This is a genomic window from Thalassobaculum sp., assembly GCF_040219215.1.
In the GTDB taxonomy this organism is placed as follows: Bacteria; Pseudomonadota; Alphaproteobacteria; order Thalassobaculales; family Thalassobaculaceae; genus Thalassobaculum_A.
Genome location: NZ_JAVJSX010000024.1, coordinates 55820 through 110651, shown reverse-complemented (window position 1 = coordinate 110651; position 54832 = coordinate 55820). Strand labels below are relative to the sequence as shown.

The 54832-nt window shown below is 65.5% G+C and carries 57 protein-coding genes and 1 tRNA gene (1 of these 58 only partly in view); 33 read left to right on the top strand and 25 right to left on the bottom strand.

Annotated features, from left to right (window positions below):
- Positions 1-310, top strand: the end of a protein-coding gene (locus RIC54_RS17675; RefSeq protein WP_350089597.1) for a sensor histidine kinase. 713 nt of this gene lie to the left of the window's left edge; 310 of the gene's 1023 nt are visible here — the last part of the coding sequence; the start codon falls outside the window, past its left edge; the stop codon is at positions 308-310.
- Between the two features lie 92 nt (positions 311-402).
- Here RIC54_RS17675 and RIC54_RS17670 read toward each other — a convergent pair whose 3' ends face one another.
- Both RIC54_RS17670 and hspQ read right to left on the bottom strand, forming a co-directional pair.
- Positions 403-1710 carry a M20 family metallopeptidase gene (locus RIC54_RS17670; protein WP_350089594.1) on the bottom strand — a complete coding sequence of 436 codons (1308 nt, stop codon included), beginning with the start codon at positions 1708-1710 and terminating at the stop codon, positions 403-405.
- An 81-nt stretch (positions 1711-1791) separates the two neighbouring features.
- Positions 1792-2118: a heat shock protein HspQ gene (gene hspQ / locus RIC54_RS17665; RefSeq protein WP_350089591.1), complete on the bottom strand. Its 327-nt coding sequence runs from the start codon at positions 2116-2118 to the stop codon at positions 1792-1794.
- A 101-nt stretch (positions 2119-2219) separates the two neighbouring features.
- Between hspQ and RIC54_RS17660 the strand changes: the two genes are divergently transcribed.
- Positions 2220-3446, top strand: coding sequence for a CoA transferase (locus tag RIC54_RS17660; protein WP_350151261.1), 1227 nt, complete (start codon positions 2220-2222; stop codon positions 3444-3446).
- On the opposite strand, the gene RIC54_RS17655 is transcribed toward RIC54_RS17660, so the two are convergent.
- Together RIC54_RS17655 and RIC54_RS17650 are read right to left on the bottom strand one after the other, a co-directional pair.
- Positions 3443-4432: a DMT family transporter gene (locus RIC54_RS17655; protein WP_350089585.1), complete on the bottom strand. Its 990-nt coding sequence runs from the start codon at positions 4430-4432 to the stop codon at positions 3443-3445. The genes RIC54_RS17660 and RIC54_RS17655 overlap by 4 nt on opposite strands.
- An 84-nt stretch (positions 4433-4516) precedes the next feature.
- Positions 4517-5527, bottom strand: a complete 1011-nt coding sequence (locus RIC54_RS17650) for an alpha/beta fold hydrolase (protein ID WP_350089582.1) — start codon at positions 5525-5527, stop codon at positions 4517-4519.
- A gap of 105 nt (positions 5528-5632) precedes the next feature.
- Here RIC54_RS17650 and RIC54_RS17645 point away from each other — a divergent pair, with 105 nt between their 5' ends.
- Positions 5633-6472, top strand: coding sequence for a TauD/TfdA dioxygenase family protein (locus RIC54_RS17645; protein WP_350089579.1), 840 nt, complete (start codon positions 5633-5635; stop codon positions 6470-6472).
- A 10-nt stretch (positions 6473-6482) separates the two neighbouring features.
- Here the strand turns inward: RIC54_RS17645 and RIC54_RS17640 are convergent, their stop codons facing one another.
- Positions 6483-8183 (bottom strand): FAD-dependent oxidoreductase, encoded by a 1701-nt coding sequence (locus tag RIC54_RS17640; RefSeq protein ID WP_350089576.1) that lies wholly within the window; start codon positions 8181-8183, stop codon positions 6483-6485.
- A 141-nt stretch (positions 8184-8324) separates the two neighbouring features.
- Between RIC54_RS17640 and RIC54_RS17635 the strand changes: the two genes are divergently transcribed.
- The 5 genes from RIC54_RS17635 (at position 8325) to RIC54_RS17615 (ending at position 12532) form a co-directional block, all read left to right on the top strand.
- A tRNA-Arg gene (locus tag RIC54_RS17635) sits at positions 8325-8401 on the top strand.
- Positions 8402-8743: 342 nt separating this feature from the next.
- Entirely contained in the window at positions 8744-10414 is a 1671-nt protein-coding gene (locus RIC54_RS17630) for a methyl-accepting chemotaxis protein (protein ID WP_350089573.1), read from the top strand.
- 310 nt (positions 10415-10724) lie between these two features.
- Positions 10725-11018 (top strand): hypothetical protein, encoded by a 294-nt coding sequence (locus RIC54_RS17625; protein ID WP_350089570.1) that lies wholly within the window; start codon positions 10725-10727, stop codon positions 11016-11018.
- A 2-nt stretch (positions 11019-11020) separates the two neighbouring features.
- Positions 11021-11734, top strand: coding sequence for a DUF899 domain-containing protein (locus RIC54_RS17620; RefSeq protein WP_350089567.1), 714 nt, complete (start codon positions 11021-11023; stop codon positions 11732-11734).
- Positions 11735-11797: 63 nt separating this feature from the next.
- Entirely contained in the window at positions 11798-12532 is a 735-nt protein-coding gene (locus tag RIC54_RS17615; protein ID WP_350089564.1) for a DUF899 domain-containing protein, read from the top strand.
- A 199-nt stretch (positions 12533-12731) separates the two neighbouring features.
- On the opposite strand, the gene RIC54_RS17610 is transcribed toward RIC54_RS17615, so the two are convergent.
- A complete protein-coding gene (locus RIC54_RS17610; protein ID WP_350151259.1) occupies positions 12732-13385 on the bottom strand; it encodes a dihydrofolate reductase family protein in 654 nt (217 codons plus the stop codon).
- Between the two features lie 89 nt (positions 13386-13474).
- On the opposite strand from RIC54_RS17610, the gene RIC54_RS17605 reads away from it, so the two are divergent.
- On the top strand, positions 13475-13987 hold the full coding sequence (locus RIC54_RS17605) for a winged helix-turn-helix transcriptional regulator (protein ID WP_350089558.1): 513 nt from the start codon (positions 13475-13477) through the stop codon (positions 13985-13987).
- A gap of 22 nt (positions 13988-14009) precedes the next feature.
- On the opposite strand, the gene RIC54_RS17600 is transcribed toward RIC54_RS17605, so the two are convergent.
- The 6 genes from RIC54_RS17600 to RIC54_RS17575 form a co-directional block, all read right to left on the bottom strand.
- Positions 14010-14663: a hypothetical protein gene (locus tag RIC54_RS17600; RefSeq protein WP_350089555.1), complete on the bottom strand. Its 654-nt coding sequence runs from the start codon at positions 14661-14663 to the stop codon at positions 14010-14012.
- 160 nt (positions 14664-14823) lie between these two features.
- On the bottom strand, positions 14824-15510 hold the full coding sequence (locus RIC54_RS17595; RefSeq protein WP_350089552.1) for a fumarylacetoacetate hydrolase family protein: 687 nt from the start codon (positions 15508-15510) through the stop codon (positions 14824-14826).
- 24 nt (positions 15511-15534) lie between these two features.
- Entirely contained in the window at positions 15535-16290 is a 756-nt protein-coding gene (locus RIC54_RS17590; protein WP_350089549.1) for an ABC transporter permease, read from the bottom strand.
- A gap of 7 nt (positions 16291-16297) precedes the next feature.
- Positions 16298-17098, bottom strand: coding sequence for an ABC transporter ATP-binding protein (locus tag RIC54_RS17585; protein WP_350089546.1), 801 nt, complete (start codon positions 17096-17098; stop codon positions 16298-16300).
- A complete protein-coding gene (locus RIC54_RS17580; RefSeq protein ID WP_350089543.1) occupies positions 17095-17856 on the bottom strand; it encodes an ABC transporter permease in 762 nt (253 codons plus the stop codon). Before RIC54_RS17580 ends, RIC54_RS17585 begins: the two co-directional genes overlap by 4 nt.
- 80 nt (positions 17857-17936) lie before the next feature.
- The gene (locus RIC54_RS17575) at positions 17937-18932 is read right to left on the bottom strand and encodes an ABC transporter substrate-binding protein (protein WP_350089540.1); all 996 of its coding nucleotides are present in this window, start codon (positions 18930-18932) and stop codon (positions 17937-17939) included.
- Between the two features lie 198 nt (positions 18933-19130).
- Between RIC54_RS17575 and RIC54_RS17570 the strand changes: the two genes are divergently transcribed.
- The 4 genes from RIC54_RS17570 to RIC54_RS17555 all read left to right on the top strand — a co-directional run bounded on the left by RIC54_RS17570 (position 19131) and on the right by RIC54_RS17555 (position 23522).
- Positions 19131-19811, top strand: a complete 681-nt coding sequence (locus RIC54_RS17570; RefSeq protein ID WP_350089537.1) for a FadR/GntR family transcriptional regulator — start codon at positions 19131-19133, stop codon at positions 19809-19811.
- Positions 19812-20048: 237 nt separating this feature from the next.
- The gene (locus RIC54_RS17565; protein WP_350089534.1) at positions 20049-20579 is read left to right on the top strand and encodes a winged helix-turn-helix transcriptional regulator; all 531 of its coding nucleotides are present in this window, start codon (positions 20049-20051) and stop codon (positions 20577-20579) included.
- On the top strand, positions 20576-21973 hold the full coding sequence (locus RIC54_RS17560) for an MATE family efflux transporter (RefSeq protein WP_350089531.1): 1398 nt from the start codon (positions 20576-20578) through the stop codon (positions 21971-21973). The genes RIC54_RS17565 and RIC54_RS17560 overlap by 4 nt, the downstream gene beginning before the upstream one ends.
- A gap of 94 nt (positions 21974-22067) precedes the next feature.
- The gene (locus RIC54_RS17555; RefSeq protein ID WP_350089528.1) at positions 22068-23522 is read left to right on the top strand and encodes an amidohydrolase family protein; all 1455 of its coding nucleotides are present in this window, start codon (positions 22068-22070) and stop codon (positions 23520-23522) included.
- On the opposite strand, the gene RIC54_RS17550 is transcribed toward RIC54_RS17555, so the two are convergent.
- Genes RIC54_RS17550 through RIC54_RS17540 form a run of 3 tightly spaced genes read right to left on the bottom strand, consistent with a single transcriptional unit; the run spans position 23519 to position 26381 of the window.
- Positions 23519-24217, bottom strand: a complete 699-nt coding sequence (locus RIC54_RS17550; RefSeq protein ID WP_350089524.1) for a GntR family transcriptional regulator — start codon at positions 24215-24217, stop codon at positions 23519-23521. The genes RIC54_RS17555 and RIC54_RS17550 overlap by 4 nt on opposite strands.
- On the bottom strand, positions 24214-25281 hold the full coding sequence (locus RIC54_RS17545; protein ID WP_350089521.1) for a Gfo/Idh/MocA family protein: 1068 nt from the start codon (positions 25279-25281) through the stop codon (positions 24214-24216). The genes RIC54_RS17550 and RIC54_RS17545 overlap by 4 nt, the downstream gene beginning before the upstream one ends.
- On the bottom strand, positions 25278-26381 hold the full coding sequence (locus RIC54_RS17540) for an isocitrate/isopropylmalate dehydrogenase family protein (protein ID WP_350089518.1): 1104 nt from the start codon (positions 26379-26381) through the stop codon (positions 25278-25280). Before RIC54_RS17540 ends, RIC54_RS17545 begins: the two co-directional genes overlap by 4 nt.
- Positions 26382-26564: 183 nt before the next feature.
- On the opposite strand from RIC54_RS17540, the gene RIC54_RS17535 reads away from it, so the two are divergent.
- The 4 genes from RIC54_RS17535 (at position 26565) to RIC54_RS17520 (ending at position 30327) form a co-directional block, all read left to right on the top strand.
- On the top strand, positions 26565-27638 hold the full coding sequence (locus RIC54_RS17535) for a quinone-dependent dihydroorotate dehydrogenase (protein ID WP_350089515.1): 1074 nt from the start codon (positions 26565-26567) through the stop codon (positions 27636-27638).
- Between the two features lie 43 nt (positions 27639-27681).
- Entirely contained in the window at positions 27682-28848 is a 1167-nt protein-coding gene (locus tag RIC54_RS17530; RefSeq protein ID WP_350089512.1) for an EAL domain-containing protein, read from the top strand.
- A gap of 18 nt (positions 28849-28866) precedes the next feature.
- Positions 28867-29727 (top strand): TIGR01459 family HAD-type hydrolase, encoded by an 861-nt coding sequence (locus RIC54_RS17525; protein ID WP_350089509.1) that lies wholly within the window; start codon positions 28867-28869, stop codon positions 29725-29727.
- A gap of 87 nt (positions 29728-29814) precedes the next feature.
- Complete coding sequence (locus tag RIC54_RS17520; RefSeq protein WP_350089506.1) at positions 29815-30327, top strand: Lrp/AsnC family transcriptional regulator; 513 nt, start codon at positions 29815-29817, stop codon at positions 30325-30327.
- Here the strand turns inward: RIC54_RS17520 and RIC54_RS17515 are convergent, their stop codons facing one another.
- Positions 30328-30807 carry a YbaK/EbsC family protein gene (locus RIC54_RS17515; protein WP_350089503.1) on the bottom strand — a complete coding sequence of 160 codons (480 nt, stop codon included), beginning with the start codon at positions 30805-30807 and terminating at the stop codon, positions 30328-30330.
- Between the two features lie 219 nt (positions 30808-31026).
- Between RIC54_RS17515 and rpmB the strand changes: the two genes are divergently transcribed.
- Together rpmB and RIC54_RS17505 are read left to right on the top strand one after the other, a co-directional pair.
- A complete protein-coding gene (gene rpmB, locus RIC54_RS17510; protein WP_350089500.1) occupies positions 31027-31323 on the top strand; it encodes a 50S ribosomal protein L28 in 297 nt (98 codons plus the stop codon).
- A 203-nt stretch (positions 31324-31526) separates the two neighbouring features.
- Positions 31527-32138 (top strand): PAS domain-containing protein, encoded by a 612-nt coding sequence (locus RIC54_RS17505; RefSeq protein WP_350089497.1) that lies wholly within the window; start codon positions 31527-31529, stop codon positions 32136-32138.
- A 32-nt stretch (positions 32139-32170) separates the two neighbouring features.
- On the opposite strand, the gene RIC54_RS17500 is transcribed toward RIC54_RS17505, so the two are convergent.
- A complete protein-coding gene (locus RIC54_RS17500) occupies positions 32171-32818 on the bottom strand; it encodes an RraA family protein (protein WP_350089494.1) in 648 nt (215 codons plus the stop codon).
- Positions 32819-32944: 126 nt separating this feature from the next.
- On the opposite strand from RIC54_RS17500, the gene RIC54_RS17495 reads away from it, so the two are divergent.
- Positions 32945-34312 carry a glutamine synthetase family protein gene (locus RIC54_RS17495; RefSeq protein ID WP_350089491.1) on the top strand — a complete coding sequence of 456 codons (1368 nt, stop codon included), beginning with the start codon at positions 32945-32947 and terminating at the stop codon, positions 34310-34312.
- Between the two features lie 19 nt (positions 34313-34331).
- Here the strand turns inward: RIC54_RS17495 and RIC54_RS17490 are convergent, their stop codons facing one another.
- The 3 genes from RIC54_RS17490 to RIC54_RS17480 are packed head-to-tail and all read right to left on the bottom strand — an operon-like array spanning position 34332 to position 36224.
- Entirely contained in the window at positions 34332-34838 is a 507-nt protein-coding gene (locus tag RIC54_RS17490; protein WP_350089488.1) for a MaoC family dehydratase, read from the bottom strand.
- Positions 34838-35464, bottom strand: coding sequence for a pseudaminic acid biosynthesis-associated methylase (locus RIC54_RS17485; RefSeq protein WP_350089485.1), 627 nt, complete (start codon positions 35462-35464; stop codon positions 34838-34840). The genes RIC54_RS17490 and RIC54_RS17485 overlap by 1 nt, the downstream gene beginning before the upstream one ends.
- A complete protein-coding gene (locus RIC54_RS17480; protein ID WP_350089482.1) occupies positions 35457-36224 on the bottom strand; it encodes a cytidylyltransferase domain-containing protein in 768 nt (255 codons plus the stop codon). The genes RIC54_RS17485 and RIC54_RS17480 overlap by 8 nt, the downstream gene beginning before the upstream one ends.
- A gap of 88 nt (positions 36225-36312) precedes the next feature.
- Between RIC54_RS17480 and RIC54_RS17475 the strand changes: the two genes are divergently transcribed.
- Positions 36313-36783, top strand: coding sequence for a GNAT family N-acetyltransferase (locus RIC54_RS17475; RefSeq protein ID WP_350089479.1), 471 nt, complete (start codon positions 36313-36315; stop codon positions 36781-36783).
- The gene (locus tag RIC54_RS17470) at positions 36776-38605 is read left to right on the top strand and encodes a tetratricopeptide repeat protein (RefSeq protein ID WP_350089476.1); all 1830 of its coding nucleotides are present in this window, start codon (positions 36776-36778) and stop codon (positions 38603-38605) included. Before RIC54_RS17475 ends, RIC54_RS17470 begins: the two co-directional genes overlap by 8 nt.
- Before the next feature lie 13 nt (positions 38606-38618).
- On the opposite strand, the gene RIC54_RS17465 is transcribed toward RIC54_RS17470, so the two are convergent.
- Positions 38619-39701: a PseG/SpsG family protein gene (locus RIC54_RS17465; protein WP_350151256.1), complete on the bottom strand. Its 1083-nt coding sequence runs from the start codon at positions 39699-39701 to the stop codon at positions 38619-38621.
- 25 nt (positions 39702-39726) lie between these two features.
- Between RIC54_RS17465 and pseI the strand changes: the two genes are divergently transcribed.
- Both pseI and RIC54_RS17455 read left to right on the top strand, forming a co-directional pair.
- Entirely contained in the window at positions 39727-40800 is a 1074-nt protein-coding gene (gene pseI, locus RIC54_RS17460) for a pseudaminic acid synthase (protein ID WP_350089470.1), read from the top strand.
- Positions 40793-42625 (top strand): tetratricopeptide repeat protein, encoded by a 1833-nt coding sequence (locus RIC54_RS17455; protein WP_350089467.1) that lies wholly within the window; start codon positions 40793-40795, stop codon positions 42623-42625. Before pseI ends, RIC54_RS17455 begins: the two co-directional genes overlap by 8 nt.
- On the opposite strand, the gene RIC54_RS17450 is transcribed toward RIC54_RS17455, so the two are convergent.
- Positions 42604-43542, bottom strand: coding sequence for a DMT family transporter (locus RIC54_RS17450; protein ID WP_350089464.1), 939 nt, complete (start codon positions 43540-43542; stop codon positions 42604-42606). The two genes, RIC54_RS17455 and RIC54_RS17450, sit on opposite strands and share 22 nt — an antisense overlap.
- Positions 43543-43678: 136 nt before the next feature.
- Here RIC54_RS17450 and RIC54_RS17445 point away from each other — a divergent pair, with 136 nt between their 5' ends.
- From RIC54_RS17445 to RIC54_RS17435, 3 genes are all read left to right on the top strand, one after another.
- Entirely contained in the window at positions 43679-44347 is a 669-nt protein-coding gene (locus tag RIC54_RS17445; RefSeq protein WP_350089461.1) for a DUF2848 domain-containing protein, read from the top strand.
- Positions 44347-45702 (top strand): amidase, encoded by a 1356-nt coding sequence (locus RIC54_RS17440; protein WP_350089458.1) that lies wholly within the window; start codon positions 44347-44349, stop codon positions 45700-45702. The genes RIC54_RS17445 and RIC54_RS17440 overlap by 1 nt, the downstream gene beginning before the upstream one ends.
- A 138-nt stretch (positions 45703-45840) precedes the next feature.
- Positions 45841-46008 (top strand): YdcH family protein, encoded by a 168-nt coding sequence (locus tag RIC54_RS17435; RefSeq protein WP_350089455.1) that lies wholly within the window; start codon positions 45841-45843, stop codon positions 46006-46008.
- A gap of 86 nt (positions 46009-46094) precedes the next feature.
- On the opposite strand, the gene RIC54_RS17430 is transcribed toward RIC54_RS17435, so the two are convergent.
- Positions 46095-47714, bottom strand: coding sequence for an acyl-CoA synthetase (locus RIC54_RS17430; protein WP_350090644.1), 1620 nt, complete (start codon positions 47712-47714; stop codon positions 46095-46097).
- Positions 47715-47883: 169 nt separating this feature from the next.
- On the opposite strand from RIC54_RS17430, the gene RIC54_RS17425 reads away from it, so the two are divergent.
- Positions 47884-48705, top strand: a complete 822-nt coding sequence (locus tag RIC54_RS17425) for a cyclase family protein (protein ID WP_350089452.1) — start codon at positions 47884-47886, stop codon at positions 48703-48705.
- 421 nt (positions 48706-49126) lie between these two features.
- Positions 49127-49321: a hypothetical protein gene (locus tag RIC54_RS17420; RefSeq protein ID WP_350089449.1), complete on the top strand. Its 195-nt coding sequence runs from the start codon at positions 49127-49129 to the stop codon at positions 49319-49321.
- A 167-nt stretch (positions 49322-49488) separates the two neighbouring features.
- On the opposite strand, the gene RIC54_RS17415 is transcribed toward RIC54_RS17420, so the two are convergent.
- Positions 49489-50022: a hypothetical protein gene (locus RIC54_RS17415; RefSeq protein ID WP_350089446.1), complete on the bottom strand. Its 534-nt coding sequence runs from the start codon at positions 50020-50022 to the stop codon at positions 49489-49491.
- Here RIC54_RS17415 and RIC54_RS17410 point away from each other — a divergent pair.
- On the top strand, positions 50021-50167 hold the full coding sequence (locus tag RIC54_RS17410) for a hypothetical protein (protein WP_350089443.1): 147 nt from the start codon (positions 50021-50023) through the stop codon (positions 50165-50167). The genes RIC54_RS17415 and RIC54_RS17410 overlap by 2 nt on opposite strands.
- A 158-nt stretch (positions 50168-50325) precedes the next feature.
- Here RIC54_RS17410 and RIC54_RS17405 read toward each other — a convergent pair whose 3' ends face one another.
- The gene (locus RIC54_RS17405; protein WP_350089440.1) at positions 50326-50595 is read right to left on the bottom strand and encodes a hypothetical protein; all 270 of its coding nucleotides are present in this window, start codon (positions 50593-50595) and stop codon (positions 50326-50328) included.
- Positions 50596-51238: 643 nt separating this feature from the next.
- Here RIC54_RS17405 and RIC54_RS17400 point away from each other — a divergent pair.
- The 3 genes from RIC54_RS17400 (at position 51239) to RIC54_RS17390 (ending at position 54759) form a co-directional block, all read left to right on the top strand.
- On the top strand, positions 51239-53137 hold the full coding sequence (locus RIC54_RS17400; protein ID WP_350151253.1) for a propionyl-CoA synthetase: 1899 nt from the start codon (positions 51239-51241) through the stop codon (positions 53135-53137).
- A complete protein-coding gene (locus tag RIC54_RS17395) occupies positions 53134-53919 on the top strand; it encodes an SDR family NAD(P)-dependent oxidoreductase (RefSeq protein ID WP_350089434.1) in 786 nt (261 codons plus the stop codon). Before RIC54_RS17400 ends, RIC54_RS17395 begins: the two co-directional genes overlap by 4 nt.
- A 99-nt stretch (positions 53920-54018) precedes the next feature.
- Positions 54019-54759 carry a hypothetical protein gene (locus tag RIC54_RS17390; RefSeq protein WP_350089431.1) on the top strand — a complete coding sequence of 247 codons (741 nt, stop codon included), beginning with the start codon at positions 54019-54021 and terminating at the stop codon, positions 54757-54759.
- Positions 54760-54832 lie beyond the last annotated feature (73 nt).

Sequence of the window (54832 nt, the reverse complement as noted above, 5' to 3'; positions counted from 1 at the left end):
GCTAAAGGTCGCTGTCGAGCAAGCCGACAACGGAATGGTCACCATTTCTGTCGCCGACACCGGTATCGGAATCTCCGATGCCAAGATTGGGCAATTGTTCGAACCATTTAATCGCCTGGGTCATGAAAGCAGCGCCATTGCGGGTGCCGGGGTCAGCCTGTCCATATCGAAACGCCTGATCGAAGCCATGAATGGATCGATCGAAGCAGAGAGCACGGCGGAACGCGGATCAACGTTTGTGGTCTGCCTTCCTGCCGCGTCCGTCGTCACGGGTGCAGAAAGGCGAGAATCGGTAACGGATGGGTGCTAGGGCAGCGGCAGACGCCGTCTTCGGGCTTGCGGTGGCACGAGGCGTTCTTCTGCCTGCCGCCGCATCGTTCCGGTTCCCAATCCTTGTGATCTCTACCCGTCGATCGGCTCTACCCCGCACCAATCGGCGATGAACAGCGCGATGGCCTTAGTCGCTTCGCGGATCGACGGAATGTTCACCCGCTCGTCGAAGCCATGGGCGTCCTCGCAGATCGGCCCGTACACCATGCAGGGCATGTCCGCGTACAGCACGAATACCCGGCTGTCGATGTAGGCGGTCGCGACGTAGTCCACCGGCTTCTTGCCGGACACTCGCTCATGGCACCGGCTCAGCACGATTTCGGCATCGCTGCCCGGCTCCAGGTCGTAGCCTTCGGTGAAGAAGCCGTTCCAGACCACTTCCGGCGGGTTGTTCGACAGGAACGGATGGCCCGATGCCGCTTTACGGACCGCGTCCTCGATGTCGCGCTGCATCTCCTGCGGCTTGAAGCCGGGGTAGATCGAGATCCGGCAGTCCATCGTGCACCACGACGGCACCGACGACGCCCAGTCGCCACCCGCGATCTTGCCGACGTTCATGTTCACCGGATGCTCGCGGTCGGCGTAGTGCTTGGTCTCGTGCCGGCGGGCGTTCCACTTGTCTTCCACCGCGCGCAAGGGGGCGACTAGATCCATCGCCGCCTGGATGGCGTTCGAACCGGTGCCGGCGTGGGCGACGTGCACCGGATGGCCGCGCACCTTGATCTGGAACCACTGCACGCCCATCGTCGCGCGGGTCATCTTGCCGCCGGACGGCTCGCTGATCAGGGCCGCATCGGCCTTGTACCCGCGCACCAGGGTAGCGAGAGCGCCGTTGCCGGTGCTCTCTTCCTCGCAGACGGTCTCCATATGAACGGTTGCCGCCGGCTGCAGGCCGCAGCGCCGCAAGGCGTCGAGGGCGAACATGTTGGCGACCACGCCGGCCTTCATGTCGCCGGCCCCGCGCCCGTACATCCAGTCGCCCTTGATGGTCGCGGCGAACGGCGGGTCGGCCCACATCTCCACCGGCCCGGTCGGAACCACGTCGATGTGGCCGTTCAGGATCAGCGACCGGCCGGTCTCGTTGCGCGGGCGGTGGGTGCCGACGACGTTCCAGGCGTGGGCATAGTCGACCTCGACCGGCGAGAATCCGGGATGGTGCTCGATGTCCTTGGGGTCGACCCGCCAGCGGTCCATCTCGTACCCGCGGGCGCGCATCGCCTGGAACATCAGGTCCTGCGCCAGATGCTCCTGGCCGCGCACCGACGGGCGACGCACCAATTCCTGGAGGAACCCGATCTGCTCGTCGAAGCCAGCGTCGACCGCGTCCGAAAGTCGACGCGCCAGTTCCTCACCGAGAGCCGCGCCCTGGTCTTCGCTCATCATCGCCGCCTGTGATCCGGTTTCAGTTAGACTCGGATATCCTGCGCCAACGTACCGGCTGGCCGCAAGCAGGCTCGGAGGCTACGCGGTCGGTTGCTTGAAGATGTAGCGGCCGTCTTCCAGGCGATCGAAAAACTCCGGGACCTTGGGGTGGTCGACCGGGCCGTTGGTGCCGTCCTCGACCAGGTTCTGCTCGGAGACGTAGGCTACGTAGTAGCTCTCCGGGTTCTCGGCGAGCAGGTGGTAGAACGGCTGATCCCGGCGCGGCCGCATGTGCTCCGGGATGGACTCGTACCACTCCTCGGTGTTGGCGAACTCCGCATCGATGTCGAACACCACCCCGCGGAAATCGTGCAGGCGGTGCCTGACGATGGCTCCCAGGGAGAAGTTCGGCGCGACAATCTTCATTCGGTCCATCCCGACGGTCAAAGGCGGCGAAATCATCATATATTTGATCTTTTTGGCGCGAAGGACAAGATTGCGCCTCCGCTTCATCGGGAGATCGCATCATGTTCGGCCCACTCGGCCACCTGCGCGTTGTCGAAGGCTCGGCCTTCGTTGCCGCCCCGCTTGCCGGCCTGACGCTGGCCCAGGCCGGAGCCGACGTGATCCGCTTCGATCCTCCGGGAGGCGGGCTGGACTACCGGCGCTGGCCGTTGGCCGCCGCGTCCGGGCGCAGCCTGTTCTGGACCGGATTGAACAAGGGCAAGCGTTCGCTCTGCGTCGACATCCGCCGCCCGGAGGGACGAGAGATCGTCCAGACCCTCATTGCCGCGCCGGGTGACGGCGGGGGGCTGCTGCTGACCAACTTCGCGGGACTGCCGTGGCTCGCCGACGATGTACTTCAGGCCCGTCGTGTGGACGTGATCAAGGTGGAGATAACCGGCAATCACGACGGCTCGAACGCCGTCGACTACACCATCAATCCGGCCGTCGGCCTGCCGGCGATGACCGGCAGCGGTGGGCGTGAGGCGCCGACCAACCACGTGCTGCCGGCCTGGGACGTCGCCTGCGGGCTTAGCGCGGCGTTCGGCCTGGTGTCGGCCACGATCGAACGGATGCGCACCGGCCAGGGCAAGTCGATCCGGCTGGCGCTCTCGGACGTGGCGTTCGCGACTGTCGGTCATCTCGGCATCCTGGCCGAGGCGTCGGTCAACGGCGTCGACCGGGGACCGTCCGGCAACGATCTTTACGGCGCGTTCGGTCGGGATTTTCCGACTGCAGACGGCGAGCGGGTGATGATCGTCGCGCTGACGTCGAAGCAATGGAAGGCGCTGGTCGAGGTCTGCGGCATCGCCCAGGCGGTGCAGGACCTGGAGGCTCAGCTTGGTGTCAGCCTGCGCGACGAAGGTGCCCGCTACATCCATCGTGACGCGATTGCCGGGCTGGTCGCCCCGTGGATTGCCGCGCGGAATCTGCCCGATGTAGCCTCGGCATTCGATGCCGCCGGGGTGTCCTGGGGCCCATACCAGACGGTCCGGCAGGCGCTGGAGCGCGACCCGCGGGCGTCGGTCGCCAATCCGATGTTTGCGATGGTCGATCAGCCGGGCGTGGGGCCGGTGCTGGCCGCCGGTTCGCCCTTCGCGACGACCGACGGCGATCGCGCCCCGCCCCGTCCCGCCCCGATCCTGGGTGCCGACAACGACGCCATTCTTGGGGACCTTCTCGGCTTGCCGTCGGGAGCGATCGGCAAGCTGTACGAAACCGGCATCGTGGCACGCGAGGAGGCCGATTAGGTCGGGTTCCGGTCGTCCTTCGATGCTTCCGCAACCTCGGCAATCGAACCGCCGGGGTTGGTCGGCATGCCGGTGACCAGGCGTTCGCGATGCCAGACGTAGATGCCGGCCGCGACCAGCAGTGCGCCGCCCATCAGGGTAGGCAGGTCCGGATATGAGCCGAAGGCAAAGACGCCGATCAGGATCGCCCACACCAGGGTGCTGTACGAGAACGGCGCGATCAGCGACGCCGATGCCAGCATGAATGCCCGGATGGTCAGGTACTGGCCGGCGACATGGCAGATCGCGATGGCGACCAGGAAACTCCATTCGGCGGTGGTCGGAGTTCGCCAGTCGATGATGCCGAGCGGGATGATCGCGACCAGCCCGGACACGGTCGACCAGATGAGGATGGTCAGCGGCCCTTCCGTTCCGCGCATCTGGCGGGTCAGGATCAGGCCGGCCGCCCAGCACAACGAGGATACCAGCGGAAGCAGCATCGCCAGTTGAAAGACGTCGCTGCCGGGCCGCAGGATCAGCAGCACTCCGACGAAACCAGCGCCGACTGCGGCCCACCGACGAATCCCGACCTTCTCACCCAGGAACGGGATCGACAGGGCAGTGACGTATAGCGGCGACACGAAGCCGATGGCGGTCGCGGTTTCCAGCGGTAGGTGGACCATGGCGTGCACGAACAGCGTGGCCGAGCCGATCAGCAGCACGCCACGCGCGATGTGCGCTATAGGACGGGTCGTCCGCCACGGCCGCCCGTGCCAATGCCGCAGCACCGCTGGCAGCAGCAGCACCGAGACCAGGGCATAGCGCAGCAGGATGATCTGCTCGGCCGCCATTCCGGAGCCGGCCAGTCCCTTGGCGAAGCCGTCCATCGCGGTGAATACGAAATTGGCGCCAAGCAGGAAACCGATTGCCAGCAACGGCTGGTCGGGGGCGATTCCCGGGGGCGGCGACGGGCGATCGACGGTTGTCGCCGCCTGGGGACGTGCCATGACGCAAACTCTGCTGACGGACGCGGTCTGCGCCCGCAGCCATTCGGACCGAAAGCATGAGGATGTGCAAGCCTGTATCCGACCTCAGACGTCGGTGATGTCGTCAACCGCCTGGCGCAGGAACCGCATGTCGACCTGGTTCAGCGCCGGGTTGCCGGCGCGGTGGCCCCAGATCGATTCGATCGGCCGGAACTCGGCGTTCGGCATCTTCGCCGTCTCGGCCGCGCTGTCTTCGGGTGTGAAGTACAGATCGGTACGCGACGGCATGACGATCGCCTTGGCGGTGATCGCGCCGAGCGCCGCATCCAGGTCGCCGCCGTAGACCAGGTTGTCGCTGATGTCCGACAACTCCCAGGTCTTCAGCGACGCCACCAGATCGTCGCCGGAACGGCGCAGGAAGTTTGCTTCCCAACTGCGGACCAGCCAGTCCTCCAGGCTGCTGAACCCGACGGTCAGGTGCAGGTTCTCGCGGTAGAACGCCTGGCTCATCGCCCAGCCGGCATAGACCCGGCCCATGGCGCGCAGGCCGGTCACCGGCCGCTCGGCGAAGTACGAGCCACGCCATGCCGCGTCGGCCGTCAGGGTGGCGCGCACCCCGTCGATGAACACTTTGTTGTGGACTGAGGTCCGGGCCGACCCGCAGACCGCGACGATACGGTCCACCCGGTCCGGGAAGATCGCGCCCCAGTGCAGGGCCTGCTGCGCGCCCATCGACCAGCCATAGGCCAGAGCGACCCGCTCAATCCCGAACACTTCTTCCAGCAGGCGCCTCTGGGCGTGCACATTGTCCCAGTGGGTGAACTCGGGGAACCGGCCATGTCCGAACGGTTCGCCCAGGTTGCTTGGCGAGGTCGACAGCCCGTTGGTGAACATGTTCGGGATGACGATGAACCAGCGTCCGGGATCCAGCACCTTGTCCGGCGCGATCAGCCACTCGGTGTCGGTGTGCTGGGCGCCGTAGGACGTCGGGTACAGCACGACGTTCGACTTGTCGGGGGCGAGCGTCCCGTATGTCCTGTAGACGATCCGGGCGTTCGGAACGGTCATTCCGCGCTGCAGTCTCGTCGCGCCCAGGTCGAATGTCTGCTGGTCCATCGCCGTGCCCTCGTTCACCGGTCTCGTGCCGCCGGTCACGGTAGGCCGGGCGAATTGCCTGCGCTAGCATCGCCTGAACGGGACGACCTGACGGAGACGCCTGCCATGGCTGAAGCAGCCCTTACCGTGAAGCCGGTCGCCGGAGCGATCGGCGCCGAAGTCGGCGGGGTCGACCTGTCACAGAACCTCTCCGACGCCGTGGTCGGCGCGATCCGCAAGGCGCTGCTGGATCATCTGGTGATCTTCTTCCGCGACCAGGAACTGACGCCGGAACAGTTAATGGCGTTCTCGCTGCGGTTCGGCCAGCCGGTCGCCTATCCGTTCGTGAAGGGTCTCGACGGGTTTCCGGAGATCACCCCGATCCTGAAGCGCGAGGAGGACCGCAGCAATTTCGGCGGGCTCTGGCATTCCGACACGGTCTACCAGCAGGTGCCGCCGATGGGCACCATCCTGTATGCGCTGGAAGTTCCGCCCTATGGCGGCGACACCGAGTTCGCCAACCAGTACATCGCCTACGAGACGCTGTCGGAGCCGCTGCAGAACTTCCTGGGCGGGCTGACGGCGGTGCACATCTCCGGCAAGGGAACCGCCCAGAAGACCCGCACCGACATGATGAAGCACTCATCGGTCGGTCTGAAGGGTGACGAACTGGTCTCCCGGCACCCGGCGGTGCGCACCCATCCGGAGACCGGCCGCAAGGTGCTGTACGTCAACGTCGCCCACACCACGCATTTTGAGGGCATGACCGAGGAAGAGAGCGCGCCGATCCTGGAGTTCCTGTTCCGCCACCAGATCAAGTCGGAACTGACCTGCCGGTTCCAGTGGACCAAGGGCGCGGTCGCGTTCTGGGACAACCGCTGCACCCAGCACAACCCGATCAACGACTACCACGGCTTCCGCCGGCTGATGCACCGCGTCACCCTGGCGGGCGACAAGCCGGTGTGAGGCTCAAGCCTCAGTCAGCCACGCCCGCCATGTGCCGGGCGGCGACCCAGCCGAACGTCATCGCGGGACCCAGGGTGATGCCGCCGCCGGGGTAGTTGCCGCCCATGATGCTGGCGTTGTCGTTGCCGGCCGCGTACAGGCCCGGGATCGGCTTGCCGGCCTTGTCCAGCACCTGGGCGTTGGCATCGGTCTTCACGCCGGCGAAGGTGCCGAGATCGCCGATCACCAGTTTCACCGCATAGAACGGCCCGCGCTCGACCGGGGCGACGCACGGGTTCGGCGTCACGGTCGGATCGCCGAGCGAGCGGTTGTAGGCGGTCGAGCCCTTGTGGAATGCGGGGTCCTCGCCGCGCCGGGCCGGGCCGTTGAACTCCGCGACCGTGCGCTCCAGCGCCGCCGCGTCGATGCCGGTCGCCGCTGCCAGTTCCGCCAGGGTGCGGCCGCGCTTCAGGTAGCCGGAATTGATGTGCGGGGTCAGCGGCAGCGGGAACGGCTTCACGAACCCCAGGCCGTAGCGCCGGATCGTCGGGTGGTCGCAGATCAGCCAAGCGGCGTTCTCGTCCAGGCCGTCGCAGGCCTTGACCATGGCCTGGATGAAGTCGTGGTAGGAGTTGCCCTCGTTCACGAACCGCACGCCCCGTGCGGTGGTCGCGATCACCCCGGGTTTCGCCCGGTCGATGAAGTGCGGGAAGGTGCCCATGGTGCCGTCCGGCCACGGCACCTGGCTGATCGGGACCCAGGCGGCGGCGTTGGGGTAGCCCAGTTCGACCGCCGCACCGGCACCTTCGCCCAGCCGCAGCCCGTCGCCGGTGTTGCCCGGAGGAGCCGGCGAGAAGTGCTCTGCGTGCGCGAACAGCTGCTTGCGCCGGTCGAGGTCCTGCGGAAACCCACCGGCTGCCAGAACCACACCCTTGGCGGCCGATACCTTCACCGGCGTGCCGTCGCGCGACACGACCGCGCCGACCACCTTGCCGTCCTCGACCGTGAGTTCGCCCGCCGGGCTGGAGACCCAGAGCTCGACCCCGGCATCGAACGCCGACTTGGCCAGTCGACCGGCTAAGGCGTTGCCGTTGGTCAGCCGCACCGCGCGGCCGTGCAGGGCGAGGTCGCGCATGTGGGCTGCCAGCTTGCCGGCGACGAACGCCGCCGACTTGACCGAACGGGTGACGTTGAAGAAGTGCAGCAGCTCCTTGCCGGAGCCGATCATCATACCGACGAAGGTGATCTCCCTCAGCGGCGGGCGCAGCGTCTTCAGCCGCGAGCCGAGCCGACGGCCGTCGTAGGGAGCGGCGCAGATCGAGCGGCCGCCGGGCACGCCTCCGGGCGCATCGGGGTGATAGTCCGAGAAGGTCGGCCCGGTGACGAACTCGACCTCGGTCTCGCGCTCGAAGAACTCGACCATCTTCGGGCCGGCGTCGAGGAAGGCGTCGACCCGCTCGGCGTCGAAATGGTTGCCGGTCTCGTGCTGCAGGTAGGTGCGCGCCGCCTCGACCGAGTCGACCACGCCCTCGCGTGCCGACGGCCCGTTGCACGGGATCCACAGCCAGCCGCCGGAGCGCGCCGTGGTGCCGCCGTAGACCTCCTCCTTCTCGACCACCAGCACCTTCAGGCCGAGCTTGGCGGCGGTCACGGCCGCCGACAGGCCGCCGGCGCCGGAGCCGATGACCAGGACGTCGCAGGCATGGGTAGTGGCGGTGTCGGGCTGTGGCATCTCGGAGGGCTTTCAACGGGCGGCGGGAGCCGGCATTCGAGCACACCCGTGCGGTCGGTAGCAATCGACCGGCGTGGCTGGGGCGACCGCCACGCACTGCTTGATTCAGCGGGCGATGCGCATTAGGTTCCGGCCTTCGACGCACCCGTAGCTCAGCTGGATAGAGCGCTGCCCTCCGAAGGCAGAGGTCACAAGTTCGAATCTTGTCGGGTGCGCCATTCTCCCAAGTACATTGCCTGATGTGAAGCGAGGCGGGCATGTGGCCCCCGGCGTTGCCGTCCCCGCATTTGTGCAGGCCGGTGCTTCAGATTGTTGGTTCGGGCATCGATGACCGCTGGCCGTTCCGTGGTCACCTTGTGGCCCGCTTGGTCGCCCTGCCCAACCATTCTACTTTAAGTGATCTGTTAATCAGGCATTAACTTGTTGAGAATACGTTCGTATTCGAGGCCAGAGGCTCGGAAGTATCCAGAGTGATTCTGGTTCGAATATGTTTCGGAATCTGTTTCGCCTGTTGACGACTGTCGTTGTTAAACCCCGGATTGCGCGAAAGAGTCCAGCGAATGAACATCTCGACATCGATAAAATTGCTGAATGGCGCCATCGTCGGAGCGATCCTCCTTGCAGGCGGTAGTGTGGTCCTTTTTGATCGGGCGGTCGATGTGGAGCGACACGCGCTCGCTCGTCAGGCTGAGTTCAAGCAACTCGGCAACGATTTGGCGAGGGCGTCGGACTATCTGACCGATGAAGCCCGGCGCTACGTTCAGTTCGGCGATAAGCGCCATCTGGACAATTATTGGCACGAGGTCAAGAAAACCAAGACGCGTGACCGCGTTGTCAGTCGCCTCAAGGAGCTGGGCGCGCCGCAGGCGGAAATCGACCTCATCGAGCAGGCGAAGAAAAACTCCGACGCTCTCATCAAGACCGAGGAAGCCGCAATGCTCGCGGTTTCAGAGGGGCGCTTCGATGCAGCACGCACACTGATGTTTGATGAGAACTATGATCGCAACAAGCAGGTCATCGTTGATCCGTTGAATGCGTTCCAGATGGCGATGAACGACCGTGCCGCCCTGGAGGTCCAAACAGCAGCGTCCAAGACACGCCTCTTTATGGGGATCATGGTAGGGACGCTCGCAATTGCTGCCGCGATGGTTCTGGGGGCACTTTACGTCTACGTCGTGCGCAGGGTCGTGAAGCCGATCGAGGAGATGACGGTCACGATGGGCGTGCTCGCGGGAGGCGACAAATCGGTGCGTGTTCCCAATCTGGGGCGCGCAGACGAAGTCGGGGCCATGGCCGACGCGCTGGAGGTCTTTCGGGCCAATATGATCCGAGCGGATGAACTGGCGGTCGAGCAGGCCAGTGAGCGCGAGGCGCGCGATCGTCGAACCCAGGAGATTGAGAAGCTGACCGCCGATTTCGATCGGTTGGTGACCGCCGTGCTGGGCGAAGTCGCTGAAGCCACAACGCAGATGCAGACGACTGCCACTTCCATGGCCTCGATTGCCGAAGAGACGAACCGCCAATCCCTTGCAGTTGCATCAGCCTCGGAGCAGGCATCGGCAAATGTGCAGACCGTTGCTGCAGCAGCAGAAGAACTATCCAGTTCGATCGGTGAGATCAGCCGTCAGGTCAGCCAATCGGCTACCGTTGCTTCCAAGGCCAGTGACGATGCAAATCGAACCAATGTTCATGTCGAAGGGCTGGCCGAGGCGGCACAGAAGATCGGCGAAATTGTGAACCTGATCCAGGACATTGCCGAGCAAACCAACCTGCTTGCATTGAACGCGACCATTGAAGCAGCGCGGGCGGGTGATGCCGGCAAGGGATTTGCTGTGGTGGCTTCGGAGGTGAAATCGCTGGCAAATCAGACAGCGAAAGCGACCGAAGACATCGGCCAGCAGGTGAGCGACATCCAGATGGCAACCGGAGAGGCCGTCGCGGCAATCAAGGGCATTGCCGGCACGGTCGGCGAGATCAATGTTATCGCCACGACAATCGCCAGCGCCGTTGAGGAACAGGAAGCCGCTACCCGGGAGATCTCCCGCAACGTGCAAGACGCGGCATCGGGCACTCAAGAGGTGTCATCCAACATATCCGGCGTCACCGAAGCAGCGGGGCAAGCTGGTTCCGCGGCCGAGAACGTGAAGGGTGCCGCAGACATTGTAACCGTCCAGGCTGCGGAGCTTCGAAAGGCGATCGAAGGGTTCCTGTTGAACGTACGGGCCGCGTAGCCGGTAACGCGGCGGAACGTTCGGCCAGTCTGCGAGATCGCCGGGGCCAGCGGGCTGGTTCTCAACCATTCCGCCGAGGCCGTCTCGTCGCCCGAAGAGAACCAAAGCTGTCGCCTATCAAAGCCGACCCCGCGATCAGCAGTTGCAAATGCTTCGATGCCGGTTGCAGGCGTTCGCACAGCGCTCAAGATCGGCAGCGTCCATTGAAATCCCGCCAGATTTGTCACTCTCACCCGGCGCTTCTGCCGTCCTAAGTCCTCGTTCGGTTCTGCAACGGCTGGAAACAGCCCAGATCGACCGAGGTCAGACAATGACATTGCTCACCGCAGCCAACCCTGACAGCACATCGACCGGATGGGCACGCGTTGTGGCCAAGTATCTAGGCCTTGCCGCCTCGCCGACCTTCGCGCTTATGGCGTGGGCATCGGCAAGCGATGCGGCCGGCATGGCCATGTGCTCCACAGCATCGGCGATCCTGCCGATCGACGGCATGGTCTGGATGTCCCTGCTGATGGGCATCTTCCATCTGTCGCCTTGGTTGACGCTGGTTTCCGGCCGTTCGCGAGAGCCGATCAAACCCGCAGACAGAGCCGAAGGAGACTGACCATGGAACATCCCGTAGTTTCACGCGAGGAGTGGCTGGCGGCCCGCAAGGCGCTTCTCGCCAGGGAACGCGTCATGACCCACCAACTCGACGCCCTGCGCGCCGAACGGCGGCAACTGCCGTGGGTCCGGATCGACAAGCCCTATGTGTTCGAGGGACCGCAGGGTGAGCGCACGCTCGGCGACCTGTTCGCCGGCCGCAGCCAACTCGCCATCTATCACTTCATGCTGACGCCCGGCTCGGATCACATCTGCGCGGGCTGCTCATACACCGTCGACCATGTCGACGCGGCGCGGCAGCACTTCGAACAGGCCGATCTGGCGTTCGCCGCGGTCTCGCGCGCGCCGCTACGGCAGATCGAGGCGGTCAGGGAACGGATGGGCTGGACCTTTCCGTGGGTGTCGTCCCACGGAAGCGACTTCAACTTCGACTTCGGCGTGTCGTTCACGCCTGAAGACATCGCTGCCGGCCGCGCCACCTACAACTACGGCACGCCGATCCGCAGCAGCGAGGACATGTTCGGCATCAGCGTTTTCGTGAAGGGCGACCGCGATGCCGTGTTCCACAGCTACTCGACCTTTCACCGCGGCACTGAGCTGACGATGGGGGCGTTCAACTGGCTCGACCTTGCCCCCAAGGGCCGCAACGAGGCCGGCACCATGAGTTGGGTCCGACTGCACGACGAGTACCCACAGGCAGGAAAGCAGCGAGCATAGCGCTGTAGCGAACAGCTCACGCGACATCTCGGATCCAACCCACCATCTGGAGGATCAAGAACCATGACCACGTCATCTGAGAATGGCCGAGGAGGCGAACTGCTCGGAATGCGGACGCCGCCGGTTGTGTCGGCGGAGGAGTGGAAGGCCGCATGGGATGAATTGCATGTGAAGGAGAAGGCCCATTCGCGGTCTCGCGACGCCCTGGCCGCCGAACGCCGGCGGATGCCCTGGCTGGCGGTCGAGAAAGACTATGCCTTTGAAGGGCCGAAAGGCCATCTGAGCCTGCTCGACCTGTTCGGTGGCCGTCGGCAGCTGATCGTTTACCGCGCTTTCATGGAGCCCGGTGTCGGGCGCTGGCCGGAGCGCGGCTGTATCGGTTGTTCCATGGTCGCCGATCAGGTCGCGCACCCGGCGCATCTGGGCGCCCGCGACACCAGCCTCGCCTTTGTCTCGCGCGGGTCGCAGGACGACCTTCGGCGCCTGAAGGCGAAGATGGGCTGGGAACACATCCCCTGGTACACGCTGACGGACGATTTCGATGCCGACTTCGGTGTGGACGAATGGCACGGCACGAACGCGTTCATTCGCGACGGCAACCGCGTGTTCCGCACCGGCTTCATCAACGGCCGTGGCGACGAGCAAATGGGGAACACCTGGAACTATCTCGACATCACGGCACTCGGTCGCCAAGAGTCGTGGGAGGACTCACCCGAGGGCTATCCCCAGAGCCCACCGTACGGATGGTGGATCTGGCATGACGACGGGGTCACGGACCCTGATCGAGACAAGGTTTAGCGGCCGGCGCTCAACAGGCTCGACCATATCCCCAAAGGATCGCAACGAGGCCGGTACCATGAGTTGGATCCGGTTGAGCGGCGCATATCAGGCGCTCGGCACGCGCTGCTCGCGGTGCTGCCGGGATGCGCAGGCGGCGGACAGGATGTTGTCCGCCGCATCGCCTCATCCCTGCTGTTTCGTGCCTACTGCCCCGTCTTTATTGCTTTCTGAGGACGTAGTGGGCCGCCGCCGGCGTCGGCGTGTAGTCGACGCGGTCGAAGCCGAGTGCCGGAAGGTCGATCGCCCCGAGCAGGTGCTCGCCGGTGCCCAGAAGTACGGGGCTGATCGCCAGGTGCATCTCGTCGACAAGGCCGGCTTCCAGGTACTGTCTGATCGTGCTGACGCCGCCGCCGATCCGGATGTCCCGGTCACCTGCCGAGGCTTTCGCCCGTTCAAGCGCAGCGTGGATTCCGTCGGTCACGAAATGAAACACGGTGCCGCCCTCCATGGCCAGCGGCGGACGTTCATGGTTGGTGAGGACGAAGACATCGGTGTGGTAGGGCGGGTTGTCGCCCCACCAGCCTTTCCACGTGCCGTCGGGCCATTCGCCCCTCACCGGTCCGAACATGTTCCGGCCCATGATCCAGGCGCCGAGGTTCGCCATCCCGCGGTCGGCAAATTCGTTGTCGATACCGGTCGTACCCTGATCGCTTCCCAGCAGGGTGTGCTGAAAGAACCGGGTTGGAAACATCCATTCGTGGAGGGCTTCGCCCCCCGCCCCGAGCGGATTGTCGAGGCTCTGCCGAGGGCCGGCGCCGAAGCCGTCAATCGACAGGGTGAAACAGGAAACACGAACCTTGGTCACAGCCATCTTCTCCAAATGTGATTGCATATTGCAACTGGTTGTGGAATCGCATAACCGATCCTATTTTGCAATCGGTTTTTGAGGGGAGCTGATGCGTGAAGATCGAGCGGCGGTCGGGATGCCCGATCAATCTGACGATGGAGGTGTTGGGCGACCGGTGGAGCCTGGTGGTGATCCGCGACATGATGTTCGGGAACCGGCGCCACTTCCGCGAACTTCTGACGCGTTCGCACGAGGGGATCGCCTCCAATATCCTGGCCGCCCGGCTCAAGCGCCTGGTATCACTTGGCTTGATCAGCAAGCGCGATGACCCCAGCCACAGCCAGAAGGCCATCTACAGCCTGACCGAACCGGCGATCCAACTGGTACCGGTTCTTGCGGCCATCGGCGCGTGGGGACGCCGGCACCTGCCGGTCACCGAGGAACTCAGCATCAGGGCGCAACTGCTGGAGCAGGGCGGGGAGCCGATGTGGAATGCCTTCATGGACGAGCTTCGCGTCATCCACGTCGAGGACCCGGTCGGTGGCGCCAACGGGCAGCACGCGTCGTCCGTGCTCGCGCGGCTGACCGAAGCCTATGATGAAGTTCGGCGATCGAGGGGTCGGTAGGCGGCCGTCCGGGGCGTAGTCGCTACCGGTCCTGGTCGCGGTCGGTACGCTCGTAGGTATCGTCGAAGATCGACAGCCGGCTGTCGTGCATCGGCGTGGCGGTGGCACCCACGTCGGTGGCCCACAGTCCGGCAAACGCGGACTCGCGGTCCGACCGGTCTTCGGTGGCGCGCAGATAGCTCAGCCACTGCGAGGCCCGCTTCAGCGATCCGTCGAGCGGATAGATCGCCACCAGCAAGCGATTCACCGCCCCGTGCAGGGTCAGGGGCAGGACCAGGCGATCATATCCGAGGCTGCGGCCCATCAGCTGGAATTCGCGGCGGAACATCAGCGGGCGCTTCTCGGTGATCGACCGTTCGAAGCATTTCTGGATCTCCTGGAACACGTCGGCCCGGTAGACTCGTTCCAACGGCTTGTTGGTCGGGTCTGAGCCCAGCAGCTTCACCAATGCCGATCCGACGGCGATGTATTTGGGGTGCTTGATGTCGGCGGCGTCGACCAGTGCCAGATGCGGGAAGATCGTCTCGAATGCGTGAATGTCGATCGAGTCCGCTTCCGGAACTTCGCCGTCGATCGCCCGGCTCGTCGCCTTCCAGTGGTCGGCTAACGCCCGGAAGTCCGGGTTGGTCAACCCGTCCATCGACAGATACTCAGCGGTCCAGGACCAGACAGCCATTCCAAGCACCCTCGCTGCGGCGCGCACATGAATTGGTTCGCCGCGTCGAACGCACGGTGTTCGCGCCAACCTGACCGATTGAGCTTAACGCATCCTTAACCGGTGGGCTCTGCCGGTCCCCGACGGTGTCAAAAACAACGGTGAACTGACGTCAGCCGGGTCAGACTACTTTTGTATGCAGGTCACCGACACCGTCGACATGCCCGTGCAGAACATCGCCGCGCTGCACCGGTCCGACCCCGGACGGGGTGCCGGACATGATGAGGTCGCCAGGCCGCAGTTCGAACAGGCCCGACAGATAGGAGATCATTTCCGGCACCTTCCAGATCATCTGGTTCAGGTCACCGGTCTGTCGGGTTTCGCCGTTGACCTTCAACCAGATCGCGCCGTTTGCCGGATGGCCGATCTCGGAGGCGGGGGCCAGGTCGCTGCACGGAGCGGAGTGTTCGAACGCCTTGCCGATCTCCCACGGCCGGCCGGCCTGCTTGCAGGCACCCTGCAGATCGCGCCGTGTCATGTCCAAACCGACGGCGTAGCCGTAGACGCAGTCCATGGCCGCCTTCAGCGGAATGTCGCTGCCGCCCTTGTGCAGCGCCACCACCATTTCGATTTCGTGGTGCACGTCGCTCGACTTCGGCGGATAGGGGAAGTCGGCACCACCAAGCACCAGGTTGTCGGGGTTCTTCTGGAAGAAGAAGGGATCCTCGCGATCCGGGTCGCCGCCCATCTCGATGGTGTGGGCTGCGTAGTTGCGGCCGACGCAGTAGATGCGGTGCACCGGAAAGACGACGCCACTGCCTCGAACGGCAAGGGTCGCGGGCGCGGCGGCGGGAAAAACGGTGGTCATGGACGGTTGTCTCCAGGTGGGGGATCAGCCGCGCGACGCGGCGTAGTACTCGACCTTGCGCTCAAGCCACGCGAGGCCTTCGTTGATCGCAAAGGCAAAGGCGAAGAGGACGAACAGCAGCGCCCAGAAATGCTCCATCAGGAACCGCGACGAGTACAATTCGAACAGCCGCCCAAATCCGACGATCGACACCAGAAGCTGGCCGATCACCACTCCCTTGACCGCGCGGATCATGCCGAGGCGAACCCCCGACAGGATCTCCGGCAGTGCCGCCCACATGTAGATGTGCCGGAACGCCTGCCATCGCGTCGCACCAAAGCTGTGTGCCATTTCCACCAGCGACGGCGAGATCGCCCGTACTCCGGCGCGGGCATCGAGCACGATGATCCAGATGGCGAACAGCACCACCGTGAGAATGATGGTGGTCTGCCCGAACCCGAACAGCACCATGATCACCGGGACCAGCGCGGTCAGCGGTGCCGAAAGGAACAGGTTCACCCAGGGCAGCAGCAGCCGGTCCATGATCACCGAGCGTCCCATGCACACGCCGAGCGGCACTCCCACCAGCACGGCGATCAGCACGCCTGCAAAGAACGCCTTGCCGGTGATCCACAACGCGCTGGCAAACACCTTGGTCGGGACGATCTCGACCATGCGATCCAGAACGGCGGACAGCGGCGGAACCACCAGGGTCGCACCCAACTGGCCGAACAGCTCCCAGATCAACCCCCAGACCAGCAGCGAGGCGAACAGCGGGATGCGGTAGCCGGCGATGATCATCTCTTCCTCAATCCAGGTACTGCTTCAGGCCTCGCCAGATCTCCTCGACCGTGTCGAGATAGACCGGGTCGCGGCGGATGCTGTCCGCGTCGGCGCCGCGAGGAATGTCCGGTTCCACGATCGTGGTTACCCGGCTCGGCCGACGCGCCAGCAGAACGATACGGTCCGAGAGGTAGACCGCCTCCTCGATCGAGTGGGTGACGAACACGAAGGTCTTCCGCTCGCGAGCCACCAGATCCAGCATGTCCTCCTGGAACTTGCGACGGGTTTGCTCGTCGACAGCCGAGAACGGTTCGTCCATGAGGAGGACCTTGGCGTCCACGGCCAGCGCCCTGGCCAGCCCGACCCTCTGGCGCATGCCGCCGGACAGGGCGTGCGGGTAGGCGGTCTCGAAGCCCTTCAGGCCGACCGCGGCGATGTACTTCTCCGCCACCGCCTCGCGCTCGGACTTGGCAACGCCGCGCAGTTCGAGACCGAAGGCGACGTTGCGCATCACCGTGGCCCACGGCATCAGCGCGAAATCCTGGAATACGAAGGCCCGCTCCGGGCCGGGTCCGGTGACCAGCGCACCGTCCACCTCCACGGTTCCGCTGGTGGCCGGCAGCAGGCCGGCGATGATCTTCAGCAGCGTGGTCTTGCCGCAACCCGATGGCCCGAGCAGGGTCGTCAGGCGCCCCTCCGGGATGTCCAGATCGATTCCGGAGAGTGCCTCGACCCCGCCGGGATAGATCTTGGTGACCTCTCGAATCCGGACGGCGGTGGGAGGCGCCGGCTGGGCGGCGAAGGTTGGTTTGGCGACGGCGGTCATACGGCGCGTTTCTCCGGTCGGAACAAGGTGATCTCCATCCGTTCGACCAGTTCGATGAACAGCACCGAGAACACGATGATCGAGAAGATCGCGGCGTACATCTTCGGGTAGTCCGCGATCGATTGGTTGTAGGTGATGATGTCGCCGATCCCGGTCGGGGTGATCAGCAGCTCGGCCAGGATGACGCCGATAAAGCCGGCGGCGCAGCCGAGGCGCAGCCCGGCAAAGATCACCGGTGCAGCAGCCGGCAGAATGATCTTCCAGATCACCTGGGCTCGGTTGCCGAGGAAGGCGTGGCACATCTCCAGCAGGTTGGCTGGGGTGTGGCGTACCGCGTTCAGCGAGTTCAGTACGATCACCGGCATTGCCATGATGCACACCGTCAGAACCTTCGAGGTCAGGCCGATGCCGTAGGCGAAGGTCAGGATCGGGATCAGCGCCGCCAGGGGGGCCGACTGGGCGATGATGAACAGCGGCGAGCCGAGCCACTCGGCGGGCTGGCTCAACCCCATGGTGACACCCAGCGCGATCCCGACGACCACGGAGATCAACAGGCCGAGGGCGAGCGGTTGCAGGGTGATCAGGAACGCCTGCTGCAACGATCCGTCGGCCAGCAGACCGCCCAGGGCGGCCATGGTTTCCCCGAAGGTCGGAAACGCCGGGCTGATCGGCACCCGCCCGCCGTACTCCCAGGCGCCACAGACGACGATCACCGAGAGCAGCCGGAGGCTAATGGCGTGGGTAAGGATCGCGTTCACGATGATCGGGGCCCGTTGTCGGAGAAGCAAAGGAGGCCCGGCGGTGGGTGAAGTCGCCGGGCCGGAGGTGTGCGGTCCGGTCACCCGCCAAGCTTCTTCGCCGCTCTTTCCAGAGGACCCAGGTCCCAGTAGTCCCCGACCTTCAGGCTCGATGCCGGTCCCTGCATCTGGCCAGCCTCGGTGTAGAAGTCGAAGTCGGCCTTGGCCGCCTTGGCGCCGCCGCCTTTCGGATCGAACAGGCCTTCCTTGGCTCCTTCAGTGTAGAACGGGACAACCTCGGCAAGGATCTCCTTCGGCTGGTCGCTGAGCAGGCCGCGCTTGGCGCGTTCCTCTTCGACAATGGCGGGATTGGACTTCATGTCCCGCCACAGTCGCAGCAGTTCCTCTACGATGATGTCGGCGGCCTGCTGGTTGTCCTTCAGCCAGCCGGCACTCGCGAAGATCAGCTCGTCGCTGGCCGGATCGTCGAGGCCGGGCAGCACGTGGAACCGGTCGGACGCCTTGGACATCAGCAGGTTCTTGTTGGCGAGGTCGACGATGGTTGCGTCGATCTGGCCGTTCATCATGGCGATGATCCGGTTCTCCGACCCCGGGACGTAGCTGCGATCGCCAAACTGGATGCCTTCCCGCTTCGCGATGATGTTGCCGATGGCCTCGGTTCCGGTGCCGCGGGCGTGGAAGGTAAAAGGCTGTCCGTTCAGTGACTTCCAGTCCGGGTACTTGTTGCTGACGACCGGAAAGAACACCAGTCGCGACATCTGAAAGACAATCTTCAGCGGCACCTTGGACTTCTGGATGACCGAGTATGGCGTGCCGATCCCGATGTCCATCTGGCCGTTGACGATCGACTGAATCGCCAGTTCCTCCTTGGCGAAGGCGGTCATCTCGTAGTCGACGCCGCGGTCCTTGGCTCGTTCCAGCGCAATCGCGACGGCCAGCGTCTCCACCGAGAGTACGTCGCCGAGGGCGACACGCACTTTGCCTGCGGCGGCGGCAGGACCGGCCGTAGCCAGCATCGCGGTGACGCCCGCAGCGAGTGCCAGACCACGCATTGTTCTGCTGACCATCATGTTCATCGCTGCTTCCTCCCACGGCCGCGTGGTTGCTCGTTAGGCGTGTATCTGCCGATTCCGCAGCCTTGGTTCGAGCGTAACCATTTTCAAATTGGTTAAGCAAATGAATTTGACCAATCAGGATTCTTGACGGTCGAGGAGTGGCCAGAGTAATGGGTGGCATCAAGGCGTGGACTCTGATTTCGGGGCTGGGTGATCGGAATGGATGGCGGACAGAGCGCCCTGACGCAGCTCAAGGCCTATTTGGCGCAACGCCATCTGCCGGATAACTCCAGGCTGCCTCCAGAGCGGGAGCTCTGCGATCTGCTGGGGGTTCCGCGCGGCGAGTTGCGCAAGGCGCTGGCGACACTGGAATCGGCCGGCGATCTCTGGCGCCACGTCGGCAAGGGTACGTTCATCGGTACCCGCCCGGTCGAGGAGCTTTCGACCATTGCCGCCGTCGCGGGTCAAACCAATCCGTCAGAGGTGATGCGTGCCCGCCTGCTGATCGAGCCGCTGTTGACGGGCGAGGCGGCGCTGCAGGCCACCACCGAGGATATCGACGAGATGCACCGCTGCCTGTCCGGCGCGCGCCGGGCGGAGTCCTGGCGACAGTACGAGAACTGGGACAACCGCCTGCACCGTGCGGTGGCCGAGGCTGCGCGGAACGTCGTTCTGCTGTCTCTGTTCGACTCGCTCAACGCGATCCGACGCACCGTTGTCTGGGGTCGCCTGCGGGACCAGCCTGCTCAACCGCCAGCCGACCACCATAGCTTCGGGGACCACGAAGCGATCGTCGCTGCTATTGAGGAGCGCGACGTCGAGGAGGCGACCCGCGCGATGCGCCGGCATCTGGCCAAGGTCGAGCAAAGGCTGCTGCTGCGGCGCGAGGCGGCTGAGTAAAGAGCCGAGTTAGGTCGTGCCTGCATTCGACGGCCTATAGGTCGTCCTGGGAATCCATCCTTCGATCCGAACCGCAGAGAATTTTGCTCCATCTTGTCGTGCGATGGCGGGCGGCGTCGTCGCGTGGGCAGTGCTGTTTCCAGGCCGGCAGGCGGACGCTCCACGGCCGATGGCCCCATGGCGTATTTAGTCCGTCGAACCGGCAAAGAATTCTAACTTGCATCATGATAGTAACTGATGCACGGTCCGCTCATGCAGCGGAAAAGCTTTGGCAACTTGCCGTGTCCGATCGCCCGCAGCCTTGAGCGGGTGGGCGAGTGGTGGAGCATCCTGATCATGCGGGACGCGCTCCACGGATTGACCCGGTTCGACGAGTTCCAGAAGAGCCTGGGGATCGCGCCGAACATGCTGACCCGGCGGCTGAATTCCCTTGTGGAAACCGGCCTCCTGGAGCGGCGGCGCTACAGCGAGCGGCCACCGCGCGACGAGTATGTGCCGACCGAGTGCGGACGGGAGTTCCGGCCGGTGCTGCAGGCGATGCTGGCCTGGGGCAACCGCCACTTCGCCCCGGAAGGTGCCAGTGTGCTGATCGTCAACCGCGAAACCGGCGAGACTGCCGATCCGGTGCTGGTGGATCGGGTCAGCGGGCTGCCGCTCAGCGATCCGGTGTTCCGCTCGGCCCCCGGTCCGGCGGCCGATCATCGGGTCCGCCGCCGCTACGACGGGCGCGATCCGAAGGCGGCCGACTCCGTGAAGGCGCCCTCATGAACGTCGACGCAAAGATGCCGCCAGTGACGGTGCCGGCATCGCGGATGAACGCGCGCACCCAGCGGATGCTGAACGATCCGATCGTGCCGATGCTGCTGCGCATGGCGTGGCCGAACGTCCTGATCATGGTGGCTCAGGCGTCGACCGGGCTGATCGAGACCTGGTGGGTGTCGCATCTCGGCACCGACGCGCTGGCCGGCATGGCGCTGGTGTTCCCGGTGCTGATGCTCACCCAGATGATCTCGGCCGGTGCGATGGGCGGCGGCATCTCCTCGGCGATCGCCCGCGCCCTGGGTGGCGACCGGCGCGATGAGGCCGACGCGCTGGTCCTGCACGCAATCGCGATCAACGTGGTGCTCGGCCTCGCAGTCTCGGGGTTGATGCTGCTGTACGGCCGATCCTTGTACGGCCTGCTCGGCGGCGAAGGCGCAGCGCTTGAGGCGGCGGTGATCTATTCCGCCGTGGTGTTCGGTGGCAACGCCTTGCTGTGGGTGATGAACGGGTTGGCAAGCGTGATCCGCGGCACCGGCAACATGCTGGTGCCGGCCCTGGTGATCTGCGGCGGGGTCGTGCTGCTGGTGCCGCTGTCGCCGGTGCTGATCTTCGGACTGGGGCCGATTCCGGCGATGGGCATCGCGGGCGGCGGCGCGGCGCTGGTGCTGTACTACGCCGCCGGCACGGCGGTGCTCGGCTGGTATATCCTGGCCGGCCGCAATCTTGCACGGTTCCGATGGGTTCGGCTGCGCTGGCTGCCGCTCCGCGACATCCTGCGAATCGGAGCGGTGGGGTCGATTACCTCGCTGCAGACCAACGTGACGGTCGCGGTGGTGACCGGGTTGGTCGCCAGTGCCGCCGGCACCGATGCCATCGCCGGGTTCGGCACGGCCGTCCGGCTGGAGTACCTGCTGGTACCCCTGGTCTTCGGTCTCGGCGCCCCGCTGGTGGCGCTGGTCGGCACGAACATCGGTGCCGGAAACCAGGAGCGGGCGCTGCGCATCGCGGTGATCGGCGGGGGCTTGGCGTTCGCGCTGACCGAAACGATCGGTCTGGCTGCCGCGATCTGGCCGCAGGCCTGGCTGGCGCTGTTCAGTGCGGAACCGGCAATGATCGAGGCCGGGAGCGCCTATCTGCGGATCGTCGGGCCGTCCTACGGCTTCTTCGGTCTCGGCCTAGCGTTGTACTTCGCCTCGCAAGGGGCGGGACGCCTGCTGTGGCCGCTGTGCAGCGGGTTCCTGCGCTTGCTCGTCGCGATGGGCGGCGGCTGGTTGGCGTTGCGCCTGACCGGTTCGATCGATTGGCTGTTCGCGGCGGTTGCCCTTGGCCTTGTCGTCTATGGAGCCACGATGGCGGTGGCGATCAGTGGCGGTGCCTGGTTTCGTGGTTCAGCCGGATAGCCAATCGCTTGCGAATCTTGCGGGTTGAGTTCGGCCGCTGCCGGTAGGAGGCTGCTGCCGACACGCCCGCCCCTTCCTGTTCCGGAGATCCACCATGGCCGACACGCTCATCGTCAACGGCATCGTCGTCACGATCGACGGGCAACGACGGGTGATCGAGGACGGCGCTGTGGCGATCGAGAAGGATCGGATCGTCGCCGTCGGGTCGACCGCAGAGGTTACCACCCGGCATTCCGCTCCGAAGGTGATCGATGCGCGCGGCAAGGCGGTGATGCCCGGACTGGTGGACGGGCATGCCCACGCCGGGCACGGCCTGATCAAGACCATGGGCGGCGGCAACGGCGCGCTGTGGTACCAGGCCTGCGAGACGGTCTACACCGTGGCCTCGACCGAGGCGTTCTGGCACGCGGAGGCCAAGCTGGCCGCCCTGGAGCGCCTGAAGTTCGGAGTGACGACCGGTGTGTCCCTGCTCGGCGGCGGCGACACGATTATGCGCACCGACGAGCCGGCCTATGGGGCCGCGCACTGCGCCGGGGTGGTCGAGGTCGGCACCCGCTCGGTGGTTGCCGTCGGCTCCACCCGCCCGCCGCACCCGCGCCGCTATGCCCGCTGGCAGGGTGGGTCCAGTCAGGATCGCATGGTGACGTTTGCTGACCAGCTGGCGACATGCCGCACCCTGATCGACGACTGGCACGACACCCACGGCGGACGGATCCGCATCGCGCTGATCACCCCGACCCTGCGCGACGAGCACGTCGCCGAGTTGGGAGCCGAGATGCTCGGAGAGGCCAAGGCGCAGGCGGTGGCGATGCGCACCCTGTCGCGCGACCGGGGGCTGGTGTTCACCCAGGATGGCCACACGACCGGCAGCGTGAAATTCGCCCACGCCCTCGGACTACTCGGACCCGATGCGCTGCTGTCGCACGCCACCGGGCTGACCGGGGAGGAGGTTGCGATCTGCGCCGAGACCGACACCCGGATCGTCCACAACCCGAGCGCGGTGGCGGCGATCCTGGCGCGCTGTCCGGTGACCGAACTGATGGAGGCCGGCGTCACGGTTTGCATCGGCTCCGACGCCACGGCACCCGACCGTTCCGGGGACCTGTTCCGCCACATGCAGCAGTGCATGCACTACCACCGGACCTTTCATCGGGATCCGAGCTGGCTGCCGCCCGGCAAGACCCTGGAGATGGTCACGATCGACGCGGCGCGGGCGCTCGGGCTGGACGCGGAGATCGGATCGCTGGAGGTTGGCAAGAAGGCCGACGTGGTGCTGGTCGACCTGCGGCGCCCCCACCTCTATCCGTTCAACATGCCGGTGTTCCGGCTGGTCTACTTCGCCAACGGCAACGACGTGCACACCGTGATCGTCGATGGCGAGGTCGTGCTCGAGGATCGCAAGCCCACCCGCGTCGATGAGGGCGCGGTGCTGGACGAGGCGCAACGCGAGACCGAACTGATGCTGGAGCGTACAGGTTTCCGCTCGATGCTCGACACGCCGGATGGTTTCTGGGGCACGGTGCGGGCCGGGCCGGAGTTCCGCGACTAGACCGCGCTGAAGCCGTGTGCGGCGATTAGCTTCAGCATCATATTCTTGGCGTCGATCCGATGGGCGCGGTGGATCGCCTGCGCAGCCTCGGCTTCCCCGGCGGCGATCGCATCGACCAGCCGGCGGTGGTCGTTGTTCGAAGCGCTCGGCGCCGGGCGCATGAACAGGGTGAGCAGGCGGGCCCGGTGCACTTGGTCCGAGTAAGTGGTGACCACCGTCTCAAGCCGTCGGTTGCCGGCAAGCCTGATCAGCGACCGGTGGAACGCGTCGTCAGCCCGTGCCCAGCGGTGACGGTCGTCGGCCGCCAACGCCGCGTCCATCTCGTCGATGTGCTGCCGCAGTTCCGCCAACGCCGCGTCGCCCGGCTGGGAGTTTGCCAGGTTGTATGCGGCGAGCGATTCCAACTCGGTGAGGATCGAGTAGATTTCCTCCATGTCGGCCGGCGCGATCGGTAGGACCCGGATGCCGTGGCGCGGCTTGACCTCCACCAGCCCCTGGGCTTCCAGCATGATTGCCGCTTCACGGATCGGCGTGCGCGACATCCCGAGCATGACCGCCAGTTCGCTCTCCAGATGGTTCGAGCCGGGCGGCAGCTTGTTGGAAATGATCATCTCGCGCAGCAGTGCGATGGCGCGCTGGGTCTGAGACAGCGGCCTCGCCTCCGGAGCGGAAGGGTCCTGCATCGCCGCGGTCATGGATTCTTCGCTCCAAGATCGACGACGCGTCCGGCCGCGGCGGAGTCATACAGCGCATACTCGATCTCGATATTGCGCAGGTAGCTCGCCGCGTCGTTCTCGATCGGGCTGCCGGTCAGCAGGTGGTCGCTGACGTGCTTCTGCAACGCGAACACACTGTCGCCGCCGAACCCGGCCTGGGAAAAGCCGCCGCCGATCGGCTGCCACTCATGACTGCCGGTGCTGCGAAAAGTCAGGTCGCCGAAGCCGTCGAGCGCGATCTGTCCGTCCGACCCTTCGATCAGACACTCTCCCATGGTGAACCGCGTGTTGTCGGCGACATGGTCGGTCAGGCGGTTGCCGTCGAACACCGCCCGCCGCCCGTCCCGGTAGCGGAACAGCAGGAACCCGGCATCCTCGCCGGCGATCACCGGATTGAGCCGGCGCAGGTCGGCGAACACCGAGTCCGGTTCGCCCATCAGATACCGGAAGGTGTCGATCCAGTGCACCGCGGTCTCGTGGATCAGGAACCGCTCCATCTTCTGGAAGTAGGGCTGGCGCGACAGATAGGCGTCGGGGCCACGCCCGTCGCCGGGCCGCATCCGGAAGGAGACCTGATACAGTTCGCCGACCCGGCCATTGGACAACTCCTGTCGGATGGCCCGGTACCACGGCTGGAATCGGAAGTTCTCGTGCACCACGACCAGTCCGCCGTGCCGTTCGATCAGGCGCACCGCTTGACGTGCTTCCTCCAGCGAGGTGCAGAACGGCTTCTGGCAGATGATCGCCCGCGCCCCGGTTTCCAGCGCCTTCTTGATCAGCGCAAAATGCGCCGGCGGCGGGGTGGCGATGTCGATGATGTCGGGCCCGATCTCGTCGAACAGCCGGGTAGCGTCGGAATCCACGGTGACCCCGTGGTCGGGACCGGCCCGGGCCTCCAGCATGTCCGAAGCCTTGTCCCGGTCGACGTCGGCCAGCCCGGCGAACGTGACGTCAGGGTTTCGCAGCCAACCGTCGACGTGAAAGCCGGCGAAGTAGCCCGCGCCGACGGTGACGGCCTTCAACGGGGCGTCCGTGTCGGTCATGCGGGTACCCGCATCTTGTAGGCGGCGGCAACCGCGCCGGCGACCATGTCGGTACGCGCCGATCCGCCGAGGTCGGCCGTCAGTGTGCGGCCCTCGACCAGGACATCCGATACGGCGGTGCGCAACGCATCGCCCATGGCGATCGCCTCCGTGTTGCCGTGTTCATGGCCGAGCCACTCCAGCATCATCGCCGCTGACAGGATCATTGCCATCGGGTTGGCGATGCCCTTGCCGGCGATGTCCGGTGCGCTGCCGTGGCAGGGCTGGAACACCGCGTGATGGTCGCCGATATCCGCCGACGGGGCCAGTCCCAGGCTTCCCATCAAACCGGCGCCCAGGTCGGACAGGATGTCGCCGAACATGTTCTCGGTCACCAGGACATCGAACATCCAGGGCTTCTGGACCATCCACAGCGCCGTGGCGTCGACATAGGCGGTCTCCGCCTTGATCTCGGGATACGCCTGGGCACGCTCGAAGAAGATCTTGCGGAAGAACGCGAAGGCCTGGAACACGTTCGCCTTGTCGACGCAGTGCACCAGGCCCTGGCCGCGCCCGGACTGCTGGCGTTGGCGGGCCAGTTTGAATGCGAAGTCGAACAGTTTCTCCGAGATCGCCCGGGTGATGACCAGGGTCTCTCGGGCCTCTCGGTCGTCTTCGACCACGCCCTTGCCGTGCGAGGCGAACAACCCTTCCGTCGATTCGCGGATGATCACGAAGTCGATGTCGGTTACCCGGCGCGACTTGAGCGGCACGTCCTGGCCGGGCTGCACGAACACCGGGCGTACCCCGGCGTACAGGCCGAGCTTCATCCGCAGTTCGATCTGCGGTGAGATCTCGGTGCCGTCGGGATAGCGCACCTCCGGCAGCCCCATGGCGGACAGCAGGATCGCATCGGACTTGCGCGCGGTATCCAGCGACGCTTCCGGCAGCGACTCGCCGGTGGCGCGGTAGTGCGCGGCACCGGCGGCAACCTCGTGGAACTGAAAGGCCAGAGTCTCGGACTCGCGGGCAATGCCCTGCAGCAGCCTGACGGTGGGTGCCATGATCTCCGGACCGATCCCGTCACCGCCGAACACCGCGATCTTGAATGTCTTTCGCATGCCACACCCTGCCTTTCGTTCGAACCTGGGCGCGGCGTTGTCCGCGCGGTGCGTTTCCATAGCTTGTTCTAATGGATTTATCAATGAATGCATTGTTGCGTTCAATGAAGATCGCTCGTGAAGTGATCGCGGATGTACTCCAGCGCTTGCCGCCTGCGGCACCCGCGATTACCGTCCGGCGCCATGAGCCTGTTTGACCTCGCCATGCCGGCGATGCGGTGCCTCGATCCGGAAACCGCGCATCGCATCACCGTCCGCACGCTCGGTGCCGGGCTTGGACCCGTCGACCGTTCGCAGGCGCCGTCGGCGCTGCGCCAGCGGATCTGGAAACTGGATTTCGCGCACCCCGTCTGCATGGCCGCTGGCTTCGACAAATCCGCGGAGTGCTGGCGCGGCCTGCAGCGGCTCGGCGTCGGAGCGGTCGAGGTCGGGACCGTCACGCCGCGGCCGCAGGCCGGAAACCCCAGGCCGAGGCTGTTTCGCCTGCCTGACGACCGGGCGGTGATCAACCGCAACGGCTTCAACAACGCCGGTCTGGAAGTGGCGAGAGCGCGGCTGGTTGATCGTGACCGGCGGAGCGGCATTGTCGGCATCAACATCGGCGCCAACAAGGACACCCCCGATCCGGTCGACGACTATGTCCTGGGGATGCGTCGGCTGGCGCCGCTCGCCGACTATGTGACGATCAACGTCTCCTCGCCGAATACCCCGGGACTGCGCGACCTGCAGGGCGAGGGGCCGCTTGGTCGCCTGCTGACGGCGGCGTTGCAGGTACGGGCCGAAGTGTGCAGCGAGGCGCTGCCGCCGGTGTTGTTGAAGATCGCTCCGGACCTCGCTGAAGGGCAGCTCCAGGCAATCGTCGAGACCGCGATCGAATGCCGGGTCGATGGCCTGATCGTCTCGAACACCACGATCGCCCGGCCCGATTCGCTGCGAAGCCGGGCGCAGCGCGAGGCCGGCGGGTTGAGCGGCCGGCCCCTGTTCTCACCCTCCACCCGGGTCCTTGCCCATGCCTACCGTGCGGCCGCTGGCCGGCTGCCGCTGGTCGGTGTCGGCGGCATAGAGGATGGAGCGACGGCGTATGCCAAGATCCGCGCCGGTGCCCGGCTGGTGCAGCTCTACACAGCACTGGTGTATAACGGTCCGGGGCTGTTCCGGCGCATCCGCGACGATCTAGCGGCATTGCTTGCGGCGGACGGCTTGGCGCGGATCGAGGACGCGGTCGGACTCGACGCCGACCGGCTCGCCGACGGATAGGAGCATCGCCATACTGGGCCACGTCCTGATTGCCGCTCTGTACTTGGCCCTCGCCGCCGCGGGTGGTGCTGGAGCCGAGTATCTGGCGCTGGCGCCGGCCCTGCCGGTCGGGATGGCCATCGCGGTGGTCGGCGGCGTGGTCCATCTGGTGGTTTGGCTGAAACGCCGGACCCGGGTACTGGAACGGCGGGTTCGCGAACTGACCCATGACATCGAGGAACTGCGGATCGAGGCAGAGGCCACGCGCGCCGACCTGGAAACGCTGCACCTGCGCTTCGACGACATGCCCGACGCCGACAAGCTGTCGTCGGAGCTCAAGGTCCTGGGTGGCCTGCTCAAGCAGTTGTCGGAGAAGAAGGAAGCCGCGGTCACCGGGAAGGCGCTGGCGGCACCGGATGGCAAGGCCGGAGCGGGGTCCGGATCCGCCGAGATCAAGCGGTCGACGGCTCCAACCATCGTCCTGGGGGAAGCGCAACTGCTGGAGGCGATCGAGCGGGGGCTGCGCGAGGAGAAGGTCGAACTCTATATCCAGCCGGTGGTGACCCTGCCGCAGCGCCGGCGCCGGTTCTATGAATGCTACTCCCGCATCGTCACCGACGGTGGCGGCGTGATCCTGCCAGAGCAGTACATTCCGGTGGCGGAGCGTGCCGGCCTTATGGCGGCGATCGACAACCTGCTACTGGTGCGGTGCGTGCAGATCGTCCGCCGGGCGCGGCGCGACCAGCCGGATGTCGGGTTCTTCTGCAACATCTCCAGCGCTTCCCTGACGGACGCCGATTTCTTCCAGGACTTCATCGGTTTCATGGCGGAGAACAAGCAACTCGCCGAAACACTGATCTTCGAGTTCGACCAGGCCAGCATCGATGCCGGCGACTACCTGACCCGGGTCAACCTGCAGCGGCTGCGCGGCTTCGGCTACCGGTTCTCGCTGGACCAGGTGACCGACATGGACCTCGACCTCCCGGACCTGGCGTCCCAGGGCTTCCGCTACATCAAGGTCGGGGCGCACATGCTGCACGAACTGGCGCGCGGCGACGATCCGATCCTGGACATGCGGGCGCTCAAGGGCGCGCTGGACCGCAACGCCATGGACCTGATCGTGGAGAAGATCGAGAGCGAGGACATGCTGCTCGACCTTCTGGAGTTGCGGGTGGATTTCGGCCAGGGCTATCTGTTCGGGGAGCCTCGGCCGCTGGCCGGTACCGGCTGATCAACCGTGAGGACGGGGATGTACGAGAGGATCGACGGTCTGGCGGCCATCGCCGACCGGTATGACGGCTATGTGTTCGACGTCTGGGGCACGCTGTATGATGGCGGCGATGTTTTCCCCGCTGCGCTGGATGTTCTGCGCCTGCTGGCACAGGCCGGCAAGGCGGTCGTGGTGCTGTCGAACTCGCCTCGGCGACCATCGGTGGTGGCCGATCGCCTGCGGCGAATCGGCATCAACGACGACCTGTACCGCGAGATCATCACGTCGGGTGGAGAGAGCCACCGTTATCTGAGAGACCGTCCAGATGCGTTCCACGCCGGACTCGGGCCTCTGGCCTTCGGCTTTGCACCGAGCCGGGTACCGGACATCCTGCCCGGCACCGGATTTCAGCCGACCGACGACCTGGATGCGGCGGACTGGATCCTGAACGCCGGGCCCGAGGGCGAGACCGACACGGTCAGTCTCTACGAAAACGCCCTGCGCCGGGGTGCCGCGCGCCGACTGGTCATGGTGTGCGCCAACCCGGACCGGGTCGTGGTGGATCGAGGGGTCCTGAAGATCCACGCCGGCGCCCTCGCCGACCGGTACGAGGCGCTGGGCGGGCGGGTCCACTACCACGGCAAACCGCACGCTCCGGTGTTCGAACGGTCAATCGCGACGCTTGGCGTGGCGGCGGATCGGGTCCTGGTGGTCGGCGACAATCGGGCAACCGACGTGGCGGGTGCGGTGGCAGCCGGCATCGACTCGCTGCTGCTGGCCGACGGCGTCCATCACGAGGAACTGTTGGACGGTGGTCAGCTTTCGGAGGCTGGCGTTGCGACCTTTCTGGCGACCCCGGGGCCACAGCCGCGGTGGGTCTCGGCGCGACTGGCGTGGTAGCCGAAGGACCGCCTCTGGTCGCTTGCTTGTGCCGTGCCCGAAAATCCAATACAATATCTAGGCTTTTGAAACAAAAGGTTTTTAAGCATGGCGGGTGAACTGGATGGTCAGCTCGACAAAGTCGGCTGGCAGCTCCTTCGTGTCCTGCAGGAGGATGCGCGCCTCTCGTTCAGCGAGTTGGGCCGGCGGGTTGGCCTGTCGTCGCCGGCCGTGGCCGAACGGGTGCGCCGGATGGAGGACGCCGGGGTCATCACCGGCTATCGCTGCCTGGTCGAACCCTCGAAGCTTGGCTACCCGACGACCGCGTTCATCCACCTGAAGGTCACCGGCGAACATCACGGCCGGATCGCAACCGTGGCGCATACCCTGGCCGAGGTTCAGGAGTGCCATCACGTGACCGGCCAGGACAGCTTCATGATCAAGGTGATCGTGTCCTCGATGGTGCATCTTGAGCATGTCATCGCTCAGTTGCGCACCTATGGCGAGACGACCACGTCGATCGTCCTGTCTTCGCCGGTGAAGTCGAAGATGGTGATGGCCGGGCCGAGCGTGCGGGTCGGACCCCAACTGCCGCCGATGGCCTACGAGAACACGGGTTGATCAGTCCTTGCGGACATCCAATACGGTGCCGCCGGTCAGGGAGCGCAGGATGTCGGGCGTCAGCTCGAATACGGCGTTCGGCGTCCCGGCGGCGCACCAGATCCGCTCCAGCGCCATGAGATCGGCGTCAAGGTAGACGACCGGATCGATCGTATGGCCGACCGGCGCGACGCCGCCGATGGCGAAGCCGGTGGCTTCGCGCACGAAGTCGGCATCGGCCCGGCGGATCTTCTCGCCGAGGGCGGCTGCGACCTTCTTCTCGTCGACCCGGTTCGGACCGCTTGCCACCACCAGCACCGGCTGCCCGCTGTCCTTGGCCTGGAACACCATCGACTTGCCGATCTGGGCGACCGTACAGCCGCACGCCGCTGCGGCTTCCTCAGAGGTGCGTGTTGAGTCGGGCATCTCCACCACCATCAGCGCAAGGCCGCGTTTGGTGAGCAGATCCTGGACGCGCTGGGCGCTTGGTTTCAGGGCCACGGGCCTGGCTCCAATCGGATGGGTTGGCTCGGGACGATAGAGGGGTGCTGGCCGCCGGGGCAATTGCCGTTTTACGGTGTTGCGAGCGCCGTCACGCGCTTGACGCCCACCGCGGCCTCGCGTATATCGCCGGCTCCGCGCCGCCCTTTGTCAGGCGGCGCCCCTGTTTTTGTGGTTTCCGGAGGCGCTCGGCCCCGGGCCGAGACGAAGGAGCGATCCATGGCGCGACGTTGCGAACTTACCGGCAAGGGCGTGCTGACCGGCAACAACGTCAGCCACGCCAACAACAAGACCCGCCGGCGTTTCCTGCCGAACATCCAGGAGACGGCGCTGCTGTCCGACGTTCTCGGCCAGATGGTACGTCTGAAGCTGTCGACCAGCGCGATCCGCACGGTTGAGCACAACGGTGGCCTGGATGCGTTCCTGGCCAAGGCGAAAGCCGCGGACCTGTCACAGGAAGCCCGTCGGCTGAAGAAGCGGATCGAGAAGGTTCAGGCGCGCTCTGCCGCTGCCTGATCCGGCTCCGGAACGATGAGAGTTTGACGCCCGCCGCAAGGCGGGCGTCGTCGTTTTGGGCGGGCTGTTGCGATCGCCGCCGCGGCCGATGTCTGGATCGCTCCACGCCTCGAACGCAGTGGACGTTGATCTGGCCGCGAACTAGGGTGACACGGATCAGGCGAATTGTGGGGCGCGCCTGCAATCGGCCACCGGTGAGCGTGTTGAACGGACGTCCGGCTCTCCCAGAACTCGGCATGATGTCGCTGGTCAGCAGACGGTGGCTCGAGCACTGGTGGACGCTGCCGCACGTGGACTTGATTCCGATCCGTGCGTCGTTCGATCCGGCCGCCGTGCCGAGCCTGCTCCCGTATCTGGAGATGCATGACCTGCGCGAGTCTGGGATTTCCCGGCTTCGGCTGGTCGGCACCAAGGTGGCCCAGCGTTACGGCAAGGATCCGACCGGTGAGGACTACCTGGGCTTCGTGACCCCCGAACGCCGTGACGAAGCCTATCGGGGACTCCTGACCCCCTATCAGCACCCGTGCGGGATGCGGGTGGTCATGAGCAACACTTTCGAATCCGGGCTTTCAACGCTGATCGAGGCGGTGGGGCTGCCGTTCAGGTTCAGCGAGACGGGAGGCCCGATGGTGATGTTCGCGGACGTGATCGTCGGCGACGCGATGCATCACCCTGCCAGCCTGGGCCGGCTGGTCCGGTACGTCCTGCACGAACGCCAGTTCATCGACATCGGGGCCGGCGTCCCCGGCGGCCATGTGGACACCCTGATCGAGCCGAGGCCACGGGTCGATCCGCCGGTGGAGCCTTGGTTGTAGGGTCCTTCAGACGACTCCTGCGTTGACGCTGGTCAGAACTTCCCGAACTTCAGGTATGCCTGCTCGGCGTCCATGCCATCCATGATGGCCCGGCGCATCTCGCCCTCGGTGCTCATCACCGCTTCGGTCTCGGTGACCGCTTCCTCGGCGATTTCCTTCGGGATGATGATGACCCCATCGCGATCGCCGAGCAGCCAGTCGCCTGAGCGGATGGTGACGGTGCCAATGGTGATCGGTTCGCCCAGCTGGTCGTAGGTCCAGCGCTCCACGATGTCGGCCGGGGTGTTGGCCTCGCAGAATACCGGGAACCCCATATCCAGGATGAAATCCGTGTCGCGGCAATGACCGTCGACGACGTACCCGCGGGTCTCCTTGACCCGCAGCGCCTGCGCCGACAACTCGCCCATCAGCGCGATCGCCTTGGTATTCGGCTGGCACACCAGGACCTTCCCGCGTGGCACCCGTGACAGCACCTGGCTCCAGCGCAGCAGCGTCTCGTGGCGCGACAGGGTCTGGTCGACGTGGCCGGAGATCGTGTGGATCTCGCCGGCGAGCCGTCGGCTCGGGTCGAGCGCGCGGATCGAGGTTGGCAGCACCTGGTTGCCGTATCCCTTGGCGCGCAGCACGTCGTGTACGGCGCTGGCGTAGCAGGCTGCGAGGCGCTCGGTAAGGTCGGTCATCGTTCTCTCCCTGGCCGACTTCCTGTGAGGGCCGGCGTGCGTGGACGCTTTCGAAGGCATCCCGATTGTCGTAAGAGTTCTGGGTCGGCGCGGGGGCGCCGGTGAGCAACCGGGAGACTGTGACGCATGGAGCCGAGCGAGGTCAAAACCGTCGAGCAGGCGATGGCGCTGGTGGATGAGCGGCGGCTGTCGCACGTCAAGGTCGGGGTGTTCGACATCGACGGCATCCTGCGCGGCAAATGGATGGGCCGTGACAAGTTCGAAGGCGCGCTGAAGAAGGGTTACGGCTTCTGCGACGTGGTGCTGGGCTGGGACTCCAACGACCAACTCTACGACAACGTCCAGGTCACCGGCTGGCACACTGGCTATCCCGATGCCGAGTTGCGGCTGCTGCCCGACACCTGCCGCGACGTCCCGTTCGAACCGGACATGCTGTTCGTTCTGTCCGAGTTCGCTGGCAAGTGGGAGCATGTCTGCCCGCGCGCGGCCCTGCGACGGATGATCGACAAGGCCGCCGGCATGGGCTTCGGCGTCAAGGCGGCCTGCGAGTACGAGTTCTTCCTGTTCGACGAGACTCCGGAGTCGATCCGCGCCAAGAACTACAAGAACTTGAAGCCGTTGACTCCCGGGTTCTTCGGCTATTCGGCCCTGCGTTCGTCGGTGCACGCCGATCTGCACCTGATGTTCATCGAGACCATGGAGCAGATGGGCATCCCGATCGAGGGCCTGCACACCGAGACCGGACCCGGCGTGCTGGAGGCTGCCATCCAGGTATCGGATGCGCTGGAAGCTGCCGACCGGGCCGCCCTGTTCAAGACCTTCGCCAAGGTGTTCTTCCAGCGCCACGAACTGATGGCGACGTTCATGGCCAAGTGGTCGATGAACGTTCCCGGTCAGTCCGGCCACATCCACCTGTCGCTGACCGATAAGAAGGGCAAGCCGGTGTTCCACGACGCCAAGGCTCCGGACACCCTGTCCGACACCATGCGCTGGTTCATCGGGGGGCAGCAGGCGCTGATGCCGGAACTGCTGGCGATGACCGCATCGACTGTGAACGCCTACACCCGGCTGATTCCCGGCTTCTGGGCGCCGACCGATGCGACCTGGGGGGCCGACAACCGCACCACCGCGCTGCGGGCGATCACCGGGTCGCCGTCGGCCCAGCGGGTCGAGTACCGGGTCGGCAGCGCCGATTCCAATCCGTACCTGGCGATGGCCGCCGCCCTTGGCTCCGGCCTGTGGGGCATCGAGAACAAGATCGAGCCCGGCCCCGGCGTGGTCGGCAACGCCTACGACAAGACGTTCCCGGCCAAGCTGGCGCTGCCGCGCACCTTGTGGGACGCAGCCCAGCGGATGAAGAAGTCGAAGGCCGGCCGGGCGCTGTTCGGCGATGCGTTCGTCGAGCATTTCGCCGCCACCCGCGAGTGGGAGGAGCGTGAGTTCCGGCGGGCGGTCACCGACTGGGAGATGCAGCGCTACTTCGAGATCATCTGACCGGACAGCGCTCGCGCCGTTACGCGGTGGGGCGCTTGCGGATCAGGTAGCGGTGCTCGCCGCTCAGCACCAGTTCGCGCTTCTGGTTGTGGATGGTGGTGCCCATGACCAGCACGCCGGTCGTACGCTGCGCGATCAGTTCGGCGATCTGAAGGGCTGGATACAGGGTGTCGCCGGCGATCACCGGGCGAAGGAATTTCGACGACTGCTCCAGGAAGCCGATCAGCGAGTCGGAGACCTCGTGCGGGAACCGTCCGGCGCCGGCCGCGGTGAAGCACAGCACCTGCAGGCCATGCGCCAGCAGGCCCGGCAGGCCGCGCACCCGGCAGAACTCGGCGTCGTAGTGGATCGGGTGGTTGTCGCCGGACACCGCCTGGAACGCCGCGAAGTTCGCTTCGGTGATGGTGCGGCTCGGCAGAACATAGCGCTCGCCGACGGTGAAGTCCTCGAACCAGCGTTGCGGGGTCATGGCGTGATTGGCGGGGTCGAAATCCGGATCGGGTCCGGCCGTGGGCGAGAAAGCCATCAGCCGTGCTTTTCCAGCAGGAACCAGGTCAGGTCGTCGGCTGGGAAGTTCGGATCGCGGTGGTACTGGAAGCCGTAGTCGACCAGGCGAAGATCCGGAAAACGGTCGAGAATTTCACCGGCGAAGTCGCGCTTGAACAGCCGGTCGCTGTGGCCGCGGTAGGGGATCGCGACCGGCGCCGGGTTGTAGTACTCGGCCATCAGGATCAGCCGCCCGGAGGCCGCGTACAGGTTGTCGTAGACGGCCGGCAGGGCGTCGGGGTTGATGTGGATCAGGACGCCGGAGCAGAAGGCGAGGTCGTAGGCCCGGGTGGCGTGCCGCTCCAGGATCGAGCCGTGATGGACCGCTAAGCCATCGATCTGCTTCAGGGACTCGACCGCCTTGGCGTTGATCTCGATGGCGGCAAGCTCGATTGCCGGCAGCAGCCGGCGCAGCGCCAGCAGGTTCAGGCCGATGTTCGGCCCGAACTCGATCGCGGAAGCGACCGGCCCGGCCCGGCGCAGGGCGTTCGACAGCATGTGGCTGCGCCCGGCAACCAGCATCTCGCCGCGATTGCGGTCGGCGTAGTCGTTGCCGAACGTTCCGCTCCAGAACGCCTCCTGTTCGGTCTTCCAGGCTTCAGTCATCAGCGTCTCCCGCAATCGGCTGTTCATAGCGTCGCTGCTTCTGTCCGACGCCGGCATTGAGTTCCCGCCAGTCAGGATGCTCGTCCAGCAGCGCGATCACGTCACGCCAGCCGAACGCCGGTTTGGTCGGCAGCAGCGCCTCCAGGATCCGGACCAGCAGGTCGTAGTCCGCTCGTTCGTCCAGCGTCCAGCGGTAGCCCGACAGATCCCTCGGTGCCAGATGACGGCCGATCCGGAACCGCTTGGGCTGGCGGTACAGGAACGGGGTGACGTGCTCGCGGTCGTAGGGGTCGTCCGTCTCGCGATCGGCAAGGCGGAGCGCCACCATCGAGGCGACCTCGACGTCGAGCCCGATCGGCCAGGTGCGCGGCACGCTGTTGGTGGCGTAGTCGACCGCCGGGTCGGCGGAGCGGAATACCGCCATCACGGCGTCGATCAACGCCGGATCGGTCAGCGGACAGTCGCCGGTCAGCCTAACCACGGTGTCGGCGCCGACATGCTCAGCGGCCGCGACGAAGCGGCCGAGCACGTCGTGTTCGGAGCCGCGAAACACTGCCACTCCATCGCGAGTGGCCAATTCGGAGACCGCGTCATCAGTGGCATTGGTCGTAGTCGCGATGCAGATCGTGTCGATCGAGTGCGCGCGGCGGACCCGGTCGATCTGGTGCGCCAGCATCTCTCGTCCTGCGGCGGGCAGCAGCACCTTGCCGGGCAGGCGGGTCGAGGTCATGCGGGCCTGGATCACGGCGGCAACGGTCACGGGCGGTTCCACCACTCCTGCCAAGCGGGATACTCGCTTGTAGCATGGGATCGTCGCGGCGCCGGCTGCAAGCCGCTAAGCTGCGGCCATGATGGACAGGCCAACGATCACGCTGCGCCGGGCGTGCCGGGACGACTCGGCCGACCTGTTGGCTTGGCGCAACGATCCCGATACCCGGGCGAACTCCCGCAACACCGCGGAGGTCCCTCGGGCCTCTCACGAATCCTGGCTCAACGGGGTGTTGAACGATGCGAATCGACTGCTTTGGATCGTCGAACGCGGCGGCCAGAAGATCGGTACGGTCTCGGCCGTTCGCACCGCGTTGGCCGAGGTGGAGTTGTCGATCACTGTGGCGCCGACGATGCGCGGTCGGGGAGAGAGCGGCGGCATGATCCGTGCGGCCATCCTGGAGATCAGGGCCGTCTGGCCGGATGCTGTGGTCCGGGCGGCGGTACGCGTGGAGAACATGGCGAGCCGCCGCCTGTTCGAGCGTTGCGGTTTCCATCTCGCCGGCGAGGATCGCGGCCTGCTGGTCTATCGGCTGATCGACGATGACTGAACCGGAATCGAGTGTCGCATCGGTTGAGGCCGGACTGGCGCTGCATCGTGCCGGACGGCTGCACGAGGCGATGGCGGTCTACGCGCAGGTGCTCCGTGCCGATAAGCATCAGCCGGCTGCACTGCATTGGCTGGCGCTTGCGCTGCACCAGTTGGGCGACCATGCCGCCGCGGAACCGCTGATGTTCGCCGCGGTCCGACTTGATCCGAAGGTTCCCGGGTATCGCAACAATTTCGGCACGATCCTGCGGGCGCTCGGCCAGCATGAGCGCGCGTTGGCGAACTTCCGCGAGGCGTTGCGGTGGAACCCGCTCTATGCCGATGCACGGGCCAATCTCGGCAGTGCCCTGCCGTGGTCGAGCCACGAACGCGACGCCCGGCACCACCTGCGCTGGGCCTGCCTGCTGGAACCGGCGCATGGTGAAGGCTGGGCCAGTCTCGGCGCGCTGGAGCGGATGGCCGGCCAACTCGAACGGTCGATCGCCGCTCAGGGCAGGGCACTGGCCGCGCAGCCTCTGAACGCGGCGTGGCGGTTGCAAGCCGGGTCGGCGCTGTTGGAAGCCGAGCGACTTGACGCGGCGCGAAGGCATCTAATCCGCGCGGCGATGCTCGACCCTGGGCTGGCGGGCGCTTGGAACGACCTTGGCTACCTGCTTCTGACGCAGGTGCAGACCGCATCTGCGGATCGGAACTTCCGGTGTGCGACAGCGATTCGTCCGTCCTATGGGGCGGCCTGGGCTGGACGAGCCGAGGTTGCGGCAATCGAGGGGGATGTCGATGCGGCGGTCGGCCATGCGAACCAAGCAGTCGAGGTGGAGCCCGGCAATCCGCAGCTGCAGTTCAGGCGCGGCATTCACCGGCTGGCCGCAGGCGATCTCGCGGGCGGATGGGCCGACCATGACGCGATGTGGCGCAAGCCCAACGCGGTCCAGCGCATCGGGGCGCCGCCGCGGTGGACCGGCGACGCACTGGACGGCAAGATATTGCTGGTGGCGGCCGATCAGGGTATCGGCGACGAACTGCTGTTCTCAAGCTGCATCCCGGACGCCGTGCGGGCGGCTGACCGCATGGTGCTGGAGTGCGATCCGCGGCTTGAATCCTTGTTCAGGCGGTCCTTTCCCGGGGTGTTCGTCCATCGCTACGTGCGGGGTGGAACCCGGTCCCGGCCGACCCAGAGCTACGACTGGATTCCGCCCGACCTGTCGCCGGACCTCATGATCGAGGAAGGCGGGTTGATGCGCTGGTTCCGGGGTTCGGTCGAGGCCTGCGACGCCGCCGGCGGCCCGTGGCTGGTGCCTGACCCGGTGCGGGCAGCGGCAATGCGCGCCGCCGTCTCGGATCTTGGGCCGGGACTGAAGATCGGCATTTCCTGGCGGAGCATGCGGCAGACCGAAGCCCGCAACGTGCACTATCCGGGGCTGGCGGCGCTTGCGCCGGTCCTGGCGGTGCCGGGCGTCACATTTGTCTGTCTGCAATACGGCACCGGCTGGCAGGACGAGCTGCGTGCCAGTGAGGCGCCGATCTCGGTCGTGCCCGGGCTCGACACCACGGCGGACATCGAGGGCGTGGCGGCACTTGCCGCAAGCCTTGATGGCGTGATCTGTCCGTCCAGCACCATCGGCTGGATCGGCGCCGGGGTCGGGGCTCCCGTCTGGCTGCTGTCGAACGAGCCGGTGTTCCTGGAGTTCGGGCTGAAGCGGCTGCCGGGCTTTCCGACCATCCGGCCGTTCAGCAAGCGTCAGACGGATCCCTGGCAGCCGATGACAGCGCAGGTCGCGCGGGAGCTCGGGGCGTGGTCGGACCGGGTGTCGAGCCGCGTCTGACCGACGCAGCAGGCTAGGGCCGAAGCGCCAGAACCGATGGCGCTACCGCGGCAATGACGCGGGCCACGCCGTGCCCATCGACCAGTGATCCAGCGATCTGGGACATCGCTGCGCGGCGTGCCGGATCGCGCGCCAAGCCGAGGATGGATGCAACCAGAGGGTCAACGTCGAGGTCGGCGAACGGTCCGAGCATCTGCGCGGCGCCCTGCGCGTCCATCCGGCGAGCCGGGGCGATCTCTTCCGGCACCAGCGCTCCCAGCAGCATTGGCACGCCGCGGCTGGCGAGTTCCAGTACCGTCGATCCGCTGGCGGATACCACCATGTCGGTGTCATCCATCAGGCTGACCATGTCCTGGACGTCGTGCAGTACCTCGATTCCCGGTGCTTTGCCGACCTCGGACTGCAGGCGAGCAAGCGCCGGGTTCGCGGCGCCGACCACCAGCCGGACTTTGGCCAGTCCCGATTCCGCTGCCTGGGCCTGTCGGGCGGCGGCCAGAACCGTCATCGAGACACCAGCGGGATCGGCGCCGCCCAGCAGCAGCAGCAGGCGGCGTACGACCGGCGGGTGCGTGCGCGCCGGCACCGGGCGGCTGAACTCTGGCCGCAGCAGGGCATAGCGTGGCCCGGCCAGTACGGTGGCGTCGGTCCGTCCCGCGTAGTCCGCGGTCTCGGCGTAGACGTTGTGGTTCACGACGAACGCGCCAGGAATTCGCGGCCGGCTGGCTGTGTCGTCGACCACCAGCAACGGCGCACGGTTCGCAGCCATGGTCGCCAGAAGCTCTTCGTCAAAAGTCCAGCCGTCGACCGCTATGAGATCGCTGCCGTCGAGGCAACCTGTCTCCCTTGGATCCGGCAGAGGAAGCACCGCGATCCCTCCGGCTTCGGCCCGCCGCCGCAGCCCGTCCGGCAACCGGTGGCTGACCAGTCGGGCAGTGCCACCGGCGCGCAGCCATCCCAGCGCCAGGGCAAGGCCGCGCATCACGTGTCCGGTACCGATGGCCGGGCTGGCGTCGGCCCGGACCGTCAGGCGTGCACCGTTCAGCGGAGGCAGCCTTGGCGCTTCGCCGGTTCCGGAGCCGGTGTTACCTTCATCCATCGCGCGACCCATGCCGGGAACGATCATGGCACCCACTATAACCATCGCCGGACGGAAAATCGGCGCCGAGCATCCGCCCTATGTGGTGGCGGAGATGTCGGGCAATCACAACGGTGACATCGAGCGCGCGTTTCGCATCCTCGAGGTCGCCAAGGAGGCCGGTGCCGACGCCGTCAAGCTGCAGACGTATCGGGCCGACACCATCACGATCGACCATGATGGGCCCGAGTTCCTGGTACGCGGCGGGTTGTGGGACGGCCGGCGCCTGTTCGAGCTCTATGACGAGGCGCACACCCCCTGGGACTGGCACGCGCCGATCTTCGAGCGGGCTCGCGAGATCGGGATCACGGTGTTCTCGGCGCCGTTCGACTCGACAGCGGTCGAGCTGCTCGAATCGTTGGATGCCCCTGCCTACAAGATCGCGTCGCCGGAGATCGTCGACCTGCCGTTGATCCGCCGGGTTGCCCGGACCGGCAAGCCGATGATCATCTCAACAGGCATGGCGACGTTCGAGGAGACCGAGGAGGCGGTCGCGGCCGCGCGCGATGCCGGTGCCGTCGAGATTGCGGTCCTGCACTGCGTCAGCGCCTATCCGGCTCCGGCGGACGAGACGAACCTGTCGACCATCCGGGACCTGGAGCGACGGCTGGGCACCGTCGTCGGCTTGTCGGACCATACCATGGACACCACGATTGCCACCCTGGCGGTCGGCATGGGCGCGGCGCTGATCGAAAAGCATGTCACGCTGGCGCGCGCCGACGGGGGCGTGGACAGCGCGTTTTCGCTGGAGCCGATGGAACTGGCGCGGCTGGTGCTCGATGCCCGAATCGCCAAGGCGGCGATCGGTCAGCCGGCCTATGGCCCGCAGGAGTCGGAGATGACCGTGCTGAGGTTTCGTCGCTCGCTGTACGTCGTGGCCGACGTCAAGGCAGGCGAGGTGCTGACCGAGGCTGCGGTGCGGTCGATCCGGCCGGCCATGGGCTTGGCGCCCAAGTGGCTCGAGAGCGTGCTGGGGCGCCGGGCCGTGCGCGACCTGAAGCGTGGGGAGCCGCTGGCGGCCGACATGATCGACGGCGGTGTGCCGGGCCTCGATGGCTAGCCGGATGCGGTTCGGCGGGCTGTCGCTGGAGTCCGGACTGGCGCTGCACCGTGCCGGCAAGCTGCGCGAGGCGGCGGCGATCTACGGTCAGGTGCTGCAGGCCAATCCGAAGCATCCCGATGGGCTGCACCTGCTGGGCCTCGTCCTGCACCAGCTTGGCGATCATCTCAAGGCCGATGCGTTCATGTCGCAGGCGATCCGGCTGAATCCGAGCGCGCCCGCGTACCGCAACAATCACGGCATGGTCTTCAGGGCGCTCGGCATGGATGCCAAAGCCGTTGCGAGCTTCCGTGCCGCGCTGCAGTTGGACCCGGTGAATGCCGACGCGCTCGCCAATCTGGGCGGTTCGCTGCCGTGGTCTTCGCGAGAGCAGGAAGCACGGCGGTCGCTTCGGCGGGCGTGCCTGCTGGTGCCATCCCACGATGAGGGATTGGCAAGTCTTGGCGCGATGGAGCGAGCGACAGGCCACCTTGACCGGGCCATGGCGGCACACCGTCGGGCATTGACGGTTCAGCCGCTCATGGCGGCGCGCAGGCTGAACGTCGGATCATGCCTGGTCGAGAGTGACCGCTATGGCGAGGCCAAGGGTTATCTGGTCCAGGCGACGCTCCTCGATCCTGCCCTGCCGGAGGCATGGAGCGATCTGGGCTTCCTGCTGATGGGCCGGATGCAGGTGGTTCAGGCCGAGCGGTGCTTTCGCCACGCTCTGGAGATTCGGCCAAGGCACGGACCTGCCTGGGCCGGACGGGCCGAGACCGCGTATGTGGCCGGGGATGCGTTGGCGGCGGTCCAAGCGTCGCAGCGGGCGGTGGAACTCGACCCGGCAAACCCGCATCTCCGACTGCGGCTCGGCATGCACCGGCTCGCCACCGGCGACCTGGAGCGCGGCTGGGTCGACCACGACGCGATGTGGCGCAAGCCTGACGCTGTCAAAAGAATTGGAGCGCCGCCGCGCTGGGACGGCGGTTCGCTGGAGGGCAAGACCCTGCTCGTCACGGCCGACCAGGGTGTCGGCGACGAGTTGCTGTTCGCATCCTGCATCCCGGACGCGATCCGGGCGGCCGGTCGCGTGGTCCTGGAGTGCGATCCCCGGCTGGTCGATCTGTTCCGGCGGTCGTTTCCCGAAGTGTTCGTTCATGCGTACGAGCGTGGCGGAACCCGGATCAGGCCGATTCAGCGCTATGACTGGATTCCCCGCGAACTGATGCCGAACCGGATGATCGAGGCTGGCGCGATGATGCGCTGGTTCCGGCCCACGGTGGCGTCGCTCGACGCGGCGGGAACGCCGTGGCTGACCCCCGATCCGGTACGGGTTGCCCGGATGCGCGAAGCCCTCGACCAACTCGGGTCGGGACTGAAGATCGGTCTTTCGTGGCGCAGCATGCGGTTGACCGAAACCCGCAACGCCCACTATCCGGGGCTGGCGCCGTTTGAGCCGTTGCTGCGGGTGCCCGGGGTCCAGTTCGTGTGCCTGCAGTACGGCAGCGACTGGGAGCCGGAGCTTCGCGCCACCGACGCGCCGGTGAACGTAATTCCGGGCCTGGATACGACGGCGGACCTGGATGGCGTGACCGCACTAGTCGCCGCACTCGACGCCGTGGTCTGTCCGTCGAGCACCCTTGGCTGGGTCGGTGCCGCGGTCGGTACGCCGGTCTGGCTGCTGTACAACACGCCGATGTTCCTGGAGTTCGGTACCGACCGCCTGCCCGGGTTCCCGACCGTCCGGCCGTACCGCAAGAACCAGCCGGAGCCGTGGGAGCCGATGCTGCAGCGGGTCGCCACCGATCTCGCCGGTTGGGCCGCTCAGTCGCCGGGTGCCGGCTGATCGCGGGTCACGGCAACCCGGCGCCGGCTTTCGCGGTAGGTGATGTACAGCCCGCTGCCGACGATCACGGTCGACCCCACCAGGGTCCAGAAATCCGGGAACGTGCCGAACACCAGCCAGCTCAGCACCGTCACCATCAGCAACTGGCCGTAGTTGAGCGGAGCCAGGAACGAGGCTTCGCCGAGCTGGAACGCGCGGATGACGAAGTAGTGCCCGACTCCGCCGATCATGCCCAGCAGGCAGAACAGCCCGGCATCCATCAGCGAATGCGGCGTCACCCATTCGAACGGCACGGCAATTGACGACAGCACGGCACCGACGATCGCAATGTAGGTGATCGAGGTCTCGGGTGTGTCGGCCGCCGACGTCTTGCGGGTGACGATCTGGTAGACGGCATAGGAGAACGCGGTTCCCAGGATCAGCAGCATGGCCCAGTGCGTCTCGCCATCACCGGGCCGGATGATGATCATCGCCCCGGCGAACCCGACCGCTACCGCCGCCCAGCGACGAGCTCCTACCGCCTCGCCCAGGAACGGTGCGGCCAGCGCCGTCACGATCAGCGGCGAGGTGAAGTTGATCGCGCTGGCGGTCGGCACCGGGATCCAGCGCAGCGCGGTGAAAAAGCATACCGTGGAGACGAACATCAGCAGGGACCGCACGATGTGCACGCCCGGCCGGGTGGCGCGCAGCAGGCTCAGTCCGTGGCGCGGCATGAACATCAGCAGCATGAACACCAGGTGCCCGGTGTAGCGCGCCCACAGGATCTGCGTGGTCGGATAGTCGGTCGACAGGAATTTGGCGGCCACGTTCATGAACGGCAGCACTGTGATCGCCACTCCCATGAACAGGAAGGCGGTGATTGTATCGCGAGTTCCGGTGGTGGCCGGTGGGGTTGGCGGCGGGGTGCCGAGCGGCATGGTGCAGAGTAATGCTGCGCTGCAGCGACTGGCAAGCGTTCGTCGGCGTTGAATAATCTCTGGTCGTGCGATGCCGCGCGGGCTTCCCTTGGGCGAGGAGGCGGCGCTATCGTCCGGAGCACCGGGGAGAACCGATATGACCATGCGGCTGTTGAACTTCACCACGCCCGACGGGCCGGCAACGGTTGCCGTCGAGAACTGCGTCGTGGCGGGATGGACCGGGCGCGACAAGGCGGCGCTCGACCATCACATCGAGGAACTGGCGGCGATCGGGGTTCCAGGACCAAGCACCGTCCCGCTGTACTACCGGGTCGCGGTCGAGCAGGTGCTGCAGCGCACCTCGGTTCAGGTGCTCGGCGGCGACAGTTCGGGCGAGGTGGAACCGGTCCTGATCGCGACCGAGAACGGCTTGCTGCTGACGGTCGGCTCAGACCACACCGATCGCAAGGTCGAGAGCTACTCGATTCCGGTCTCCAAGCAGATGTGCCCAAAGGTCCTGGCGACGACGGCCTGGCCGGTAAAGCTCGGATCTTGGATGGACCGCCTGACCATTGAGAGCCGTGCCCTGATCGACGGACAGGAAGTCGTCTACCAGTCTGGGACTCTCGCGATGATCCGGCCGCTGGCCGAATTGATCGACGGTTACGGCGGCCTGAAACCGGGGACGGTAATGCTGTGCGGCACCGTCCCGGTGGTCGGCGGCTTGCGCCATGCCGACCGCTTCTCCATGCGGCTGGCGGACCCGGATACCGGGGCGGCGGTTGAACACACCTATTCCATCGAAACCTTGCCGGTAGTCCTGTGATGAGCTTTGCGCCACTGACCCCGATCGCGACCCTGCTGACCGACCTGGAGGTCGGCCGCACCAGCGCGACTGCCCTGCTGGAAACCGCGCTGGAACGCGCTGCCGACCCGGCCGGCGAGGGGGCCAGGGTGTTCGTCCACCAGATGACCGATACCGCGCGGGCCGAGGCCGAGGCGAGCGATCGGTTGCGCCGGGCCGGGGTGGCGCCGCGACCCCTGGAAGGCCTGCCGATCTCGATCAAGGACCTGTTCGACGTTCGCGGCCATGTGACGACCGCAGGGTCCAAGGTCATGGCCGACGAACCGCCGGCCGAGGCCGACGCCCCGGTCGTCGCCCGGTTGCGGGCAGCCGGGGCCGTGCTGGTCGGCCGGACCAACATGACGGAGTTCGCGTTCTCGGGGATCGGCATCAACCCGCACAACGGCACGCCGGCCAACCCCTGGGACCGCGATACACGGCGGATTCCCGGCGGATCGTCATCCGGAGCGGCGGTCAGCGTGGCCGATGGCATGGCGACAGTCGGAATCGGTTCCGACACCGGCGGCTCGGTGCGGATCCCGAGCGGTTTGTGCGGGCTTGCCGGCTTCAAGCCGACCCAGCGCCGGGTGCCGACGGCCGGTGCGTGCGCGCTGTCGACCACGCTCGACTCGATCGGCCCGCTGGCGCCGACGATCGCCTGCGCCGCGCGGGTCCACCACGTGATGGCCGGGGAACCGGTGCGAACGATCGGCCGCCGTTCGGTCGCCGGATTGCGCTTCGCGGTTCCGCAGAGCCTTGTATTGGAGGACCTCGACGGCACGACGGCCCAGTGCTTCGAGGCAGCGCTGTCGAAGCTGTCAGAGGCGGGAGCCGTGGTTACCGAGATCCCCTTCAAGGAGTTGCTGGAAATCTCCGAAGCCAATGCCAAGGGCGGTTTCGCGGCGGTAGAGTGCTACGAGATGCACAGCCGGCACGTGATCCGCGCGCCCGATCTGTTCGACCCGCGCGTCGTCGTCCGGATCCGACGCGCTGGGGAGCAGTCGGCCGTCGACTACATCACGCTGGTGCGGCGCCGGGCCGAAATTCAAGCGGCCTGCAATGCCGTTACCGCGCCGTTCGATGCGGTTCTTATGCCCACCACGGCGCGAATCGCTCCGCCGATCGCCGAGTTGGAGGCCAGCGACGAGGCGTTCGCCAAGAACAACATCCTGATGCTGCGCAACTGTTCGGTCGGCAACTTCCTCGACCGGTGCGCTACGACGGTGCCGGTGCACGAACCGGGCTCGGCGCCGGTCGGCCTCATGCTCATGGGCGAGACCATGGGCGACGATGCCCTGCTGTCGGTGTCGGCGGCGGTCGAAGCCGTTTTCCGATGAATCACCCCTCGCGCGGGCCTGCGACATTCTGTCGACCGTTCAAGGCCTTGCCGGGTGGGCTTTGCACCCTCAGGTCTACAGGCGTAGCGTATGGAGTCGGAGCCTATCCTGGCCCGGCATAGATGAAAGGAGGTGCGTATGACCACCACCGATCGGATTGATAGCCTGCGTAGCCGTCATGCAACCCTGGAGGCCAAGCTCGAACGCGAAGAGGGCCGCCCCCATCCCGACGATGTCACCGTGCACGACCTGAAACGTCAGAAGCTTGCCATCAAGGACGAGATCATGCGTCTGGAGCGCGTCTAGTCGAGAAACTTCCACCCATTTATTACCGCCGGCCCTGATCCGGGTCGGCACCGAAGCCCGCCTTTCGGCTCGGAAGGCGGGCTTTGCTATGCGTCCTTCGCCAGTTCGCGCAGCACGAATTTCTGAACCTTGCCGGTCGAAGTCTTCGGCAATTCCCCGAACACCACGGTCTTGGGGCATTTGAATCCGGCGAGGTGCTTTCGGCAGAAGGCGATCACCTCCTCGGCGGTTGCCGTCTTGCCGGGGCGCAGCGTGACGAACGCACAGGGCGTCTCGCCCCATTTCTCGTCCGGCTTGGCCACCACCGCGGCGTCCAGGATCGCCGGATGGCGGTACAGCACGCCTTCGACCTCGATGGTGGAGATGTTCTCGCCGCCGGAGATGATGATGTCCTTGGACCGGTCCTTCAGCTCGACATAGCCGTCCGGGTGCATGACGCCGAGGTCTCCGGAGTGGAACCAGCCGTCCTTGAATGCCTTGTCAGTCGCGGTGGGGTTCTTCAGGTAGCCCTTCATGACGATGTTGCCGCGCAGGAATACCTCGCCCATGGTCGTGGCGTCGGCCGGCACCGGCTCCATGGTGTCCGGGTTTGCCACCATCAGGCCTTCCAGCACCGGGTAGCGTACGCCCTGGCGGGATTTCAGATCGGCCTGTTCCTCGATCGGCCGGCCGCTCCACTCCTCGTGCCAGGCACAGACCACCGCGGGACCGTAGACTTCGGTCAGGCCGTAGACATGGGTGACCTCGATGCCGAGCCGTTCCATGCCTTCCAGGACGGCGGCCGGCGGGGCCGACGCCGCGGTCATCATCTGGACCTTCTGCGGGAACTCCCGCCGGATCTCATCGGCTGCGTTCAGCAGCATCGACATGACGATCGGCGCGCCGCACAGATGGGTCACCCCCTCGTCGGCGAAGGTGTCGTAGATCGCCTTGGCCTCGACCTTGCGCAGGCAGACATGGGTTCCGGCCTGGGCGGTGATGGTCCAGGGGAAGCACCAGCCATTGCAGTGGAACATCGGCAGGGTCCACAGGTAGACCGGGTGCATCTTCATGCCCCAGGTCAGGACGTTGCCCAACGCGTTCAGGTAGGCCCCGCGATGGTGGTAGACCACGCCCTTGGGATCGCCCGTGGTGCCGCTGGTGTAGTTCAGGGCGATTGCGTCCCATTCGTCGGCCGGGCGTATACCGCGATATTCCGGGTCGCCGCTGGCAAGGAAGCTCTCGTAGTCGGTCTCGCCGAGCCTCTTGCCGCCGGGACCCTCGGAGTCATCGACGTCGATGACGGTGAGCTTGCGCGTGGTCCGGGCGAGCGCCGCTTCGATCGTCGGCGCGAACTCGGTGTCGGTGAGCAGGATGCTGGCTTCGCCGTGGTCGAGCATGAAGGCGAGCGCCTCGGCGTCGAGCCGGGTGTTCAGCATGTTCAGCACGGCGCCGGTCATCGGCACGCCGTGCGCCGCCTCGAACGCCTCCGGGGTATTGGGCAGCATGGCGGCGACAGTGTCGCCCTTGCCGATCCCCCGCCTGGTCAGCGCCGAGCCGAGCCGGCGGCAGCGCGCCGCGGCTTCCGCCCAGGTGTAGCGACGCTTGCCGTGCACGACCGCCAGCCGGCTCGGGAACACCGCGGCCGTGCGGTCGAGAAACGACAGCGGCGTCAGCGGCACGTAGTTGGCCGGCGATTTGTCGAGGTCGGTGTCGTACTGGTTCATCGTCGCCCGGGCGTTGCAGCGGATGTCGCAGACCGTAGCGTCGAGGTCGGGCAAGGGCAATCCGGCGATCGTATCCCGTAACACTGGAGTTTCCGTCCGCGTGGCTGCACCCTAGGGGCAGGCGAGCCGGCCGATCCGGGACCGGCCGATCGAGCGGGGGGGTCGAGTCATGTGCCATCACTGTGTCGTCGAATCCGTCAAGCGCCGCATGCTCAGCCGGCGCGACATCTTCAAGGTCACTGCGGCCGGAGCTGCCGCCGCGGCCGTCGGGACCGCCGCGGGGGCGTCGCCCGCCCTGGCTGCCGGGACGGGCCAGGTCGAGGACATGACCCATGAGCTGCATCCGGCGTTTCCGACCTATTTCGGTGAATCGCAGTTCGCGACCGAAGAGAAGTTCAGCTTCGACAAGAACGGCTTCAACCTCAGCGTCATCACGGTGAACGAGCACACCGGAACCCATGTCGACGCGCCGCTGCACTTCTCGAAGGACGGCCAGAGCGTCGCCGAGATCCCGGTGGCGAACCTCGTGGTGCCGCTCGCGGTGGTCGACATCCGGGCCAAGGCATCCGCCGACCCCGACGCCCAGGTGACGCCGGAGGACATCAAGGCCTGGATCGCCTCGAACGGCCCGCTGCCGGACAAGTGCTGCGTCGCCATGAACTCTGGCTGGGACAAGCATGCTGCCACCGACAAGTTCCGCAACGTCGGCGCCGACAAGAAGATGCACTTCCCGGGCTTCCACCCCGAGGCCACCAAGATGCTGATGGAGGAAAGCTCGGCGGTCGGCATGGCGGTCGACACGCTGTCGCTCGACTTCGGGCAGTCCGGGGACTTTGCGACGCACTACGCTTGGCTGCCGAGCAACCGCTGGGGTGTCGAGTGCATCGCCAACCTGGACAAGGTGCCGGCCAAGGGTGCGACCCTGGTCGTCGGGGCGCCGAAACATCGCGGCGGCTCCGGCGGACCGGCCCGGGTATTCGCGCTGGTGTGAGGCTGTCGCTTCACCGTTAAGGGCGGAGAAACCACCCGCGCACCATCACCCGGGGCCGATACGAGGGCCAGACCAGGACTGCCTTGAAGTGGCTTTCCGCATATCAGAGCGGCGGCGTCGCGTTGCGCACGATCATCTGACCGGCGGCCGTGCCGGTGGTCGACCGGGCATCTGGCGAAGCGTGTCGATCCGGCTTTCGCACCATCAACCGACGCGACCGAAATCGGCCATCAATTCTGTGTCTCGACTACGCGGTCGATTTGAAGAGCGACACTCTAAACTTGCAATAAGCCAATTTTACAAATTTTTAATATTGATTGGAAAGAAAATGTTTCGAAATTACCGATAAAAAGAGCGCCATCTGAAGAGTGACACGTGCGCGCAGCGCATGCTGCGACGGTTCAAATCGAGGAGCGCTCCCATGCTGAAGAAACCTCTCTCGTTCCTGGCTTTCGCACCCTTCCTGCTGACCGGCGGCCCGGTCCCGGCGAGCGCGGCGCAAATCAGTCAAAGCAATTTTGAACCTGATGCAAAAGAAGAGACTGACGAGATCTCGATCCCGACGCTGATGTACCGTCGCGATTCCGTTAAGGGGTTCTTTTGTCGCCATGACTAGGGCGTTGGCGTGAAGCAGCGCCAGAGGGCGCTTGATTTCGCGCCATCGGAATCTCTGTAATGAACAAAGAGAGTTTTCAAGATTCGGTTAGACCGACAAATCCGTGTACTAGCAACACTTGAACGGGACGTTGCGTCGACCCTGAACAATGGAAATTGAGCGACGCACTAGCCTCCGATGGTGCTAGGGCCGTTGTTCAATTCATCCTCACTAGGGAAAGCCTCGAACAGGCGTTGGCTGAAGCGAGTCAGGTCGCGGGCCAAGGTCTGACACTCGGTTCCGTCATCGAGAATCTGCTGTGCGGTAAACTTTGATGGATTGAGTTTGTGCCGGGTCCGGTTGTTGATGGTGTCCATCTTGGCAAACGTGAATGCGTGATTTTCTCGCTCGTAGCCGGTGACGCATCCGTGCACGAGCATGTGCCGCGTGTCCTTCACAGCGTTCACTCTATTGAGCAGTTGGTCGCCTTCCGTGCGATATAGTGACAGCGCGCCGATCTGCTTGATGCACCGACGAAGAAATTTGACCTTGCGACCGATAGCGCTTGGGATCTCTCGTTCTATGTGTTTGCCCCCGGCGTTTTGGTAGATCGTCGCAATGCATGTATCCACTGCGACCTCAACAAACGCCCAGTTTACGACCACATGGCCGACAGCGCCGCATAGAGCTTCAACAACGTCACCGGGGATTCGCCCGTTCATGACTGACTCCAAGGACGACAAGCGGGCCGAGGACGATCCTCGGTTCAAGAAGGTGGGCAGAAACCTGTTGCGGACCACGCTGAAGCCGCATAAGGACGAAGAACCAAAGCATCCTCCGAAGGTCCAGGAGCGTCGCGAAAAGTAGACCTCGGCCAGCTTGCGCTGACCGAGGCTTAGCGATCTCATCCGGGACCGCCACAATGCGCGTTGCGCTTGAGGATGATCGCCTTGTGCTCCAGCCCGACACGTCGGGTCAGGTTGCCGAGGTGAGGCGCCGATTGACGGCGCAGGCTTCGGTGCGGTTCACCACTGAAGGTTGGTGTCGAGCCAGTCGTTCACAGCCTTCGAGCCTTGCCCGGAATACGGTCGCCGAAGGCTGATCACATAGAGAGTGTCGTCACCGTCGAGATGCTTGGACAGGTAGTTGTAGACGGCTTCGGGCGTCCCGTCGGAGACAACGGCATATGACGATTCGGACAGGCACGCCCAGTTGTCATACGCCTTAATGTCCTTGACGATCTTCGGGCGCACGGTCTCGTTATTCAGGTCGTAGGTGATTAAATAGACTGCCATGTGACTAACCCTTTCATGGGCTTGAAACTGGGCCGTCCAATTGACTTTGCTTGCGACTCAATAGAAAGTCACTGTCGCTTCTCAAGAGCATGTTCCCGGACGGCCGACCGTTTAGGAACCGGCGGCCCGGGGCTGGCAGGCCCCGGTGTCCGCTTTGGTCAATCTTACGATTCGGCGGATTTGCCGTACTGTCGTCAAGCATTTAATCTAAATCTTCCTCACACGAAGGCGCAGAGCCACTATCGCTTGCGTCGCTGCTCGCGATGGTGGTCCCAGCGTAAGAGCGACTCGACCAGTTTTTTTTAACTTTTGATCTGTGATTCGCCCGCTGCTGTTATGCCCCGAGACCAGTCCGTCGATAGGTCAGACGTTTGCCTTCGGCTCCCTTGAGGGCGCCGCGGGCACGCTCCATGTATATAGCCGCTGCGCCACCCCCAACGTGACAAGCGCTCCGACCGACGACCGGAAGGCGGATCTGACCCTTCATGAACAGGAACCGCATCGACCTCGGCAAGCCGATCCGGATGTGATCGGCACTCTTGCCGGCTCGCCACCCTGCTGACATCTGGCCCGGACTCCATCAGGATCGGACCAATGAGGATCGTGGTCGTGTTAAGGCCGCGACGAGAACAGGGGAGGAAACATGGGCCGTTTCCACGAGGTCTACCGCCGCTCTATGGCGGATCCGACGGCGTTCTGGGCCGAGGCCGCGGAGGACGTGGCCTGGACCAGACGTTGGGACCAGGTCGTCGACGACTCCCGTCCGCCGTTCTCGCGCTGGTTCGTCGGCGGCGAGACCAACACCTGCTACAACGCGATCGACCGCCATGTGGAGGCGGGGCGTGGCGAGCAGCCGGCGCTGATCCACGACAGCCCGGTCACCGGCACGGTCGCCACCTACACCTACCGCGAGATGCAGGAGCGGATCGCCCGGTTCGCCGGCGCCCTGCGCGGGCTCGGCGTCGGTTACGGCGACCGGGTGATCCTGTACATGCCGATGATTCCCGAGGCGCTGGTGGCGATGCTGGCGACCGTGCGGATCGGTGCCGTGCATTCCGTGGTGTTCGGCGGGTTTGCCGCCAAGGAACTGGCGACCCGGATCGACGATGCCACGCCGAAGGTCATCGTGTCGGCGTCCTGCGGAGTCGAGGGCCAGCGGGTGCTGGCCTACAAGCCGCTGCTCGACCGGGCGATCGAACTGGCGGCCCACAAGCCGCAGCATTGCGTGATCAAGCAGCGCCCGCAGGTCGAAGCCGAGCTTGCGCCGGGCCGCGATGTGCTGTGGGAGGACGCGGAAGCTGCTGCCCCGCCTGCCGGCTGCGTGCCGGTCAAGGCGACCGATCCGGCCTACATCCTGTACACCTCCGGCACCACCGGTCAGCCGAAGGGCGTGGTGCGACCGACCGGCGGCCACCTGGTCGCGCTGAAGTGGTCGATGAAGAACATCTACGACGTCGACCCCGGCGACGTGTACTGGGCGGCGTCCGACGTCGGCTGGGTGGTCGGTCATTCCTACATCGTCTACGCGCCGCTGTTCCATGGCTGCACCACCGTGCTGTACGAGGGCAAGCCGGTCGGTACGCCGGATGCAGGTGCGTTCTGGCGGGTGATCGCCGACCACAAGGTCAAGGTGATGTTCACCGCGCCGACCGCGATCCGCGCCATCAAGAAGGAGGATCCGGACGGCAAGCTGCTGGCCAAGTACGACATGTCGAACTTCAAGGCCCAGTTCCTGGCCGGCGAGCGCTGCGATCCCGACACCCTGAAGTGGTGCCAGGACAAGTTGAAGGTTCCGACCGTCGACCACTGGTGGCAGACCGAGACCGGCTGGCCGATCGTCTCCAACTGCCTGGGCATCGAGGAACTGCCGTACAAGCCGGGCTCGCCGACCCATCCGGTGCCGGGCTGGGACGTCCAGGTGCTGGCACCCGACGGTTCGGCGGTGAAGCCCAACGAGATCGGCGCCATCTCGATCAAGCTGCCGCTGCCGCCGGGCGCCCTGTCGACCTTGTGGAACAACGACGACCGGTTCGTGACCAGCTACATGACCGAGTATCCCGGTTTCTACCAGACCGGCGATGCCGGGGTGATCGACGACGACGGCTACCTGCACGTCATGACCCGCACCGACGACATCATCAACGTCGCCGGACACCGGCTGTCGACCGGCGGGATGGAGGAGGTGCTGGCCAACCACCCGGACGTCGCGGAATGCGCGGTGATCGGGGTGGCCGACGCGCTCAAGGGCCAGGTGCCGCTCGGCTTCCTGGTGCTGAAGGACGGGGTCAACAAGCCGCACGAGCAGATCGTGGCCGAGGTGGTGACGATGGTGCGCGAGCGTATCGGTCCGGTCGCCGCGTTCAAGGTGGCGACGGTGGTCCAGCGCCTGCCGAAGACCCGCTCGGGCAAGATCCTGCGCCGCACCATGCAGAAGATCGCCGACGGCCAGGACGTGGCCGCCCCGGCAACCATCGACGACCCGGCGATCCTGGGCGAGATCGCCCAGTCGCTGCAGACCGTCGGCTATCCGCAGAAGGGATGAAGAGCATGCGCCTGCAGGGCAAGGTCGCCGTCGTTACCGGGGCCGCACGGGGAATCGGTGCCGCCATTGCCGAGCGGTTCGCCGCCGAGGGGGCCAAGGTGGTGGCCGCCGACATGGACCCGCTGGCCGGCGACGAGACCGTCGGCCGGATCCGCGCGGCCGGCAACGAGGCGCGGTTCGTCGCCTGCGATGTCACCAGCCGCCAGCAGGTGGCGTCCCTGATGGATCGAGCGATCGAGGCCTATGGTTCGCTCGACGTGGTGGTGGCGAACGCCGGCATCATCCACAACACGCCGTTCCTGGAATTGGACGACGCCACCTTCGACCGGGTGATCGCGGTCAACCTGAAGGGGGTGTTCTACACCGGCCAGGAGGCGGCCCGGCGGATGGTCGACCGCGGGATCCGCGGCATCATCGTGAACACCGCCTCGGTCAACGCGGTGATCGTGCCGCTGGGCCTGGCCGCCTATAACGCGTCGAAGGGCGGGGTGAACCAGTTGACCAAGACCATGGCGGTGGAACTGGCGCGCCACGGCATTCGGGTCAACGCCATCGGTCCCGGCAGCGTGGCGACCGACCTGTTCCGTTCGGCGATGCTGACCGACCCGGAGGCGATGGACCGGGTCCGCAGCCGCACCCCGCTCGGCCGCCCGGCCGAACCGTCGGAGATCGCCGGCGCGGCGCTGTTCCTCGCCACCGACGACAGCGCCTACTTCACCGGCCAGACCATCTACCCCGACGGCGGCAGGCTGGCGCTCAGCCAGGTGATGCCGAAGGAGTAGGGGCAGCATACCACCACCGGCACTCCGTTTTGGTGGTAAAAGGTTTTCAAAGACCTACTGTGTGGTAATTTCAGCGGATCGCTTGGCGGAGGCATTTCTATGGATTTGCTTATCACACAGGAAGAAATAGAAGATCTACCGGAGAATCCACGGGAGCGATTTGTCCAGATAGAGCAAATTTGTCGAAAACGGTACTATGAGCAAATCAGTAATGAAGAAGAGTGGGGTGTTGTTCAAGATGCTCGACTGCGTTATATGACTTCAGTGGTTTCTGCGGCAAAATATTTGAATATTGTACCTATTTCCAACATCGAAATGCCTCGTCGAAGCAATTGGAACGATCACGCTTTTGATGATTTTGTGTCTGACCTCAGCTTTTATACGATGCAACTTATGTTGGAAGGAGCAGATCGCAAACTCCGAACAGCGATATTTTTAGAAGGAGCGACACGCGATCGACTTCGGACGCTCACAATTCATCTTCGTGAAGAAGTTCGTAAACTCAATTTGCCGCCAGCTCGAATCGATAAACTCATCAGGCAAGTTGACAAATTCGAGAGTGATCTTGATTCCCGCAATTTAACATTCATTGCGGTGGGCGTGGTCACACTTGCAGTCGCAGGTGCCATTGCAGATGTCGGTGGAGCCGCAAGTGCAGTTCGTGAGCTGGTTAACAAGATTGAAGAGACAGTTGGCCAAGCTAAAGAAGAGCAAGATCGAGACGCGGCGAGTCGAATGATCGAAAACCATGAAGTCCGGCAACTGATGCCGCCTCGTACTCACGAACCATTGCCCTCGCCACAAGAGCCGGCGTCTCTTGACGACGAGATCCCGTTCTAATGCACGCTTCGGAGCGGGCCGATAAAGTCGACCTGCGTTTCGGGGGAGCAGAAATAACTGTCTGAACTGTGAT

Bases quoted from the DNA above. Each gene is read 5' to 3' on its own strand.
- RIC54_RS17670 (WP_350089594.1), bottom strand. From the start codon at position 1,710: ATGAGCGAAGACCAGGGCGCGGCTCTCGGTGAGGAACTGGCGCGTCGA.
- hspQ (WP_350089591.1), bottom strand. From the start codon at position 2,118: ATGAAGATTGTCGCGCCGAACTTCTCCCTGGGAGCCATCGTCAGGCAC.
- RIC54_RS17660 (WP_350151261.1), top strand. From the start codon at position 2,220: ATGTTCGGCCCACTCGGCCACCTGCGCGTTGTCGAAGGCTCGGCCTTC.
- RIC54_RS17655 (WP_350089585.1), bottom strand. From the start codon at position 4,432: ATGGCACGTCCCCAGGCGGCGACAACCGTCGATCGCCCGTCGCCGCCC.
- RIC54_RS17650 (WP_350089582.1), bottom strand. From the start codon at position 5,527: ATGGACCAGCAGACATTCGACCTGGGCGCGACGAGACTGCAGCGCGGA.
- RIC54_RS17645 (WP_350089579.1), top strand. From the start codon at position 5,633: ATGGCTGAAGCAGCCCTTACCGTGAAGCCGGTCGCCGGAGCGATCGGC.
- RIC54_RS17640 (WP_350089576.1), bottom strand. From the start codon at position 8,183: ATGCCACAGCCCGACACCGCCACTACCCATGCCTGCGACGTCCTGGTC.
- RIC54_RS17630 (WP_350089573.1), top strand. From the start codon at position 8,744: ATGAACATCTCGACATCGATAAAATTGCTGAATGGCGCCATCGTCGGA.
- RIC54_RS17625 (WP_350089570.1), top strand. From the start codon at position 10,725: ATGACATTGCTCACCGCAGCCAACCCTGACAGCACATCGACCGGATGG.
- RIC54_RS17620 (WP_350089567.1), top strand. From the start codon at position 11,021: ATGGAACATCCCGTAGTTTCACGCGAGGAGTGGCTGGCGGCCCGCAAG.
- RIC54_RS17615 (WP_350089564.1), top strand. From the start codon at position 11,798: ATGACCACGTCATCTGAGAATGGCCGAGGAGGCGAACTGCTCGGAATG.
- RIC54_RS17610 (WP_350151259.1), bottom strand. From the start codon at position 13,385: ATGGCTGTGACCAAGGTTCGTGTTTCCTGTTTCACCCTGTCGATTGAC.
- RIC54_RS17600 (WP_350089555.1), bottom strand. From the start codon at position 14,663: ATGGCTGTCTGGTCCTGGACCGCTGAGTATCTGTCGATGGACGGGTTG.
- RIC54_RS17595 (WP_350089552.1), bottom strand. From the start codon at position 15,510: ATGACCACCGTTTTTCCCGCCGCCGCGCCCGCGACCCTTGCCGTTCGA.
- RIC54_RS17590 (WP_350089549.1), bottom strand. From the start codon at position 16,290: ATGATCATCGCCGGCTACCGCATCCCGCTGTTCGCCTCGCTGCTGGTC.
- RIC54_RS17585 (WP_350089546.1), bottom strand. From the start codon at position 17,098: ATGACCGCCGTCGCCAAACCAACCTTCGCCGCCCAGCCGGCGCCTCCC.
- RIC54_RS17575 (WP_350089540.1), bottom strand. From the start codon at position 18,932: ATGAACATGATGGTCAGCAGAACAATGCGTGGTCTGGCACTCGCTGCG.
- RIC54_RS17570 (WP_350089537.1), top strand. From the start codon at position 19,131: ATGGATGGCGGACAGAGCGCCCTGACGCAGCTCAAGGCCTATTTGGCG.
- RIC54_RS17565 (WP_350089534.1), top strand. From the start codon at position 20,049: ATGCACGGTCCGCTCATGCAGCGGAAAAGCTTTGGCAACTTGCCGTGT.
- RIC54_RS17560 (WP_350089531.1), top strand. From the start codon at position 20,576: ATGAACGTCGACGCAAAGATGCCGCCAGTGACGGTGCCGGCATCGCGG.
- RIC54_RS17555 (WP_350089528.1), top strand. From the start codon at position 22,068: ATGGCCGACACGCTCATCGTCAACGGCATCGTCGTCACGATCGACGGG.
- RIC54_RS17550 (WP_350089524.1), bottom strand. From the start codon at position 24,217: ATGACCGCGGCGATGCAGGACCCTTCCGCTCCGGAGGCGAGGCCGCTG.
- RIC54_RS17545 (WP_350089521.1), bottom strand. From the start codon at position 25,281: ATGACCGACACGGACGCCCCGTTGAAGGCCGTCACCGTCGGCGCGGGC.
- RIC54_RS17540 (WP_350089518.1), bottom strand. From the start codon at position 26,381: ATGCGAAAGACATTCAAGATCGCGGTGTTCGGCGGTGACGGGATCGGT.
- RIC54_RS17535 (WP_350089515.1), top strand. From the start codon at position 26,565: ATGAGCCTGTTTGACCTCGCCATGCCGGCGATGCGGTGCCTCGATCCG.
- RIC54_RS17525 (WP_350089509.1), top strand. From the start codon at position 28,867: ATGTACGAGAGGATCGACGGTCTGGCGGCCATCGCCGACCGGTATGAC.
- RIC54_RS17520 (WP_350089506.1), top strand. From the start codon at position 29,815: ATGGCGGGTGAACTGGATGGTCAGCTCGACAAAGTCGGCTGGCAGCTC.
- rpmB (WP_350089500.1), top strand. From the start codon at position 31,027: ATGGCGCGACGTTGCGAACTTACCGGCAAGGGCGTGCTGACCGGCAAC.
- RIC54_RS17500 (WP_350089494.1), bottom strand. From the start codon at position 32,818: ATGACCGACCTTACCGAGCGCCTCGCAGCCTGCTACGCCAGCGCCGTA.
- RIC54_RS17495 (WP_350089491.1), top strand. From the start codon at position 32,945: ATGGAGCCGAGCGAGGTCAAAACCGTCGAGCAGGCGATGGCGCTGGTG.
- RIC54_RS17490 (WP_350089488.1), bottom strand. From the start codon at position 34,838: ATGGCTTTCTCGCCCACGGCCGGACCCGATCCGGATTTCGACCCCGCC.
- RIC54_RS17485 (WP_350089485.1), bottom strand. From the start codon at position 35,464: ATGACTGAAGCCTGGAAGACCGAACAGGAGGCGTTCTGGAGCGGAACG.
- RIC54_RS17475 (WP_350089479.1), top strand. From the start codon at position 36,313: ATGATGGACAGGCCAACGATCACGCTGCGCCGGGCGTGCCGGGACGAC.
- RIC54_RS17470 (WP_350089476.1), top strand. From the start codon at position 36,776: ATGACTGAACCGGAATCGAGTGTCGCATCGGTTGAGGCCGGACTGGCG.
- RIC54_RS17465 (WP_350151256.1), bottom strand. From the start codon at position 39,701: ATGGATGAAGGTAACACCGGCTCCGGAACCGGCGAAGCGCCAAGGCTG.
- pseI (WP_350089470.1), top strand. From the start codon at position 39,727: ATGGCACCCACTATAACCATCGCCGGACGGAAAATCGGCGCCGAGCAT.
- RIC54_RS17455 (WP_350089467.1), top strand. From the start codon at position 40,793: ATGGCTAGCCGGATGCGGTTCGGCGGGCTGTCGCTGGAGTCCGGACTG.
- RIC54_RS17450 (WP_350089464.1), bottom strand. From the start codon at position 43,542: ATGCCGCTCGGCACCCCGCCGCCAACCCCACCGGCCACCACCGGAACT.
- RIC54_RS17445 (WP_350089461.1), top strand. From the start codon at position 43,679: ATGACCATGCGGCTGTTGAACTTCACCACGCCCGACGGGCCGGCAACG.
- RIC54_RS17440 (WP_350089458.1), top strand. From the start codon at position 44,347: ATGAGCTTTGCGCCACTGACCCCGATCGCGACCCTGCTGACCGACCTG.
- RIC54_RS17435 (WP_350089455.1), top strand. From the start codon at position 45,841: ATGACCACCACCGATCGGATTGATAGCCTGCGTAGCCGTCATGCAACC.
- RIC54_RS17430 (WP_350090644.1), bottom strand. From the start codon at position 47,714: ATGAACCAGTACGACACCGACCTCGACAAATCGCCGGCCAACTACGTG.
- RIC54_RS17425 (WP_350089452.1), top strand. From the start codon at position 47,884: ATGTGCCATCACTGTGTCGTCGAATCCGTCAAGCGCCGCATGCTCAGC.
- RIC54_RS17420 (WP_350089449.1), top strand. From the start codon at position 49,127: ATGCTGAAGAAACCTCTCTCGTTCCTGGCTTTCGCACCCTTCCTGCTG.
- RIC54_RS17410 (WP_350089443.1), top strand. From the start codon at position 50,021: ATGACTGACTCCAAGGACGACAAGCGGGCCGAGGACGATCCTCGGTTC.
- RIC54_RS17415 (WP_350089446.1), bottom strand. From the start codon at position 50,022: ATGAACGGGCGAATCCCCGGTGACGTTGTTGAAGCTCTATGCGGCGCT.
- RIC54_RS17405 (WP_350089440.1), bottom strand. From the start codon at position 50,595: ATGGCAGTCTATTTAATCACCTACGACCTGAATAACGAGACCGTGCGC.
- RIC54_RS17400 (WP_350151253.1), top strand. From the start codon at position 51,239: ATGGGCCGTTTCCACGAGGTCTACCGCCGCTCTATGGCGGATCCGACG.
- RIC54_RS17395 (WP_350089434.1), top strand. From the start codon at position 53,134: ATGAAGAGCATGCGCCTGCAGGGCAAGGTCGCCGTCGTTACCGGGGCC.
- RIC54_RS17390 (WP_350089431.1), top strand. From the start codon at position 54,019: ATGGATTTGCTTATCACACAGGAAGAAATAGAAGATCTACCGGAGAAT.